Below are 54,802 nucleotides of genomic sequence, written 5' to 3'. Positions count from 1 at the left end.
CCGATGCACAAGACCTGCCCGAACGCACCCGGGCCCTGGACCATGCATTGACAGCGCTGGGCCTGCAGCCCGCCGACCGAGGCGGTCGCCCCTGGAACGAACGTATCGCCGGCGCGCTGAAGTTGTTACGCCGCCAGGCATTGCTGGTGGCGGCACAAGTGCTGCTGACCCTGGTTTTCATTGTGGCCGGCCCCTGGCTGACCTTTGCCGGATAAGGAGTTTTCATGCTCGCACCCGCGGTTGCCACCCTCATCATCTCGGGCGCCCGCCTGCTCACGGGAGCCCGCAGCCTGTGGCTCGGCTGTGCGCCGCAGGCGGTGCAGCGCATCTACTTCGCCAACCACAGCAGCCATGGCGACTTTGTGTTGCTGTGGGCTTCCTTGCCACCCGCTTTGCGCAGCATCACCCGACCGGTGGCCGGCGCCGATTACTGGCTCAAAAGCCCCCTGCGCCGCTACATCATCAACCGGGTGTTCAATGGCGTGCTGATCGACCGCGAACGCAAGGAGACCGGCGACAACCCTTTGCAACCGATGCTCGACGCCCTGGAAAACGGCGATTCGCTGATCATTTTCCCTGAAGGCACACGCAACCCCGAGGACAGCCTGCTGCCGTTCAAAAGCGGGCTGTACCACTTGGCAAAAGCCTATCCCCAGGCTCAATTGATCCCGGTGTGGATCGCCAACCTCAACCGCGTCATGCCCAAGGGCCGCGTCCTGCCGCTGCCGCTGTTATGTACCATCAGCTTTGGTGCCGCACTGACCCTTGGCGAAGAAGAAACCAAGGCGCAATTTCTCGAACGCAGCCGCGACGCGCTGTTGAGCCTCGCCGAGGAGCATGCCTGACATGGACAGACAAACCCTGATGTTGTTTGGTGGGATTGGCGCGTTTCTGCTGCTGGCCTCGGTGATCGGTTTCACTCTCAAGCGGCGCGCTGGCGGCACGGCGAACCCGGTGGTCGACAACCTCAACGCCCGGATCAACGCCTGGTGGGTCATGGTGCTGGTGATCGGCATCGCCTTCTGGCTCGGCACCACGGCGGTGATCCTGCTGTTCTACATGGTGTCTTTCTACGCCTTGCGCGAATTCATGACGCTCACGCCGACCCGTCGCAGCGACTACCCGGCACTGGTGGCGGCGTTCTACCTGGCACTGCCGCTGCAGTACCTGCTCATCTACTACGATTGGTACGGGCTGTTTTCGATCTTCATTCCGGTCTACGTGTTCCTGCTCCTGCCGATCCTCGCGTCCCTGGGGGGCGACAGCACGCACTTTCTCGAACGCGCCTCGAAAGTCCAGTGGGGCCTGATGATCGCGGTGTTCTGTGTGTCTCACGTGCCCGCCCTGCTGACCCTCGACATCGCCGGTTATGAGGGACGGAACCTGCTGTTGATCGCCTATCTGGTGATCGTGGTGCAGATGTCGGACGTGCTGCAGTACGTCTGCGGAAAACTGTTCGGCAAACGCAAGATCGCGCCCAACCTGTCGCCGTCCAAGACCGTGGAAGGCTTTGTCGGTGGCATCCTCCTGGCGTCGTTGATCGGCTGTGCCTTGTGGTGGATCACGCCGTTCAATCCCTGGCAGTCACTGCTCATCGCCCTGTTGATCAACCTGCTGGGGTTCGCTGGCGGCATCGTGATGTCGGCGATCAAGCGCGACCGCGGGGTGAAGGATTGGGGCCACATGATCGAAGGCCATGGCGGCATGCTCGACCGCCTGGACTCGGTGTGCTTTGCGGCGCCGATCTTCTTTCACCTGGTCCGGTATGGGTGGACCTGATTTCATAATCCAGCCCGTAAAAAAAAAGACCCCGACAAGTCGGGGTCTTTCTGTTTCAGCTGGCAGCGTCCTACTCAGGCAATACTGCCGAGGGTCCGACTCAATGCTGCAGAGCCGGTTTCTGCTCCCCGTTGATCGGGATGCGTTTGGCTTTTGCCTCTTCCGGAATCACCCGCAACAGGTCGATGCTCAACAGACCGTTGCTCAGGCCGGCGGCCTTGATTTCGATATGGTCCGCCAGGCGGAAGGACAGTTTGAAGGCCCGCTGGGCAATGCCCTGGTACAGATAAGTGACGTCTTCGTTCGCGTCACGTTTGCCGCCACTGATGGTCAGCACACCTTTTTCCACTTGCAGCTCCAGGTCTTCTTCCTGGAAGCCGGCGGCCGCTACGACAATGCGGTATTGGTCGTCGCCGTGTTTTTCCACGTTGTAAGGTGGGTAGGTGCTGCCTGGCTCATTGCGCAGGGCGGTTTCGAACAGGTCATTGAAGCGATCGAAGCCCACCGAGGAACGGAACAGGGGTGCCATGGAAAATGCAGTACTCATGATTCAAATCTCCTGAAAACAGATCAGCAAGTTTTTTTGTCTCCGCGACCCGAATTCGGCATCGCGTAAATCCAAAATAGGGACCGCTGACTGGTTTTCAAGAGGGTATTTTCAAATTTTTTTCAAGCCGCTTCGGCCACCTGCAGGCCCAGTAAACGCGAGACCTGGTCCAGTTCGGTTTCGCGCCGCAGGACGGTAAACAGCTCTACCGCTTCGGGATAATTGCGGGTCAGCATCGCCAGCCACTGCTTCAGTCGACCGGGCGATTGGCGCGGGGTCATCTGCGCCTTGGCTTGCAGCCAGAAGTCCTGGATCAGTGGCAGCAGTTCAGCCCAGGTCATCTCGACCACTTCCTCTCCGGCGCGCGCGGCAGCGATCTGCCGGGCCAGATCGGGGCGCGAGACCAGGCCGCGACCGAGCATGATGTCTTCCACTCCGCTGATTTCGCGGCAACGGCGCCAGTCCTCGACGCTCCAGATATCGCCATTGGCAAACACGGGCACCTTGACCACGTCCTGCACCCGCGGGATCCACTCCCAATGGGCCGGCGGCTTGTAGCCATCGGTCTTGGTCCGCGCATGCACCACAATGTGCGCCGCGCCGCCTTCGGCCAGGGCCGTGGCACAGACCAGGGCACCGTCGGGGCTGTCGAAACCGAGGCGCATCTTGGCGGTCACCGGGATGTGCGCCGGTACCGCGCGACGCACGTGCTCGACGATTTCGTTGAGCAGTTCGGGCTCCTTGAGCAACACCGCACCGCCACGGGACTTGTTGACGGTCTTGGCCGGGCAGCCGAAGTTCAGGTCGATGACCTCGGAACCGAGCTCGCAGGCCAACGCGGCATTTTCAGCCAGGCACACCGGGTCGGAACCGAGCAGCTGCACCCGCAACGGCACGCCGGACGCCGTGCGGGCGCCGGTCAGCAGTTCCGGACCGAACTTGTGGTAATAGGCAGGGGTGAGCAACTGATCGTTGATCCGGATGAACTCGGTCACGCACCAGTCGATACCGCCCACACGGGTCAGCACGTCCCGCAGGATGTTGTCGACCAACCCCTCCATGGGCGCCAAAGCAATTTGCATGAAAAACACACTCGACGAAAAACGTGCGGCAGTTTAATGGATTACGCACGAAATCTGCAGAACATCGCAAATCCCCTGTAGGAGCGAGCTTGCTCGCGATGGACGTCAACGATAACGCGACCAGCCTGACTCCCCGCAACGCTCTCAGGTTTTTCGCGAGCAAGCTCGCTCCTACAATGATCAGATGTTGGTTGTATCCAACATCTGCAACGCCGGGCCGTAGCCTTCGATGAACTCCACCGGCATGCGCTTGGGCTTGCCGCTGGACAGTTCGATGCAGACGAAGGTGGTCTGCGCCCGCAGCAGCGTGGTGTTGTCGCTGGGGCGCTTCAGCTGAAAGTGCCGGGTCATTTTCAGGCGCTGGTCCCAATCGACGATCCAGGTCGCCAACTGCAACTCATCCTCTTCATAGGCGGCCGCCAGGTAATCGATCTCGTGCCGCACCACCGCCATCGCCCGGTCCAGTCGCCGGTACTCGACCAGGTCCAGGCCGAGCCGCTGGGAGTGGCGCCAGGCGCAGCGTTCGAGCCAGGTCACGTACACCGCGTTGTTGGCGTGACCCAGCCCGTCGATGTCCTCGGCGCCCACTTGCAGATCGATGATAAATGGCGTTGCCCGATCCCAACCCATGCCTCACTCCTGGTCAAATAATGTCGACCGGGGCAGTGTAACGGATGCTCAGGCCGATTGGCGCGATTGCAGGCTCCGACCGGACAACAGTGCCAGCACGCCATCGATCACCCGGGGATCGGCCAATACCCGTTGATGACCGCCCTCTTCCAGGCGCAACAGGCGGCTGTCGAACCAGGCTTCGTGGATCAGCTGGGATTCCTTGACCGAGACATAATTGTCGTCTTCGGCATGCACGATCAAACCGGGCATGTCGAGCTGATAATGCGCGACATCCAGCGTCGCGGCGCGCATGCCCACGTCTTTCTCGACCTGACGGATGAACGCCGAACGGGCTTTGGGCGGCAGCCGCACATACCGCGCGAAACCGCGCAACACCCCGAGGATTCGGGCCGGAGCGGCGATGGTCACCAGGGTTTCGGTGCGCAGCCCGAACTGGACGGCGAGCATGGCACTGGCGCCGCCCATGGAGTGGCCGATGACCGCCTGCAGGGGTGGCAACTCGGCCGCCGCCTCGAGCATGGCCCGGGCGAACAGTACCAGATTCGCTTCGTTGCCTGGCGAGCGTCCGTGAGCGGGGCCGTCCAGGGCCACCACGGTATAACCGGCATCGACCAGCGCGGTGATCAGGCTGGCAAACTGCGTCGGCCGGCCTTCCCAACCGTGCATCAGCAACACCGCCGGGCCCTGCCCCCAACGCAGGGCCGAGAGGCCGAAGCGCAAGGTGATCCGTTCGGATTTGGCCAACAGCGGCAATTCCCAGTCACGGGGCGGCAGGTCCCGCGGCGTCATGAACGCCAGTCGCATTTTGCTCGCCACCAGTTTCGGTGCGAACCAGCCCAAGGTGCCATTAACGCCACGAACCCACTTCAACGTGCTCATCGCTCTCACTCCCCAGGCAGATGCCTTCAGGTCATAGCACCGCCGACTTGGCGGCGCGCAGCAATCGATCGGACAACTCGCCTGGTCCCAGGGCGCGTGCCAGGGCCAGGCCACCGACCATCAAGGCCATGTCGGCCAAGGCTTTGTCGGTCTCTTCGGGGCTGGCCGCCAACTGCGCGACCATCATTTCCATGTGCTCATTCAGTGCCACGCGAAATTCGTCCGGCAACCGGCCCAATTCGCCGACAGACGCCGGGATCGGGCAGGCTGATTCAGAGGAATCACGATGCTTGCGAGACAGGTAGAACGCGGCGACCAGGGCGCGACGCTCTTCGCCGGTCAACTCGGCATCCATGTCGGCGATCAAACCACGGCGATGACTGAGCAATTGCTTGAACGCTTCCAGCATCATCGCGTCCTTGCTGTCGAAGTGGGCGTAGAAACCGCCGACGGTCAGGCCCGCTGCACCCATCACTTCGCCCACGCTCGGTTCGGCCGGACCGCGCTGGATCAGCGCGGCGCTGGCGGCCTTGAGAATGCGTTCGCGGGTTTGAGCTTTTTTATCGTTCATCGTTGCCTCCGAATATTACGAATAGAATATTATTCTCATAATAATTTTCTGCAAGTCGTGGGTGTGACCGCTGGTCTGAAGCACAGCTTGAGAGAAAGAGGGGGATTTGGCCAAACGCCAGACAAACAAAAGGGCCATTCAATGATTGAATGACCCTATAAAATCCCGCAGAGCGGGTAATCGTGGCGTCCCCTAGGGGACTCGAACCCCTGTTACCGCCGTGAAAGGGCGGTGTCCTAGGCCACTAGACGAAGGGGACGCAAAACCTTCTATACAACTGATCAGTGCTGAGGGCTGATCGATTCAAGGCCGGTGTGGCCAGACCTTGAACTGTAAAATTGGTGGAGCTAAGCGGGATCGAACCGCTGACCTCCTGCATGCCATGCAGGCGCTCTCCCAGCTGAGCTATAGCCCCGGATTTTTCGCCTCGCGGCGGAGCGACATCTTGCAACATCGCTTCTGTAAAACTGGCGTCCCCTAGGGGACTCGAACCCCTGTTACCGCCGTGAAAGGGCGGTGTCCTAGGCCACTAGACGAAGGGGACGCAAACCCTTCTATACAACAGATCAACTCTGAGTGTTGATCGCTTCACGGCCGGTGTGGCCAGACCCTGAAGTGTAAATTGGTGGAGCTAGACGGGATCGAACCGTCGACCTCTTGCATGCCATGCAAGCGCTCTCCCAGCTGAGCTATAGCCCCTCATCGTTGATGTCATCGCTGAGGACGGGGCGAATCTTAAGGGCGTATCGAAAGCCTGTCAAATTTATTTTTGAAATATTTCAAAGTTTTTTGTCGGCATAACAATCACTTACCGCCCTCCCCCCGGAAAACCGGGAGGGTGAGTGCCGAAAATCATGATCAAGCGATCGCAGCTTGCGGCAGCCCTGCAGGTTGACCTTGGGAATGTGGGAGCGAGCTTGCTCGCGATGGACTAGAGAGCAACGCGTTTATTCAGGAAGAACGCGTTATCGTTTACGTCCATCGCGAGCAAGCTCGCTCCTACAGGGGCAAACGGCGTCAGGCGATATTGCCCAACAGCTTTTCCCACTCCTTGTTTTCTTTCTTCGACACGCCGCCCAGTAGGTCAATGGCCTGGCGCAGACGGAAACGGGTCAAGTCCGGACCGATAATCTCCATCGCATCCAGCACCGACACTGAACTGGCCTGGCCGGTAATCGCGGCGAACATCAGTGGCATGGCGTCACGCAGTTTCAGTTCCAGGGATTCGACCACCGCCTGGATCGTCGCGGTGATGCTGTCCTTCTCCCACTGGCGCAGGCTTTCGAGCTTCCACAGGATCAACTGCATCAACTGGCGAACCTGATCACTCGAGAGCTTTTTCGATTCGAACAGTTTGGCGTCCGGATTGACCCCACCGGCGAAGAAGAAGCCGGCCAGCGGTGCCACCTGGCTGAAGGTTTCGACCCGGCCTTGCACGTGCGGCGCGATCTTCATCATGTATTCAGGGTTCAGCGCCCAGGTCTGCAGGCGCGAAGCGAACTCTTCCACCGGCAGGTCACGCAGCCACTGGCCGTTGAGCCACGACAGCTTCTCGATGTCGAAAATCGGCCCGCCGAGGGAGACGCGGCTCAGGTCGAAGTGGTCGACCATTTCCTGCAGCGAGAACTTCTCGCGCTCGTCCGGCATCGACCAGCCCATGCGGCCGAGGTAGTTGAGCATGGCTTCGGGCATGAACCCCATGCGCTCGTAGAACGTGACCGAAGTCGGGTTCTTGCGCTTGGACAGCTTGCTCTTGTCCGGGTTACGCAGCAGCGGCATGTAGCACAGCTCCGGCTGTTCCCAGCCAAAGTATTCGTACAGCAGAATCAACTTGGGTGCCGAGGGTAGCCATTCTTCACCGCGCAGGACGTGGGTGATGCCCATCAGGTGATCGTCGACCACGTTGGCCAGGAAGTACGTCGGCAAGCCGTCGGTCTTCATCAACACCTGCATGTCCATGCGATCCCACGGGATCTCGACGTCGCCACGCAGCATGTCCGGCACCACACAGACGCCTTCGCTCGGGACCTTCATGCGGATCACGTGGGGCTCGCCGGCGGCCAGGCGGCGCGCCACTTCATCCGCAGACAGCAGCAGCGCACGGCCGTCGTAGCGCGGGGTTTCGCCACGGGCCATTTGCTCGGCGCGCATCTGGTCCAGCTCTTCGGCGGTGCAGAAGCACGGGAAAGCATGACCGAGCTCCACAAGCTGCTGGCAATACTTCTGATAGATGTCGCCGCGCTCGCTCTGCCGGTAAGGGCCGTGTGGGCCGCCGACGTCCGGACCTTCGCTCCAGTCGATCCCCAGCCAGCGCAGGGCGTCGAAAATCTGCTGCTCGGACTCGCGGGTCGAACGCAGTTGATCGGTGTCCTCGATCCGCAGGATGAACTCACCGCCGTGCTGCTTGGCAAAGCAGTAGTTGAACAAAGCGATGTAAGCGGTACCTACGTGGGGATCCCCGGTAGGCGATGGCGCGATGCGAGTGCGGACGGTGGTCATGGCATGTCTCGAAAAGAATGAAAAGCGAAGATAAAACAGGGGGCGAATGGTAACAGGCGCAGGCTGCCCGGCTCCAGTCGGCGGGGCATATAAGCCATAATTGCGTTGGGGGGGGTCAGCTTTATGGCGGTGTTGCCTGCCAGGCGCTAGCAGGCAGGACTGAAGGCTGGGGAAGCGCACCAATTGATATGTGGCGCTCCGACGGGCCTCATCGCGAGCAAGCTCGCTCCCACAGGAGTGAAGGTGTTCACACACCCTGTGCCCATCTCCAACAAGGGATTGAAGGTGTTCACACACTCTGTGCCCATCTCCAACAAGGATTGAAGGGTTCACAACTCTGTGCCCATCTCCAACAAGGATTGAAGGTGTTCACACACTCTGTGCCCATCTCCAACAAGGATTGAAGGTGTTCACACACCCTGTGTCCATCTCCAGCAAGGATTGAAGGTGTTCACAACTATGTGCCCACCCACAAACCCTGTGGGAGCGGGCTTGCCCGCGATGGGGCCCGTACATTCACCGCACATCTCAAACGGTGATCAACCGCTCCCGCAACTTGCTGATTTCATCACGCATCTGCGCCGCCGCTTCGAATTCCAGGTCGCGGGCGAGCTGGTACATCTTCTCTTCCAGGGCCTTGATGCGCTTGGCGATTTCCCCCGGCGAACGCAGTTCGGCTTCGTACCTGGCACTTTCCTCGGCGGCCTTGGCCATGCCTTTGCGCTTCTTGCTGCGCGAACCCGGCACGGTGGCGCCTTCCATGATGTCGGCCACGTCCTTGAACACACCCTTGGGCGTGATGCCATTGGCCAGGTTGAAGGCGATCTGCTTGTCGCGACGGCGTTCGGTCTCGCCAATCGCCCGCTCCATGGAGCCGGTGATCCGGTCCGCATACAGAATCGCCCGGCCATTGAGGTTACGTGCCGCGCGGCCGATGGTCTGGATCAGCGAGCGCTCGGAGCGCAGGAAGCCTTCCTTGTCCGCATCGAGAATCGCCACCAGCGAAACTTCCGGCATGTCCAGGCCTTCACGCAGCAGGTTGATCCCCACCAGCACATCGAAGGTCCCCAGGCGCAGATCGCGGATGATCTCGACCCGCTCCACGGTGTCGATGTCCGAGTGCAGGTAACGCACGCGCACGCCGTGGTCGGCCAGGTAATCGGTCAAGTCTTCGGACATGCGCTTGGTCAGCGTGGTCACCAGCACCCGCTCCTCCAGTGCCACGCGCTTGGAGATTTCCGAAAGCAGATCGTCGACCTGGGTCAACGCCGGGCGGATTTCGATTTGCGGGTCCACCAGGCCCGTCGGACGGACCAGCTGCTCGACCACGCGACCGGCGTGTTCCGCCTCGTAGTTGCCCGGCGTCGCCGAGACAAAAATCGTCTGCGGGCTGATGCCTTCGAATTCATCGAAACGCATCGGCCGGTTATCCAGCGCCGACGGCAGGCGGAAACCGTATTCCACCAGGGTTTCCTTGCGCGAGCGGTCACCTTTGTACATCGCGCCGACCTGCGGCACGCTGACGTGGGATTCGTCGATCACCAGCAAGGCATCGGCCGGCAGGTAGTCGAACAAGGTGGGCGGCGCCTGGCCGGATTCGCGGCCGGACAGGTAGCGCGAGTAGTTTTCGATACCGTTGCAATAACCCAGCTCGAGGATCATCTCCAGGTCGAAACGGGTGCGCTGCTCAAGGCGCTGGGCTTCCACCAGTTTGTTGTTGGATCGCAGGTAGTCCAGGCGCTCCTGCAGCTCGACCTTGATCCCTTCCACGGCGCCGAGCAGGGTCTCCCGCGGCGTCACGTAGTGGCTTTTCGGGTAGAAGGTGAAACGCGGCAGCTTGCGGATCACTTCCCCGGTCAGCGGATCGAAGGCGGACAGGCTTTCGACTTCGTCGTCGAACAGCTCGATGCGGATCGCTTCGAAATCGGACTCTGCCGGGTGGATATCAATCACATCGCCACGCACCCGGAAGGTTGCACGGGCGAACTCCATATCGTTGCGGGTGTATTGCAGGTCGGCGAGCCGGCGCAGCAGCGCACGCTGGTCGAGTTTGTCGCCACGATCCACGTGCAGCACCATCTTCAAATAGGTTTCCGGGCTACCCAGGCCGTAGATGCACGACACCGTGGTGACGATGATCGCGTCCTTGCGCTCCAGCAGCGCCTTGGTGGCGGACAACCGCATTTGCTCGATGTGGTCGTTGATCGACGCATCCTTCTCGATGAAGGTGTCCGAAGACGGTACGTAGGCTTCGGGCTGGTAGTAGTCGTAGTAGGAAACGAAGTATTCCACTGCGTTGTTCGGGAAGAATGCCTTGAACTCACCGTACAACTGCGCGGCCAGGGTCTTGTTCGGCGCCAGCACCAGGGTCGGTCGCTGCACCTGGGCGATCACGTTGGCGATGCTGAAGGTCTTGCCCGAGCCGGTCACACCGAGCAACGTCTGGTGCGCCAGCCCGGCTTCAATGCCCTCGACCATCAGGCGGATGGCTTCCGGCTGATCGCCGGCGGGCTCGAAGCGGGTGACTAGCTGGAATTCAGACATACAGAACCTCTGGATTCGCGCCTGGCCGGGCAAACCGGACAGCAACGAAAAAGACCGCAAACGACCAATGTCGCCCGAGGAAAAAACTGGGATTGAGCTCAATGTGGCGCCGATTGCCCGCGCTTTCAAGGCAAACGTCCTACAACCCTTGAAGTCTTTGACGCAATCAATCGACGATCGATCGAAAAATAATCCGAAAACCTCGGTTAAAAAGCGAAATGCCTGTCGCCTTGGGTCAGTGATGGCCTCTATACTAGCTCCCCGTTTGTGCACCGCTCTAGTGCATTCGGCTGGAGCGCGACACGTCCCTCCACTCCCCATTCAGAGCCGCCGCAAAAATGAGCCTGTTCTCCGCTGTCGAAATGGCACCACGCGATCCAATCCTGGGCCTCAACGAAGCATTCAACGCCGATACCCGCACCAACAAGGTCAACCTGGGGGTCGGAGTTTATTGCAACGAGGAGGGGCGAATTCCACTCCTGCGCGCCGTTGTCGAAGCCGAGACGATTCGCGTCGCTCAACACGCGTCCCGTGGCTACTTGCCGATCGACGGCATCGCGGCCTATGACCAGGCCGTACAGAAACTGCTGTTCGGTAATGACTCGCCACTGATCGCTGAAGGCCGCGTCATCACCACCCAGGCCGTCGGCGGTACTGGCGCTCTGAAAATCGGTGCCGACTTCCTCAAGCAACTGCTGCCGAACGCCGTCGTGGCGATCAGCGATCCGAGCTGGGAAAACCACCGCGCGCTGTTCGAAACCGCCGGTTTCCCGGTGCAGAACTACCGTTATTACGATGCCGCGACCCACGACGTCAACCGTGCCGGCCTGCTGGAAGACCTGAACGCCCTGCCGTCCGGTTCGATCGTGGTGCTGCACGCCTGCTGCCACAACCCGACCGGCGTCGACCTGAGCGCGGCGGACTGGAACAACGTACTGGACGTCGTCAAAGCCAAAGGTCACGTGCCGTTCCTCGACATGGCCTACCAGGGCTTTGGCGACGGCATCGATGAAGACGCGGCGGCGGTACGTCTGTTCGCCGAATCGGGCCTGACCTTCTTCGTCTCCAGCTCGTTCTCCAAATCCTTCTCGTTGTACGGCGAGCGCGTGGGCGCCCTGTCGATCGTCAGCGAATCGAAAGAAGAAAGCGCGCGCGTGCTGTCGCAAGTCAAACGCGTGATCCGCACCAACTATTCCAACCCGCCGACCCACGGCGCCAGCATCGTCGCCGCCGTGCTGAACAGCCCGCAACTGCGCGCACAATGGGAAGAAGAGCTGGCCGAGATGCGCCTGCGGATTCGCGGCATGCGCACCCAGATGGTCGACCTGCTGGCGAAAAACGCGCCGCAGCGTGATTTCAGCTTCGTCGGTCGTCAGCGCGGCATGTTCTCCTACTCCGGCCTGAGCGTCGAGCAAGTGACCCGTCTGCGCAACGAGTTCGGCATCTACGCGCTGGACACCGGCCGTATCTGCGTTGCCGCTTTGAATCAGAGCAACATCAAGGTCGTGACGGATGCGATCGTTGCGGTGATTTGAGTGATTCGGTGATACGAAAAACGGGAAGCCCTTGAGCTTCCCGTTTTTATTTGGCTCAGATAACTTTCAACCCGCCAACCAAGCGCTCTAGACTGCACACATCTGCCCCCCTGTAGGAGCTGGCTCGCCAGCGAAGGCGGCCTAGGACCTTGCACCGCCCATGAAGACGCCTTCGCCGGCAAGCCGGCTCCTACACAGTTTGTGTACACCCGAGAACTTTGATGAGAATGCACATGAAAAACGACAACCTACGCGCCGAGCGCGATGACCTGGATGACCTGGATGCCTTCGTCCCGCGCACCCCGGCCAAACGCGGGAACAACCTGGTGATGCAAGTCGCCACCGGCGTCTTCCTCGGCGGCCTGGCCTTGTGGCTGGTGCAACTGGCCGCGACGATGCTGTACGCCAAACTGATGCTCGGCACCCTCACCTTCGGCGGTTAAGCCAGTTCGGTTGCACGCTGGCTGGCGGCATCGTCATAGGCCACATAAAGGGATTCGGCGACCTGGCTCTTGATCGCCTTGGTGCTTTCCAGGCCGAGGACGAAACCTTCGGCCTTGCCACCGGCGCGGTTCAACTCCTCAGCGGTGCTGGCTTGGGTGATCGCGTCGAACAACTTCTCCGCATGAGGGCCGACGCCCTTGGGCAGACTGATCTGAGCGATGCTCATGCGATCACCTCGTGATGGCGAGGCGTGAGGACTGGGTGATTCATGGCGCGTACCTTTTCGGCGAATGGCCGGCAGCGCGTGTAACCACTTCCGGGCGGCCATGGTAGACCCCTGAGCCCTTTCTGGTAACCGTCAATGATCGATAAACCACCGTCCGTCTCATCGAAACCGTCCCATCACCAACAGATGCTTGACTTCTCTTTTTGAATCAGTAACATACACGGCATTCCGCGATAGCTCAGTTGGTAGAGCAAGTGACTGTTAATCACTGGGTCCCTGGTTCGAGTCCAGGTCGTGGAGCCATACAAGGTTCCAGAGAAGGCTTTCAAAATCTCTGACCCCCCCCGAAAACCCGCCTTCTGGCGGGTTTTTTCGTTTTGGCGTTCCTCGGATTCCAGTAGGTAGGTAGCCGCCGTATAACGGTAGAGTGTGGGATAAAGCTCAGCTGAATAAAAAAATGCCCATCCAATCACGTATTCAACGGTGATTGCGGCGTATCAGGATTGAGCTGCTGACGCCTGAATTGTCCGGGTGGCTGGCCGTGGATCTGGCGGAAGCGTCGCGAAAAATAGGCCTCGTCGGCGAAGCCGCACAACCTCGCCACCTCCCCCACTGGCCGCGTTCCATTGAGCAGATAATTGCGCGCCGCGTGCATCCGGCGTTCGAGTACCAGTTCAGTGAAGGTTTTGCCGATCTCCTTGCGCAGCCAGTGCGTCAGGTACGTCGGTGACAGGCAGGTCGCCGCGGCAACCTTGATCAGGTTGAGGTCGGGGTCGGCGATGTTCTTGCGTAAATAGTCGGACATCCGGCCCAGTGCGTTGCGTCGGCTCACTTCAGCCGCATTCTCTTCGGCCAGGCGTTTCAACGGCTCGGCATACAGGGCGCAGACGCTCCCCACCAATTGCAGCAGCAAGCCCTTGAGCATCTCGCGGGTGCCGAATTGGCGGTTTTCATCCAGCCTGCGCATCTGTTCGATCAAGCCACAGACTGCGCTGAAATCCCCATCGGCGAGGATGAAATCCAGGTGTTCCTGGAAGCGGAACGGCGACAATTCAGGTGCCAGCAGAATAGAGACTTCCTCCAGATCCATCGGGTCGCACTGCAAGTGCGGCAGCAGAAAGGTCTGGGAAAAATTGATGACGATGAAATTGCTGTCGGCCGGATGCGGAATCACATGCACGCGATGCGGCAGGATGAACGCCAGCGTATTGCGCGGAAACGGGCGTTCGACGTTGCCGATGTGCTGCACGGTATCGCCACCGAGGTTCACCTGGATCTGAAAATACTCGTGGCGATGGGGGCTGGTTTCGGCGCGCCGGCCCTTCTTGTCGCGGATGTAGAAATCCGTCAATTCGCTGCGTTGCTGCATGACGTAGGTCGGTACTCGATTCGGTGACAACATCTGCTGAAGGTCCTCGGCAGGTACAGGGACACGCTGTCGTCATACCGCGATGCCGGCGGCGACGGGTAATTGTGAAGGCCAAATCCGCAAAAATTCAATACGTCATAGGATGTCCACGAAAGTCAGAGGATTAATTGTATCTCTGTGTGATATCCAGCCTGTCCAAAAACCAAATACGCTCATCAATGAATTTAATCGTTATTAAACATAGACTTAAGTTAGAAACAATACAAAAAAAGGCAAATGAACTGCTCTGATTGTTCTTGGACAGCTACATGACTTGCCGTTTAGAAGAGAAAAAACGATCTAACGCCTCCGTTGATTTTGCATGGTTGTACGACCACTGTGACAGGCATGCAGCCCGACCCTTCCAAAAACAATCAAAGGTGCGCACGTCATGAACCTGCTGTTCCCCTTCTCCACCCCTCCTCCGACCGACCTTGGCCAAAGGCGTACCTGAGCGCCTGACAGCGGCTGACCGCGCCTCTCATTCGAGTAACGATTGCTCTGCCCTGACACCCGGGGTATCGGCTTCGGCTGCGCGCGAACAGCTCGATTCTTCCAAAAATAAAAAAGGTCTACTCATGTCGAACTCGCAAACTTCCCCGTCCACCGCGCCGCCGGTGAGTACCGGCGCCCGGGACGCCGTGATGCCGCAGCGACTGCCGACGCGTCGGCGCTGGTTCATGCTGTCGTTGCTGCTGATTGCCACCATCATCAACTACATCGACCGCGTGAACATTTCGATCGCGGCACCGTTCATGGCTAAGGATCTGGGCCTGGACAAGATCGAAATGGGTCTTATTTTTTCCGCGTTTGCCTGGACTTATGCCCTCGCCCTGGTGCCCGCCGGGTTCATTGCCGATCGCTTCGGTTCCCGGTTCACCTACGGGGTGTCGCTGATCAGTTGGTCGACGGTCACCGTGTGCCAGGGCTTCGCTACGGGCTTCGCATCAATGTTCGGTCTGCGCCTGGCCGTCGGCGCCATGGAGGCGCCGGCATTCCCGGCCAACAGCCGGGCGGTGACGGTGTGGTTTCCGGCCCGCGAACGCGGCTTGGCCAGCAGCATTTACGTGTGCGGCCAATATCTGGGCACGGCGCTGTTTACCGGCGCGCTGTTATGGCTGGCCACGACCTATGACTGGCGCCATGTGTTTTACAGCACCGGACTGCTCGGCATTGTTTTCGGGGTGATCTGGCTGTACCTGTACCGCGATCCGCTGAGCTGCAAAAAGGTCAGCAAGGAAGAACTGAAATACATCGAATCCGGTGGCGGACTGGTCAAGAGCAGTCAGGAGCGCACCAAATTCAACTGGCGGCAAATCGCCGAGCTGTTCAGCTATCGGCAGATCTGGGCGATCTGCATCGGCAAGTTCGCCAGCACCTCGGCGCTGTACTTCTTTCTCACCTGGTTCCCGACGTACCTGATCGAAGAGCGCAAGCTGACCATGATCAAGGCCGGGATCTTCGCGGTGCTGCCATTTGTGGGCGCGACCGTGGGCATCCTGCTGGCCGGGATCGTCTCCGACCTGCTGATACGACGCGGTTACTCAATGTCGTTTGCGCGCAAGTTGCCGTTGGTGGTCGGATCGATGCTGGGCATGTCGATTGTCCTGGTGAATTTCACCGATTCGAACGTGATCTGCATTGCCGTGCTGACCATTGCTTTCTTCGCCCAGGGAATCGCCTCCTCATCGTGGGCCGCTGTGTCGGAAGTCGCGCCCAAGGAATTGATCGGCCTGACCGGCGGGGTCACCAGCCTGGCCGCCAACATCGGCGGGATCGTCACCCCGATCGTGATTGGCGCCATCGTCCACGCAACGGGCTCCTTTGCCTACGCCTTCTGGTTCATTGGCGGCGTGGCGCTGATCGGCACCTTGTCCTATTCGTTGCTGCTGGGCCGCTTGTACCGCATCGAACTCAAGGCGCGCGCTGCCTGAAAAGACAAGCGCAAGACACCGTTTTTCTCCAACACGAGGCGGCTTTCGTCCAACTTCACAAATGAAAGCCGCCGTACGCTGACGTTTCCAACAGGACAACGACAAAAATGACGATGACCGAGTATGTGTTTACCCCGGACTTGCCCGTGACCTTGCCGGTTACCGGCAGCCAGCAGCGCTTCCCCGTCGGCCGGGTGTTTTGCGTCGGCCGTAACTACCCTTGGCCAGACACCTGTGGCCAGTCCCGCCAGCCACCGGTGTTCTTCATGAAACCGGCGAGCAACGTGGTGGATGCGCTGGGTGAAGTGGCCTTTCCGACCTTGACCGAAGAGTTCGTCCATGAAATCGAATTGGTCGTGGCCATCGGTGAAGGTGGCGCGAATATTCCCGAGAGTCAGGCGTTGGCGTATGTCTGGGGCTATGCCGTCGGGCTTGATCTGACGCGGCGAGATGTCCAGCGTGCAGCCAAGAGCAATGGCTTGCCGTGGGAAGGTGCCAAGGTGTTCGACGGCGCCGCGCCGATGACCAGCATCGTGCCGGTGAACCGCACGGGACATCCCGAGGGCGACTTGTGGCTGAACGTCAACGGCGAAGAGCGCCAGCGCGACAGCCTCGACAGCCAGATCTGGTCCGTCAGTGAAATCATCAGCCGCATCTCGCAATCGGTAGCGCTGCGGGCGGGCGACCTGATCATGACCGGCAGCCCGGCAGGCGTCGATGTATTGCAACCAGGCGACATCATCACCGCCGGGATCGACGGCATCGGCCAACTGGAAATGCGCGTCGGCCAGCGACCTTGAACCCGGCATACGCCCTCGTGAATTGAAAAAGGAGGCAACAACATGACTAACCCTCACCCTTTGAAAGTGGCTTTGGTCACCGGTGCCGGCAGCGGCATCGGCCGCGCCGTGGCCCTGGCATTGATGGCCGATGGGTTCACCCTGGTATTGGCCGGGCGTCGGCCGGAGCCGTTGCAGGCCTTGGTCGAATGGGCGGCCAGCGAGGGACATGAAGCGCTGGCGGTGCCCACTGATGTGCGCGATCCGGCCAGTGTCGATGCGCTGTTCGCCACCCTCGCCGAGGTGTACGGGCGCCTGGACGTGGTGTTCAACAACGCTGGGGTCAACGCCCCTGCCGTGCCGCTGGATGAACTGACGTTCGAACAGTGGCGAAACGTGATCGACACCAACCTGAACGGGGTTTTCCTCTGCGCCCGGGGCGCCTTCGGACTCATGCGCCGGCAACAGCCACAGGGTGGCCGCATCATCAACAACGGTTCGATTTCGGCCCATACCCCACGGCCGTTCAGCAGCGCCTACACCGCCAGCAAGCATGCTGTGCTGGGGCTGACCAAATCCCTGGCCCTGGACGGGCGGGAATTCAATATCGCCTGCAGCCAGATCGATATCGGCAATGCCCTGACCGACATGTCGGTGCGCATGACCAAAGGCGTTCGCCAGGCCAACGGCACCATCGCCGTGGAACCGATGGTGGACGTCAAGCATGTGGCCGATGCCGTGCGCTACATCGCCGGTCTGCCGCTGGAAGCGAATGTCCTGAACATGACCGTCATGGCCAGCGCCATGCCGTTCGCCGGTCGCGGTTGAACCGGCTTTTTTATTCCGTTACGAGGTCAACATGAAGCCAGAAGTCATGCAGCTCAGCCCGATCCTGATCCCTGAAATCAACGCGCGGCTCGACGAGCTGTTTACCGTCAGGCGCTACTTCCAGCAAGCCGACAAGCAGGCTTATTTGCAGGAGCATGGCGCGAACATTCGCGGGGTGATCACCGGCGGCCATACAGGTATCACCCAGGCGCTGATGGCGCAATTGCCCAAACTGGAAGTGGTGGCGGTCAACGGCGTCGGCACCGATGCGGTGGATCTGGCTTACGCCAGGGATCGCGCAATCCGCGTCACCGCGACCATCGGCGCATTGACCGAAGATGTCGCTGACCTGGCCATCGGCCTGTTGATCGCCGTGTGCCGCGGACTGTGTACCAGTGACCGTTACGTGCGTTCGGGGCAATGGCCGCAGAGCCCGACGCCGCTGGCCCCTTTGCCATTGGCACGCCAGGTGTCCGGCATGCGCATCGGCATCGTCGGCATGGGTCGGGTCGGTCGGGCGGTGGCGACGCGAGCCGCAGCCTTCGGTTGCCCGATCAGTTACACCGACCTGCAACCGATGAGCGATGTGAATCACAGGTTCGTCGCCGATCTGAAGCAACTGGCGGCAGACAGTGATGCGCTGATTCTAGCGGCCGCCGCCGACAACGCTGAGGCCATCATCAATGGACAGGTGCTGCAAGCGCTGGGCAAGGATGGGTACCTGATCAACGTGGCGCGGGGCAAGCTGGTCAACGAAGTGGACCTGGTGGCCGCGCTTGCCGCTGGTGAGATTGCCGGTGCAGCGCTGGATGTGTTTGTCGATGAACCGAACGTTCCCGAGGCGCTGTTCGGCAACGAGAACGTGGTGCTGCAACCGCATCGCGCCAGTGCGACGCTGCAGACTCGCACGCGAATGGGAGAAATGGTGGTGGCGAGCCTGGTGGACAGTTTCGCCGGGAGAGTACCGCAGGGTTCTGTGACTGACTGAGCGTTGGCCGCCGAGGAGACGTTGCGCCTCCTCGACGGCCACCTTGATCGACACTGTCCTCAAAAAAATCCCGAAAAACAAAAAGGCATATGTCTCACACGTGCTCACTGCTTTTCACATGCACCGCCCGCGGCTCGGCATGCCCGTGCTCCGCCTCGACCACCGGAATCTCCTTGCCATCACAGTCGTGCAACTTGCCTTCGCTGAAATAATCCCCTTCGCGCAATGCCGCCAGGTCCTGGTAACGCAGCACCCGCTCGGTACCCGCCGCAAACACCGATTGCTGGTCGGAGTTACCGGCGGTGAGGTGGTTGAAGGCCAGGTTCAGCACAATGGCCATGATCGCCGAGGAGCTGATGCCCGAGTGGAAGATCGTGGCGAACCAGCTGGGGAAGTGGTCGTAGAAGTTCGGTGCGGCGATGGGGATCATGCCGAAGCCGATGGACGTGGCCACAATGATCAGGTTGACGTTGTTGCGGTAGTCGACCTTGGACAGCGTCCGAATCCCGCTGGCGGCCACGGTGCCGAACAACACGATGCCGGCACCGCCAAGGACCGACGTCGGTACCGCGGCGATGACCCGGCCCATGAACGGCAGCAGGCCGAGGATCACCAGGAACAAGCCGCCGGTGGCGACCACGAAGCGGCTCTTGATCCCGGTCACGGCCACCAGCCCGACGTTCTGGGCAAAGGCGCTTTGGGTAAAGGAGCCGAAGATCGGCGCGATCATGCTCGACAGCATGTCGGCCCGCAGGCCATTGCCGAGGCGTTTGGAATCCACCTTGGTATCGATGATTTCACCGACCGCCAGAATGTCCGCCGACGTTTCCACCAGGGTCACCATGACCACGATGCACATCGACAGAATCGCCGCGAAGTGAAAGGTCGGCATGCCGAAGTGGAAGGGGGTCGGGAACCCGAACATCGGGCCCTGAGTCACCGACGAGAAGTCCGCCATGCCGAGGAACACCGCGAGCACCGTACCGATGACCATGGCCAGCAGAATCGACAACCGGGAGATGGTCGCGCTGCCGATCTTGCTCAACAACAGGACCAGCACCAGCGTCACCGCCGCCAGCCCGATGTTGGCCATGCTGCCGAAGTCGGGCGCGTGACTGTTGCCACCCATGGCCCAGCGCGCAGCCACCGGCATCAGCGTCAGGCCGATGGTGGTGATGACGATGCCTGTCACCAGCGGCGGAAAAAACTTGGTGATGCGCGAGAACACCGGCGTGATCAGCAAACCGATCAGGGACGCGGCAATCACCGCCCCGAGAATCGACTGGAAGCCACCCTCCCCGCCACTACTGACAATCGCCACCATGGTCGCAACGCCGGAGAACGACACGCCCTGGACCAGCGGCAACTGACAACCGAAAAACGGTAAACCCAGTGTTTGCAGTAATGTCGCCAAGCCCCCCGCAAACAATGAAGCAGCAATCAACAAACCGATGTCCGCCGGCGAGAGTCCGGCCGCCTGGCCGATGATCAAAGGCACTGCGACGATGCCGCCGTACATGGTCAGAACATGTTGCAGGCCGTAAGCCATATTCGCGCCGACCCCGAGATTCTCGTCCTCGGGCCGTTGGTGTGAAACAGAGGGCGTTTTCATGGTTTGGGGGGTTCCCTGGTTTTTGTTGTGCGCACACTGTATGCAAGACTCAGGACAAATGTCTATAGAGTTGTATACAACTAACCGGTCAGATTATGGACATGTGTCCATTTCAGCCTTCAGGCCCGCCGTCAGCGGTAATCAAAAAACCTTGAAATATTTTCCTGCCAAGCCCATCCCGGGCACCCGCCAGTCTTTTGAATTTCCGCGCGCATCGCCACGAGAAACGAGCGTCGCCATTACATGGAAGCTTGAGGATGAGGTCCACCCCTGACGTCACGACGATTGGCTTACCTCCTGTGCAGGCTCGATCAACCGCCCGAGCACCCGCTTCAACGCTGCATGTTCCGGCACCCGAATCCCGAACTCGCGCGCCAGCAACGCCACCAGTTCGTCGACGTCCGCCACCTGCCGCCGCTCGCTCTCGCGTCCGACCCGATGAATCGCAAAGCTGGCGTTGTTCAGCGTCCGCCGCCATCCATCCCCCGTTCGCGCCACCATCAGCTGTTTCCTGAATGACGATTCGGGATGGGTCGAGACGTACCAGTTGCCGACGGAGTAGTCGATGTCTTCCTGGCGTTGCAGGTCGAAGATGTACATCGCTTTCCACTCCCCGGCGACATTGGCACGCAGGGTGTAGCCGTCGTCATGCTGCTCGATGCGATAGGGTTCGTGGGGGGTGGGCTGTTCGGTCGTCGAATCGAGTATGAGCGGTGCGGTGGGCACCATGCCGCCGAAGCCGACGTCGGTGATGTAGCGCACACCGTCCAGGGTCACCAGGCTCAGGCGGTGCGTACGCGCGGTCCACGCGCCTTCGGGCTGGCCCATGACCACCCGGCCGGAAATGCCGCGCGCCTCGAAGCCCAGCTCCTGGAGCAAGGCCAGGAACAGGTTGTTGAGCTCATAGCAGTACCCGCCGCGATTTTCGAGCAGGACTTTTTGCTCTACGGAAGGTAAATCGATCAGCACCGGCTCGCCCGACAGGGTGGTGAGGTTTTCGAACGCAAAGGCGCTGGTGTGACGCCGTTGCAACAGGCGCAGGGTTTCCAGTGTCGGTGCCGGAGGGGCGTCGTAGCCCAGGCGTTGCAGGTACAACGCCAGATGGGTCAGGCGTGGCTCGCTCATTGCTCGATCCTTATGCAGGGGCCGCAGATCTCTGCGCTATTGGCCGCCATGTATAAGGGAAAACCTGGTCTGACCGACAATTGATTTAGCCAATCGCCCCCAGGGTAAAAATCAGCGTCGCTTGCGCGAACCCAGTCGAATCCAGGTCGGCGCATGATCGCTGGCATGGGGTTCGTTGCGCACCCAGGCATCGACCCCCGCCTCTTGCAGATAAGGACTCAATGCCGGGTTGAGCAACAGGTGATCGATGCGCAGCCCGGAGTTTTTCTGCCAGTGCTGCCGGAAGTAATCCCAGAAGGTGTACAGGCGATCCTCCGGATACAGATGACGCAAAGAATCGGTCCAGCCCTGATCCAGCAACCGCTGATAACACTCGCGGCTTTGCGGTTGCAGCAGGGCATCCTTGAGCCAGGACCGCGGGTTGTAGATGTCGAGGTCGGTCGGCACCACGTTGTAATCGCCCGCCAGCACCACCGGGTGTTCGCTGCTCTGCAGAGCCTTGGCATACGCGATCAGCCGCTCGAACCACGCCAGCTTGTAATCGAACTTCGGCCCTGGCTGCGGATTGCCGTTGGGCAGGTACAGACAACCCACCAGGATGCCGTGCACGGCGGCTTCCAGATAGCGACTGTGGGTATCGGTGTCATCGCCCGGCAAACCGCGCCGACTTTCCAGGGGTTGCGCGTCCCGCGCCAGGATCGCCACCCCGTTCCAAGACGACTGGCCTTGCCAGATCGAGCCGTAGCCGGCGGCCTCAAGCTCCGCGGCGGGGAACGCGGTGTCCACTGACTTGAGCTCCTGCAAGCAGGCAATGTCTGGTTTTTCTCGCTCCAGCCAAGCCAGCAGGTTCGGCAGCCGGGCGCGCATGCCGTTGATGTTGAACGTCGCGATTCGCAAATTCTTCATGGGCCAACGCTCCTGAGGGCGGGGTGCCTAGCGTGTGACACCTGCGGGTTTGGGGGGTTGCGTCGGCGACTTCTCATTGATGATGAATGGCGCCCCGCCACTCGTCATCCAACCGGCACCAATGCCCCGCCCCCTCACACCAACATCAAGTAACGACTCTTCTTTTGGAGACGCACCATGATGAACAGCAAAATCACTTCGTTGTTATTGGCCGGATTGTTATCGGTGTCGTCAGCGGCCACATTCGCAGGATCGGGCGATGGTGCCGATGCGACCGGGACCCAATCCGGCGCCACCAGCAGTCCGACCACGCCACCGGACAACACCCCTGGCGAGCCTTCAAGCGGTAATCGGACGGACTCGGGAGGTTCGGACACCGGCACCAGCGGCGGGGCCAGTGGTTCGGGCTCCGGCGCGGGCGGCGGCACGGGGGCCGCTGGAGGCGGCACCGGGGGTGCGGGTGGCGGCACGGGCAGCTGAACGAATAAACGCAGCCGATGAGCGTCGGCTGCTTTTCGTCCGGGCTACGCCGCAGGTACGGGTGCGCCATGCACCCCACTCCTGCACCAGCATGACCATCAAGGCGTGAGTTTCAGGTGCGCGTTGACACTCCCGCTCTTCGGATCGACAAACCGATATTCGTTATTGGCCACCTTCACCTGACTGCATTGCGCGTTATATCTGCACGGCATTCTGTCACCGCATCGGCGGAAGCCGAATGTCCCCAGCCCGGCATTGTGTCCTGACGCCCTTGCCACATGCGCCAAACTGCAGATCCTTGTCCATGCACACCCTGACTTCCGACAACACCGGCCCTTTGCAAATCAGCGCAATGCCATCTGCCGGCATTCCAGGATTGCTTTGGCGGAACATCTGCTCGATTTCCCAGGACTTGAAATAAAAGGCGGCGCCGAAGGGCTGCAGCTGTTGCGGGATCCTCACCGCCCCGACGGCCTTGTCGGACGCCTCCAGGTAACCCATGGCACCAAGGCCGCTGCAGGTGCCATGTTTGGCCCATTCGTGTTCGAGCAACTTGCGCGACGCGAACAACGTCAAGCCCTTTGCGCGCTCGTCCACCGACAGGCGTTCCCGCGGCAAGCACGACGTCGGCCAGCCACCCTTGGCATATTGCGGCCACAGACCGTGCAGCACAAAACCATAGCCTTGGCCGGAGCATTGCGCGTCGTCCGTGTGGCTCAGGCAGTACGTCGGCGACCAGGACAGCGTCAACAGGTAATAATCGAACACCCCCGCCACGGATTCGACCCGGGCTTCGGCGGCTGTTGACTCCCGCGCCGTACTCACGCCGATGCTGCCGAACGACAACACGATAAGCACAGCAATCAGGCAAAGGTTCTTCATCGTCCCGACACCTTGGGGTTGAATTACACAGGCTGCGCGGTACTTTGGCACGGCCGGGATGACACTCAAATCGCAGGAGTGATTCGAAATGATTAAAGCAATAAGACTTGCGACTACTGCAACGAAAGCGGGTCCTTTCAAATCATCCTGTCGATCTGATCCAGCGTCACCCGTGGCACGAGTTCACCGGGAATCCGCGATGAACCGGAGAGGTTGTAGACTTGAAAATCATCATCCATGACGTATTTCGACATTATCTCGAACGACGGCAGGATTCTCGTATGAAAGTGCTCGTCGAGGGTGCACGGCGAAACAACGCTGCCCGCCTTCTCATAAAAACGACCTGCCGACTGATCCAGGTCGACGCCCACCAGGAACACCTTGGTAAACCCCGCGTGATAGGCAATTTGCAACGCCAGGTAGGCCACTGTGCGGGCATCGAAAAAGCCTCGCTTGAGGTTCTTGCTGAAACCCAGGCTTCGATTGCGGCCAGTCCCTAATTTTCGTCTTCGGACAAGTTCTTTATCCCGCCGGAAAAGCAACTCGCCCCAGGAAAGTTTCGGTGCCTGCGTCAATAAATAAAGCTCGCCTTCGGGTGCCAGCGCTTCATACCTGAGGAGATCTTTCCACAAGGCTACCCGCTGACTGAGGCGCATGGCTTCAGCAAAAAGATAAGATTGTTGCCGGCAAAAGGCATCGTCCGTGCAGGCGTAAAAGAAGGGTTTGATGTCAGGCTCGATGAACATCGAAATCGCCCCGTTCATGGTGATCATCGGAATGTCGGCATACTTCTCCAGCGGAAAATCTTTCGCCGATGCTCCCGAGGCAATGATAAACACCGGACCTTTTTGAATGTTGCGACACTCATCGAAGTCATGCACATCAAGCTGACATGAAGTAAATGACGGTTTTTTTTGCGCAACATCCATTCAGACTCCCTCCTGTAACGATACTGAATCCAGCGCCCTTCCTGGCTACTGTTGGTTCTGCCCCGCCACGACCGCGGGACTACCGGCGCGCTGCCAATCCAGTACGGGTAGTTTCAACGGCTTGTTCAACCCACGAAGTACGGCCGTGTCATACCCGTAAATATCGGGTTTGAAAATCACCCGGCCATCGTTGCTCAAATCTACCGTCCAATAGGCCAACAACACCGGTACTTTCACAGGAAGCTTGATGTTTTCGGTTTTGCCGTTGGCCAATTGAGCCTGGATCCCGGTGGCATTCCACCGAACCGGATCGTTAAACAAAAGCTCCACCAATTGCAACGGGTTTTCAACGCGAATGCAGCCGGAACTGGTAGCACGGAAGGTTTTGGCAAACAGTTCGCGGTGGGGGGTGTCGTGAAGATAAATCGCATAGTCGTTGGGAAACCGGATCACCACCTGGCCCAGCGAGTTTTCCGCACCGGCATCCTGACGCAGGGTCAGGCCGCGCGGATGGTCCCAATCAACGCCCGCCGGATCGAGCACATTGCCTTCGCGATCCAGGACCTTGATGCGGTTCGCGGCCAGGTAGCCAGGATTGCTGCGTATCTTGGGCAGCATATCCTCGACCAGGATCGTCGGCGGAACGGTCCAGGTCGGGTTGAAGGTGACGTAGGTAATCTCCGATTGAAACACCGGCGTGCTGCGAAACGGCTTGCCAACCTGAACCCGTGAACGCCATATGGCCTTGCCGTCGCGGTAGAGCGCCACCTTGTAGCCGGCGATATCAACGATGACGAACGTACCCTGCAGCTTGTACAGCAACCAGCGTGCGCGCTCCATGTTCACCCGAACCTGGTCGATCCGCGCCTCGACGGGCACGTTCAACGCCGCCAGCGTCGCCGCTCCCGCCACCCCGTCCGCCCCCAGGTATTGCTCGGATTGATACTTCTTCACCGCAGCGATAACGGCGTCGTCGTATATCGTGCGCGGCGAGCGCTGCGCAGCCAGATAGCCTCCCGCCACCAAACGGGTTCGCAACTGGCCGACCGCAGCGTTATCCATGCCGGGCTTGAGCGACTGGCCTTCGGCAACCTTCGGCCAGCCACCCATGTCCCGCACGGTGCGCAATTGCGCCAGGCCCATCCGCAAGCTCCCATAAATCGCCTCTTGCGGCGGCGCTTGAGCAAACGCCCGCGCCACATCGTGGTCGTCCAGCGCGGCGAAGAAGGTATTCACGTCTGCACGAGGATCGACGCCGACAGGGTCGAAGTTCCAATGCATGTCCAGCCGCGAGGGGTCGACCTTGCCGCGCCGTAACTGCAGCAATGCCGTGATGAAGGTATGGGTGGCCGCCATATCGAACGCAGCGCGTTGCGCCGGGGTGGGCACCATGGATTGCATGAGTGTTTGCGCACCGGCCAGCTCGGCAATGCGAAAATCCGCGGGGTCGAGCCCTTCGACCTGGGTTTCGCCCAGGCTTTTCAACAACTGGGCAACGTCGCTGTCGTGGGACCAGGCGGCGCGATAACCGCGATGGCTATAAAAATCCAGCACCACCCGGTTCACATCCACCCGCTGATGGCGCGGCGAAGTGAGCAATGGTGGGAACGCCGTTGCCAACGGCGCCAACTCTGCCTGAATCGCCTGGGCGACGATGTCGTCAGGTGCCGCCTCGATCATGTCGCCAGCGGGAGATGACAGCATAATCGGCGACGTTTGCCCTTGCGCTGCACCGCTGATCAGAAAGACCATAAAAAAGACGCGGCTTATGACGAATAACCTTGTTAATTGCCCCATGGATAATCCTTAATCTCCTGCATTCAACAGCTAGCATCCTACACACTGCTAGACTCGACACTATCTGATGAGATCCGACTATGGCGCCAGACCGCTTTGGCATTGCAATCACGGCCCTGCTGCTGACCAGCTTCTCAGTACCGGCAGCGTACGCCGATTCGCTTGAAGCCGCGCTGATCAAAGCAGCTCCCCACGCCAACGCCAAAGTTATTGGACTGGCGGTACGCGCCTCTCAATGTAGCATCGCCCAAGGCAAAGCCCCGGCGCAAAGACTGGCGGTGATCGATTATTCACTGCCCTCCACCGAACAGCGGTTGTGGGTTTTCGATCTGAAGAAACGCAAGTTACTGTTCCATGAGCTGGTGGCACATGGCCGCAACAGCGGCGAGAACATGGCGGTCAAGTTCTCCAATCGGAACGAAAGTTTTGCCACCAGCCTCGGCCTGTACCGCACCCAGGCAAGTTATGTCGGGCAGAACGGTTACTCGTTGCGCATGGAAGGACTGGAGCCGGGCTTCAACGACAATGCGTTTGACCGGGCGATCGTTATCCACGGTGCACCCTATGTCAGCCCGGTACTTGCACGGGCGAATGGGCGAATCGGTCGAAGCCTGGGGTGCCCGGCGGTACGCCCGGCCATTGCGCACAAGCTGATCGACTCGATGAAGGATGGGCAGTTGTTGTTTTCCTACTATCCAGACCAGCGCTGGCTGAAGTCTTCTTCGTACATCAATTGCGGTGGCGCCACGGTCGCATCGTCGGCAAAGCCGACAACCCGCCAATAAAACCGGTAGAGCGGCAGCCCATCCTCCTGTAGGAGCTGGCTTGCCAGCGAAAAACCCGAGAACGCCACGATTAACCAATAAATACGCATAAATCGTTAACGTCAAAAAATCACAGACTTGCGCTGAGCAAGTCTCACGCCCGGACGTGATCTACACCGTTTTCGTCGGCAAACTTTCCAGCGTATCGCCCTGCGCACCCGTCGCACCGGTGCGCAGCGCGAACTCATGGACTTCAACCCTCGCACCTACCTGATAATCCCCTTCGCCGGACTTGAAGAATGTGTTGAATCGCACACCTTGATTAATTAGCTGCGTCACGAACTCCACCGGAGCCCAACACCACTGGCTTTCATTTTTTCCACAGACAAACAAGGCGACAACACTCCCGCTTTCACCATCGGTTTTTGTCCTGGATACGAAAAACTGAATACGTCTTGATTCGTTCATTTCAGCAGTCCTTGCTGTGCGTCTAAAAAGATCCAAGTGTTAGCTGCTTAAGGCAATCAACCTCAGGTCAGGCCAGTGCCTGATCTTCAGTGCATTTGAACTGGAATGCACGGACATACAAGTCCCACACCCGCTTGAAACTGTATTAAAAGATTTATCGGAACATCCGAAATCCTTGCTGAACCTTAGCCTCTACGCTGCCAGGGACGGTTATCCGACCCGGGCAACGGCCTTCGCGCCCCCTCATGCATGACAGTCTATAAATCCTTTCACTACACTCACTTCCTTTACACCTACTCCATCAAAAAAAGCCTGATAAAAATGAAAAGCATAAAAAGCACGTTGATGCTCGGTGGCGTCCTCGCTCTATCCTTCGGCGCTCAGGCCCAGCAAAGCCCCTCGCACCTGGACTCCGTCATTCAACAAGGCCAGCTGCGCGTCTGTACCACCGGCGACTACAAACCCTATACCTCCAAAGCCGAAGACGGCGAGTATTCGGGGATCGACATCGCCATGGCCCGTTCGCTGGCCGACAGCCTCGGCGTCAAGGTCGAGTGGGTGCAAACCACCTGGAAAACCCTGATGCCCGACATGCTGGCAGGCAAATGCGACATTGGAGTCGGCGGGATCTCGGTAACGCTGGAGCGCCAGAAAAAAGCCTTCTTCAGCACCACCCTGGATGTCGACGGCAAGATCCCGCTGGTGCGCTGCGAAGAGCAGGCGTCGTACCAGACCATCGAGCAAATCAACCAGCCTTCGGTGCGCCTGGTCGAACCGGCTGGCGGCACCAACGAAGCCTTTGTCCACGCCTTCCTGCCCAAGGCCCAATTGCGGCTGCATGACAACGTGACCATCTTCCAGGAGCTGCTCGACAAAAAGGCCGACGTGATGATCACCGACGCTTCGGAAGCGCTGTACCAGCAGAAACTCAAACCCGGCCTGTGCGCGGTCAATCCGACCCGGTTCATGCAGTATGGGGAGAAGGCCTATCTGCTGCCGCGGGATGACATCAGCTGGAAGTTGTATGTCGATCAGTGGCTGCATCTGGCGAAGGTGACGGGGAATTATCAGAAGATTTTGGAACAGTGGCTGGCGGTGCCTGAGGTTAAATAACGGATAAATTTTCCACTGGATTGAACAGCAAAAAGGGCGCCTCCTAAGGAAGCGTCCTGAATGCGTTTGAGCCGATCTTTCAAGAAAGCAACGTCCTACAGGATTCCAGGAACTGTCCGTACAGCTGCACATTGCTGCGCCTTGGTCACCAGATCTATAGTCGAGTAATCGCCTGGAGGCTCCGATGACCACCACCAAACAAGCCACCAAAGCCAACAAAAAGCTCATTCCGCATGAGATGACGTTCCTTGAAGTTCGGCAGGCCGCACGTGATGGGCAGAAAGTGTTCGATACCTTTGTGATAACTGGCAAGCTGCCCATTAAAAAGCAGGCCTGAGTACTCTGGATTCATCGTTCACTACCCGGCATCAACCAGCCCGACCAACAACCTCGATCCGCGTCAGCCCTACCCGCTCTGCCTGCTCTAAAATCTCCTCCGGCGTCGAATCCGCAGTGGGCATGACCAGGCTGTTTTCGGCATCCCCCCAATGCAGCTGTAGCAGGTGCATCGCCGCCTCATGCATGGGCAGCTCAGGCTGGTTGAGTTCGAAAGTGTGAGTGCGGGGCTCGCCGTTGAACAGGTATTCCACGGTGTAGTTGTGCATGGGGGATCCTCGTAATGGAAGAAGAGCAGCTAACCTTCCTGACTAACCGGTCAGTTTTTAGTTCAACTGTTCCCCCTACCCCGTTCATGCAGAGACCAACCCTTGGTCATCGTGATGTGCTACGGGCGCCTCGGTACATCACTGCAATCAGTATGCAAAATCATGCCCCAATTCCTTCTGCATCCATTCCAGGAAGCGCCGCACCCTTGGAAAATTGGAATGGGCCCGGGGAAATACCAAGTGGTGCGCCATGATAGGCGCGCTCAGCTCCGGTGCCACTTCGACCAGTACCCCCCGAGCCAGGTAGTCCTGGGCCAACAGCGTGCTTTCCAGTGCAAAACCAAGTCCATGACTGGCAGCTTCCAGTGTCATATACGAACGGTCAAAGCTCAGGGTATAGGGTTTTTCCGGGCGTGAGACGCCATGCTGTGCGAACAACTGCGGCCACTTGATCAGCGTCGCTTCCGACAGGATCAGGTTACTGTCCAGCAGATCGGCAACAGTGCGCACGGGGCGCTTTTCCAGCAGTTTCGGTGAGGCCATCACCGCAATTTTTTCGTCTCGCACCGTCCGCACTTCGAAGCTTGGCCAGTTGGGCAAACCATGGCGAATATCGACATCGATCTTGTCCCGACTGAAGTGCAGCGACTCGTAGGAGCACGACAGGTTGAGCTGGATATCCGGATGACTTTCGCGGAACTGCTCCAGGCGCGGCATCAGCCACAACAGACCGAAACTGGGCGATGAGTGCAACCGCAGGCAGTCCAGGCTGACGTCGCTGGCAGCGCGTTCGGTCGCTATCGCGAGACTGTGGAGGATGCCGGACACTTCCTTGAGGTATTGCTCGCCGACCGGTGTGAGTGTCACGCCCCGCGCCGTTCGCAAGAACAACTGCCGGCCGATCATCGCCTCCAGTTTGGCCAATTGGTGGCTGACCGCCGAAGGTGTCAGGTCGAGCAGTTCCGCTGCGCGAGCCACGTTGCCGAATCGGGCCGTTTGTTCGAAGGCCTGAATGGCTTTCAGGGGTGGCAGTATCGGAGGCGCATCGCCGGGTGAACGCATGATTATGTTATTCCGCTGCAAGTGACATGAGCCGGGGTTCTTCCTATTCAAGCACCCGACAACCCGACTGGCGAGTGCTGAATTTTTTTCAGCATCGAGTGACATTCACGTTATTGCTCAAGGCAAGCCCGGGGACCAAGCTGAGCCCTCGATTCATTGCGGGTCGACCAAATAAAAACAATCAGAGGTACTCTTCCATGCTTCTTCAAGGCAAAGTCGCGATCATCACCGGTGCCGCCTCCGCACGTGGCATTGGCCGCGCTACAGCGACCACCTTCGCGCAACAAGGCGCTCGCGTCGTGATCCTCGATCTGGATGAATCCGCCGCACGCGATGCTGCTGCATATCTGGGTGAAGGTCATCTCGGTCTCGCGGCGAACGTCGCTGACGAATCGCAAGTTCAACAGGCCGTAGTCAAAATAATCGAGCGTTTCGGCCGTATCGACATTCTGGTCAACAACGCTGGTATCACCCAACCTCTCAAGACCCTCGACATCCGCCCTTCCGACTACGACAAGGTATTGGACGTCAGTCTGCGTGGCACCTTGCTGATGTCGCAGGCGGTGATTCCGACCATGCGTCAACAATCTTCCGGCAGCATCGTGTGCATGTCTTCGGTTTCGGCTCAGCGCGGTGGCGGCATTTTCGGTGGCCCGCATTACAGTGCCGCCAAAGCGGGCGTGTTGGGTCTGGGTAAAGCCATGGCACGGGAACTGGGCCCGGACAAGATTCGCGTCAACTCCATTGCCCCCGGTTTGATTCACACCGACATCACCGGCGGCCTGATGCAGGACGAACGCCGCCACGCGATCATCGACGGCATTCCGTTAGGCCGCCTCGGTGAAGCGCAGGACGTCGCCAACGCGGCCCTGTTCCTGGCCAGCGACCTTTCCTCTTATCTGACTGGCATCACGCTGGATGTGAACGGCGGCATGCTGATTCACTGATGACACCTGGGCGGGCCTGCGCGGCCCGTGCGGTTCTGGATCGACGACGCAGCCAGGCTTCATGGCCTGGCGGTCAATAAAAACAAGAGATCGGACCATCATGACAACCCTGTCGCTCGAAGCGGTTTCGACCGTGCGCTCCAACGCCTACCGGAAAACCGCGTGGCGCCTGATGCCGTTCCTGATGCTGTGCTACCTGTGCGCCTATCTGGATCGGGTCAATGTCGGCTTTGCCAAGCTGCAAATGATGAACGATCTGGCGCTCAGCGAAACGGTCTACGGGCTGGGCGCTGGCATGTTCTTCATCGGCTACTTTCTCTGCGAAGTCCCTAGCAACATCATCCTGCACAAGGTCGGTGCGCGGGTCTGGATCGCGCGCATCATGATCACCTGGGGCATCGTCTCCGCCCTGTTCGCCTTCGTCGAAACCGCCTGGCAATTCTATGCCCTTCGCTTTCTGCTGGGCATTGCCGAAGCCGGCCTGGCGCCGGGTCTGTTGTTGTACCTGACCTACTGGTTTCCGTCCTACCGTCGCGCTCGCATGACCGTGTTGTGGTTTGTCGCCATTCCGTTGTCGGGCATGGTGGGAGGCCCCCTCTCCGGCTGGATCATGACCCACTTCGCAGGGATGCATGGCTGGGCGGGATGGCAGTGGATGTTCGTGCTGGAAGCGGTGCCCACCGTCGTGGTCGGACTTCTGGTGCTGAGCTATCTCAAGGATGGCGTGCATCAAGCCAGCTGGCTCAACGACGACGAAAAAGCACTGATCGCCCGCGAGCTGGCCGAGGATGACCAGAAAAAAGTCATACACGCCTCTGTAGGTGAATTCATCCGCGACCGTCGTCTCTGGTTACTCGCCGCCATCTACTTCTGTGTCGTGATGGGCCAGTACGCAATCACCTTCTGGCTGCCGACCCTGGTGCGTAACGCAGGGGTGTCCGACCCGATGAAAATCGGCGTGCTGACCAGCCTGCCCTACCTCTGCGCAATTGTGGCCATGCTGTATGCCGGACGCAGCGGCGACAAACATCGCGAGCGCCGCTGGCACCTCATCATACCGATGATCGCGGGTGCCATCGGACTGACCCTGGCGGCAATGATGGGCGGAAATGTGACGCTCTCCATTCTGAGTCTTTGCCTGGCCGCTTCCGGAATTCTGTCCGCGACCTCGATGTTCTGGATGCTGCCCACCACGTTGCTCGGTGGCGTGTCTGCCGCCGCAGGTATTGCGGCGGTCAACAGCTTCGCCAACCTCGCCGGCTTCTGCTCGCCTTACCTGATTGGCTGGATCACCACCCTGACCGGCTCCAGTGCCATCGGCATGTACCTGATCACCGGCGTACTGGTAGGCGGAGCCCTGTTGGTACTGCGCATTCCCGCCGCCCTGGTCAATCGTTGATTCAACGGAGTTTTAGCATGACTACTCATTCTTCATACGCTACATCCAAAACCCTGGTGCAGCGCGCCCACAACATTCGTCGGCACGCGCTGCAAATGGGTCAAGTCCAGGGTCAGGGCTATGTCGGCCAGGCCCTCGGTGCCGCCGACCTGCTGGCAGTGTCCTACTTTCACGCCCTGAACTACCGGCCGGAAAACCCCGAGTGGGAGGAGCGAGATCGTTTCTACCTCTCCATCGGCCACTACGCGATCGCGCTGTACGCCGCGTTGATCGAAGCCGAAATCATCCCGCTCGATGAGCTGGAAACCTACGGATCGGATGACAGCCGGCTGCCGATGTCGGGCATGGCGACCTACACCCCGGGCATGGAAATCACCGGCGGTTCGCTGGGTCAGGGCCTGGGCATCGCGGTCGGTGCCTGCCTGGGCCTCAAACGCAAAGGTTCAACGGCCTTCGTCTACAACCTGCTCTCGGACGGCGAACTGAACGAAGGGTCGACCTGGGAAGCGGTGATGTCGGCCTCGCACTGGAAGCTCGACAACCTGATCGCCATCGTCGACGTCAACAACCAGCAAGCCGACGGCTACTCCAGCGAAATCCTCTCGTTCGAACCGATCGTCGATCGCTGGCAGGCGTTTGGCTGGTTCACCCAACGGATCGATGGCAATGATCTGGAAGCACTGGTCGCCGCGTTCGATGCCGCGCGCCACCATTCTGGCACGCAACCGCGAGTCATCATCTGCGACACCAAAATGGGTAAAGGTGTGCCCTTCCTGGAAAACCGCGAGAAGACCCATTTCATCCGTGTGGAAGAGCACGAATGGGAGCTGGCACTGAGCAATCTTGAAGAAGGAAAAAACCAATGAGCAACGCAACCCACACTCCGACTTCAATGATCGAGCCGCCTAAAAAGCGCCTGACCACCTCGGCGATGATCGCGTCTATTGCCTCTGAAGGCCAGGCCACCCGCTCAGCACCTTTTGGCCACGCATTAGCCGCGCTGGCGGATCAGCGTTCAGACATCGTGGGCATGTCCGCCGACTTGTCCAAGTACACCGACCTGCACATTTTCGCCAAGGCTCACCCGGATCGTTTCTATCAGATGGGCATGGCCGAGCAGTTGTTGATGAGCGCGGCAGCGGGGATGGCCCGTGAGGGCTTCGTACCCTTCGCCACAACCTATGCCGTATTCGCCTCCCGCCGCGCCTATGACTTCATCTGCATGGCGATTGCCGAGGAAAACCTCAACGTCAAAATCGTCTGCGGCTTGCCCGGCCTCACCACCGGCTACGGCCCAAGCCACCAGGCTACGGACGACCTGGCGATCTTCCGCGCCATGCCCAACCTGATGATCGTCGACCCGTGCGACGCGCTCGAGATCGAACAGGCAGTGCCCGCCATCGCCGCTCACCAAGGGCCGGTTTACATGCGCTTGTTGCGCGGGAATGTCCCCCTGGTGCTGGACGAGTACGGCTACCAATTCGAGATCGGCAAGGCAAAAACCCTGCGCACCGGCAACGACGTCTTGATCATCTCTACGGGCTTGATGACGATGCGCGCCTTGGAAGCGGCCAAGGCTCTGCAAGCAGATGGCGTTGACGTTGCGGTGCTGCACGTACCGACGATCAAACCACTGGACGAGCAAACCATTCTTGCTGAAGCCAGAAAACCCGGTCGACTGGTCGTCACCGCGGAAAACAGCTCCATCATCGGTGGACTGGGTGAGGCGGTTGCCACTGTCCTGCTGCGCAACGGCGTGACGCCAACCTTCAGGCAAATAGCGTTACCGGACGCCTTCCTTGATGCCGGGGCTCTGCCAACACTCCATGATCGCTACGGCATTTCAACCCAAGCGGTTTGCACGCAAATCAAAGCCTGGCTGTAACTGCAGGTTTCAAGGCACCTGGAAACAGGTGCCATCTGGCTGTTTACCTCAGGATATCGGCCATTGGCACTGACTACCTGATGTTGCCGGAGACTGTTTTGGTGTCGCCCTTATGGACCTTGCAACTCACATCGCCTGACATGGTAGTGACATCGCCATTGATATCACCACTTTCGACATGGCCGCTCATGGTGCGGACGCTGCCAACATTGCCGGTGACCTGCACCCTGCCAGCGGCCGTTTCAACCGAGGTGGGGTTACCGTTCACGACGACGCTCACCGGACCTGTCACTGGCACAGTCTGCTCGACGCCATCGACCACCACCCGGTTGCCGTCGACGCTGATGTTTTTCCCTGTGTAGGTAATGCCATTGATGGTCACGGTCGCCCCGCCCGTGGCCACCTCAAGCTCGCGGGCCTGGGCAAAGCTCGAGAAGTACAGCGCAGCAATCATCAGGGCCAGCTTCTTGGTAGTCGACATGTCAGCGCTCCGTCGTTCAGGTGGTTACAGGGTAATAGCAGGGCGCCGTTAACAATTCACGTTTATTTGTGCTGTTTGTGACGGTCGGCGATCCAGTGTTGGCAGGCAGTCGATGGCAAAGCAGCACCATCCCCAATGGATGGCAGGTTTTGCGCTCTGATTGTGCGGAAACGGCGACAGATTTAATTTTTATGTGTCCCCCCTCTGACCCTATGCCTTCTCGCGGCTGACCATAATGGCTTGTGAAATCAACTACGCTGCCGGAGACTCAAGTCGCCACACGGGTCACTGACCTGCAGCCTGCAAAAAAGCTGGTCGGTGTCTCGACCGAGCAGCACCCCAAAAAAGGACAGAACATGCGCAGCACGGACGAATTGCAAAACCACGATGCCAGCCCGAAATGGAAAGAGCGTTTCGCTTTTTTCAATCAGCACGGCAGCCCCAAAACCCCCGACTTCAGCTCGGCGCTCAAGCAGCTAACGACTCGCAAGTGCATGCTGATCAATATGAACTTCATCGCGATTTTCTTCGGACCGATTTATCTTTTCGTGCTTGGCCTGTGGAAAAAGAACCTGGCGCTGCTGGCGATCATCATCGTCGTCAGCTTCAGCCTGTCGCTGATTTTTACAATCCTGGGTCGTGAATTGCCCTATGCCTTGGGCAGCGGCCTGAACGTCGTCTTTGCACTGATGTATGGGTTGAGCGCCAACTATGCGTATTACCTGAAACAGGAAAAAGGCTCGCAGGGCTGGAACCCGTTTGAAGGGTTGAAGATAGTCTGATGGACGGGTGGGACGAAATGCATGCTGCTGGGTAAAAGGAAGGCGCGCCCCCTAGAGCGCGCTTTTTTCCAAATTGGAGCCTCGTCGACTGCGGTTGCCCCTCTATTCATGAGCTCCTTGGCTAGCCTAGCCTAATGACCAGCATTCCCCCTCTGCTGAAGCATCGGCAGGATTATTGCTTCCATTTCATTTCAAAGCCGCCCCAACGTCGACAACTAGCCTATTGTTGCAAGACGAAATTCTGTTAGGCAGAGCGGGTCTCAATCCGTTACTGCTTGCAACCAATCGCTAATGTCCGTTTCAACCCAAAGGAGAAATTATGCGATCGATAGGTCTTGATTCAGCAATAGCCATGAGCGAGCACAGCAAACGAACCTGGTGGCGCAGAGTGTCCGCCAAAGTCGTAGGCCGTACCGGCAGTGATCGGGGAAGAACGATGGTTGCGCTGGATGACGTCCTTCCCTTCATTTCAGTCCAACTCACCGATGAGGACATTGATCTGATCATTTCGGCCGATGCGGGAAACGCCGATGCGCAAAACGATTTGGCCCAGATGTTCGATGAACTTGGAAAGCATGAAGTCGCGTTGTATTGGTGGCGCGCTTCAGCCGATCAAGGGCACCCTGATGCCATGCACTATCTCGGCAACTGCTTCATCTGCGGCAATGGCGTCTCTAAAGATGAGGTCACTGGAATCATGTGGATCGCAAAGGCGGCGTCCTTCGGACATGTGGTGGCCGGAGGGCAAATAAACTCTCTTCTACGGTTTGCCAACACTGGATCACATTGAATGTCCTGACATTCAGTGGCACGAGCCAAGTCGTGCCACTGCCCAAAAAAGGCACAATCAAACCTATGCCAGGTTGTTTTCAATTGAACGCAAAGTTGGATTCTGCAGGGGTATTGCTGCTCGCCGAGACTGGCATAGCCCTTGCTTGAAAAAAACCAGCAACGCTGTTTCTGCCGTTAAACTGACTAAAAGGATGTCCTGAATGAAATCTGCACAACAGGGTTTTACGCTCATCGAACTCCTAATCGTCGTTGCGATCATTGGGATTCTGGCTACATTCGCTATTCCGGCTTATTCGGATTATGTGGCCAAAGCCAAAGTTGGCGCGGCAATAGCGGAGATTTCCCCGGGGAAAACCGGGTACGAAGTGATGGTGAATGAAGGGAATGCGGCCAACATTACGGTGGCTGCAATCGGACTGCAAGCCAGCACTCCTAACTGCACTATAACAACCACCCAGGCAGCCACCGGTGTTGGTACCATCGCCTGCGCCATCAAGGACAACGTTGCCGCAGTTGGTAACGTTATCTTGTCGCGAGATGCCGCCGGTGCGTGGACCTGTACATACAGTGGTAATGCGAAGTATGCCAGCAAAGGCTGCCCTAAAGTATAACGCGCCAAGTAGTAGCGACTATGCACGTTGAACAGCAATAACGGGTCAAGCAGGTCCGCAACAGACCAGTGACGCTCCTCTCGAAACCATCCTGATGTCGAGAGGAGCGTTCGCTGCAGCAGGGGGCCAGCCGATTGCGATAACTAATAAACTAGTCGTTGATTTTTCCAATCCTGGGTCGTGAATTGCCCTACGCCTTGGGCAGCGGCCTGAACGTCGTCTTTGCACTGATGTATGGGTTGAGCGCCAACTATGCATGTTACCTGAAACAGGAAAAAGGCTCGCAGGGGTGGAACCCGTTTGAAGGGTTGAAGATAGTCTGATGGACTTGCGGGATCGAAATGTATCTCGCCGGGTAAAAGGAAGGCGCGCCCTCTAGAGCGCGCCTTTTTTCTGGATCAGCAAAAAACGCCGATCAGACTACACCGTGCATAAAAAACTCGACCGGAACCTTAAAGCAATCGGAAAAGCCCTTTATCTGAGATACAGTCATTTTTCTTTTATTATTGAGCATTTCTGAAATAGCACTTTGAGAAGCTATTCCACATAATTCCTTTTGTTTAACTCCCCTATCAGCGATAAGAAACGCCAACGCTTCAGATTGCGGAAACAGGGACCAACGGAAACGAACGGAAACGGGGACCGGAAACGGGGACGACCGGAAACGGGGACAGATTTATTTCTCTTCCCCCCGTCTTTTTTCAAGGGCACTCCCTCAGGCGCGCACTAGAGTACCCACTAGATACTTAGAACCAAAGTGGCGGATGCTAGATGGAAATCGACCTCTGAACGAATCACATGTTTTTCAGGTCGCGATAGAAATTCTCATGACTGCCAAGTTTCAATAGGTACAGGGTCACGGTTTCACCGTCGTACTCATATCCCAACAGTGTAAGTTGCTTGTTCAGCTTGAATTTGTAGACGCGGATACCCGCCAAATCAGCCACCTTGGCGTCAACCAGCAAGGGGTTGGCCATGATGGATTTGACGGCATTATCCAGTTCAACCTTCAGCTGTTTTGGCAGCTTCTTTACAGCACGGGCAAATTCGTTGGCTTGTATGACCTTCATCCGAAGGTGTACTCACTCGCGTCGCCCGCCTCCACTTGGGCCCTGGCCTGCAAAAGCCCAACGATAAAGTCATATGACAGCTCCGGGTTTTGCTCTGCAATCCGGCCCAAGGTGGCCCAATGTTCGATCTGTTTGGGCGTTGAACGATGCGCAGCTGCAGCATAGATGCGAGCAGCTTCAACCAGGTCACTGTCGAGCTTGATGGCGGTACTCATGAGATCTCCTGATCTGGTGCCAAGAGTTTCACAATGAAACCTTTTACAACCTCTGTCAATGCTTATGGAGCGCCGAGACGGGGGATTCGTGGTGCTTGATCCATGCCGGGTGATCTCGTTACGGTCGAAGGCCTGACTTTTCCTGATAAACTGTCTTCCCGTTCCTATTGATTGGTACCTGCGCCCTGTAGGCCATCGAATTGTCCTTGCGCTTACATGATGTGATCGTGCCCATTTCCAGTTGCTACACTGCCGAATTCGCTTGTTTCATCAAACAACCGACTTCGAAAAGATGGGCAAAAACCGCTGTATAAAAAGATCAGTATCAATGAATTTCGAAATTTCTGAAGCGCACGTAAACACCAGCCCTGCCCGTTCCGAGCCGTCCCGCCGCTTCTCCGTCGCCCCGATGATGGACTGGACCGACCGCCACTGCCGCTTCTTCCTGCGCCTGCTCTCCAAACACGCCCTCCTCTACACCGAAATGGTCACCACTGGCGCTCTGCTCAACGGCGATCACGAGCGCTTCCTGCGCCACAACGAAGCCGAACACCCACTTGCCCTGCAACTCGGTGGCAGCGTGCCACTGGACCTGGCCATGTGCGCGCGCATGGCTCAGGACCATGGCTACGACGAGGTGAATCTGAATGTCGGCTGCCCGAGTGACCGGGTGCAGAACAACATGATCGGCGCGTGCCTGATGGGGCATCCGCAGTTGGTGGCCGATTGTGTGAAGGCGATGCGCGATGCGGTGTCGATTCCGGTGACGGTGAAGCATCGGATCGGGATCAATGGCCGGGACAGCTACGAAGAGCTGTGTGATTTCGTCGGAACGGTTCGGGATGCCGGGTGCACGAGTTTTACGGTGCATGCGCGCATTGCGATTCTGGAGGGGTTGTCGCCGAAGGAGAACCGCGATATTCCACCCCTGCGCTACGACGTGGCTGCGCGGTTGAAGGCGGATTTTCCGGAGCTGGAGATCATTCTCAACGGCGGGATCAAGACGCTGGAGGCTTGTCACGAGTACTTGCAGACGTTCGACGGGGTGATGCTGGGGCGTGAGGCTTATCACAACCCTTATGTGATGGCCGAGGTGGATCAGCAGCTGTTCGGCAGCACGGCGCCGGTAATCAGCCGGGCCGAGGCGCTGGCGCAGCTGCGGCCTTACATCGCGGCGCATATCGATGCCGGCGGCTCGATGCACCACATCACCCGGCATGTGTTGGGGCTGGGCACCGGGTTTCCGGGGGCGCGCAAGTTTCGGCAGTTGTTGTCGGTGGATATTCACAAGGCTAAAGAGCCTTTGGTGTTGCTGGATCAGGCGGCGGAGTTGTTGGAGGGGCGTTAAGTGAGAGTGGTCGGCAACAAGGCCTCCAGCGCCTTCACCGTCCTGCCATCAACAACCAGTGGCTCCTGTTCGAGCCATTGCTTGCTCTCTATAAGTACCGCCAACAATGCTGGCGCGCCATCAAACGAAAGGTCATCAGGCCAAGGCTCATCAAGGGATCTCGGAGTGGCGCATTCCCCCCAAAAAGGTGGAACAAACCAAAGCAAATCGGGCAGTTTCTTCCGCAAATGTAGATAGATGCGAACCCCATTAGGGTCCAGGTCACCAAAGTGAATCACAGGTACGCTTCGGTCAATGCCGTTCAGCAGCAGGAGCGCCGTTGCAGTATCCCAACCGGGTATGTGGACCAGCAACCAGCCGTGCATTTCCGGGAAGTCCCGCCAGGCTCCCAGGTTCTCCACCAGCAAAACAGCACGAATTTCGCCTTGAAGCACTAGCCCATCCAACAGAGCCCGTTCAGGGATAGGTACTTCACCCAGTATGTCTGCAAGAGCCCCAAGATCCAGGTTACCCCTGAGACTTTGTGCCACCAGCCCTTGAGAAGGTCGTATTCTGACCAATCCATCGTGAGTCGCTTCCGTAGCCCCAAGAGCTGAGTGCCTGCTCGCGGTTAGTATCGCTTTGGAATGTGAAGCAACCAAGGACGCCGCGGTGCGTCGGTTAAGGCGCAACGGGAGCAGAGGCAAGTTGTTGGCGCGATGAATATCTTGCAGTTTTGCCCAGCCGACGGGTGTAGGTGGCAGATCAAAAGCTGTCAATTGCGCCAGCACTTCATGCCACTGCGGCCAGACCCGCCCGATCAACTCGACGAGCTCCGCTCGTCGTTCTGCCACGAGGCCGATTTCATCTCGACGGCCAGTCGCGCGGGTCCAGGGAAGCTCTGCCAGCATATCAAAAACGGTGTTTTGCAAACTACGTCGCTTCAGGGTCGAGCGCACCAATAACTCAAGCAATGCCAGGCATTGTTCCGGTGTCTGCCACATCACGAATCCCCCCGTGTACGACGCCCGGTAACTCGCACCTCTTCTCGTCCGTCTGGAGTGACATCTCGGACCAGGCGATAGGTCGTATTACCTTCGACGCGAGCAACCTCGGGGGCAGCGATCAGCAGTTGCAGATCCAGCGTCTGGCACAGATCAAACAGCACACCAAGGTTATCTGGATCCAGACGATTGGCTTCATCCAGAAACAAAAACCGCAATGATCCATGGGATCTCCTGCCTCGCAACAAGTTGGCATCACGCTCCCATTCGCTGAGGATAACAATCATCAATGCCGCCCCCACGCCAATGGCCTCACCGGTCGATAGCCGAGTCGGATTTGCAACTTCCCAGTCAGCCCCCGCCATACGACGAATCTCAACTTGTAGATGCACGTACTCTCGGTAATCGAGCAAGCGCTGTCCGCCGCTTTTGCTTCCACCATAGCGTTGAAAAATTTCGACCAACGCTTCTTCGATCGGCATGTTTTCTTGAAACAATAATTGCTGAGCAGCACCATCGCGCAACGCACGCAATACATTTTCCATCCGCTCGACCGTACTCTGGCGCACCCGGATACTTTTAATGCTGCCGAAGCTGACCCCCACCAAACGTTCATTGAGACGGCTGACCTGACCACGAGCCTTGCGTACTTGTACATCAATGCCACGGGCAACATCCTCGCTAGCCCCTCGAAGATCACCTTCCTGTCGCATCAATCGCTCTTCTAATCCCGATAGTTGCTCTCGAAGACGATGCAGGGACTCTCGGGGATCATCAACTTCCGCGATTTGTGCAGGCAAGCGGTGACGCAACCAATCCCGAACCGTCAACCAAAGCTCCAGATACACATCATCAGCGGTGGCATCGACGTTTGCCTGTTGCTTGAACTGCCTCACCAACGCATCACCACCCTGCGCACGACCGAGGCGCTCGAGTAGCAATGTGCGCGATGTCTGAGCAAGCTGACGAAGGTTGGGAGATCCGCGAGCGTCACCCAACTGCTCTCGTGAAGATTGGATCCCGGCCATCAAGCCGTTGGCAACGACCATATCTTGCAGGTGCTTCCATCGCGCGATCGCGGGATCAGCTTCGCGTCGCTCACTAGTCAGCTTTTCGCTGGTTGAAGTCATCTCCCGCTGAGTGGTCTCGACTATATTTCTCTGCTTTCCAATCTCCTCTACCAATAGGTCACGCCGTTCATTCTGTGCATTCAGTGCACTACGGAGGCATTCAACTTCTTGCTCGGCGTCCCGCAATGCCGCTTCACTGGGGGAAGGAATTGCCAACGCCTCAAATCGGCGGACAGAAGCCGCGTGTTCACGGAGGGCAGTCTGTTGAACAGCATTAGCTGATTGCCAAGTCGTGACTGCAGACTGCTGTATCTCTTGCGCCTCGACTTCAGCCGTCTCAGCCATCCCCTGAGACAACTTTGCCTCGTTTAATTGGGCCTGGAGTGCCGGTAACAGTGCCTGTTGATCCTCCAAACGCTGCGGTGCCTCAGACCAGCCAAGAGCCTGACGATTAGCCACCAGGTACTCAAGTGACTCGAGGGCTGACACCAAGCAATCTCGTCGAGACTGGAGATCGGCAACACGCAGACGCAAACATTCGACTTCATCAGCCTCCAGCGGCAGCTGACGCAATACGGTCATATCCCTCTCGATGATGTCCACGAAGTTTTTTGTGCGCGTTGTCTCTTGAAGAGCAATCAAGGCCGCACTCTGCTCACTTTCCAACTCAGCCAGACGTTCAGCATGATCTGGCGCTTCAAGCATAAAGGCATCCGCTAACAGCGTACGCAAACCATCGATGAGAGGATAAAGTGCCTGAGCCGCTTGGTCATTACTCAAGATTTCCTCGCATAATGACTCGCTCAAATACTGCGTTGCATTAATCCTTTCCTGCAATGCGCAACGGGCCATGGCGGGATCCTCTGAAAGCCAAAGCCCATGATCGGCCAACAAATCATTACCCTCAGCAGACAACCCCTCAAGCAAATGTCGTCTGCTGCGCAAAACCTCCATTTCCAGCGCCAGGACTTGGGCCTCGACACGTAACTCTTCGGCGCGAACCTCCCGGGCACGCCTGCCAAGCCTTGGGTGCGGCGGAATACGGGAAACTCGTAACGTCATGCCCTCCGACACGATCACATCATTGCCATCGCCCACGCCCAATTCAGGTGATAGCAACCATGACTCCAGATCGGCATCTTGTGAAATCAACAATACATCTGGCAATGATTCAGCACGTTGATGCAGACGCCTGGCGACCTCCTCGGGGTTATCCACGATCAGAGCCTGACTCAACGGACCAAGTCGCGCCTCTAATACTGCCGCTTCATGAAGCCCCACATCATCGAAACTGGCCGCCAGCAAATCAGCGCCCACCTGATCGCGTAAACGCAGAAGCTCCTCAGGAAATGGTCCTCCAGACGTGAGCAGCGCTCGGGACTCGCCAAGCAAACGCTCGTGAGATGTCTTGGTAAACACTTCACTCCCACGTAACTCGGACAGTTGCTTTTCCAGCGCGCCGCGCGCCAAATCCAAATCGGCCCGACTGAGAAGCTGCACACCCAAATGGTCGCTTATCCGTAGCGCTCTCGCCGCATGTTCGCGCCAAGACGGCGCTAATCCATCGAGTTCGTTACAACGAGCGTCCATGTCTTGCAAATCGGATAGAACAGACGCACGTCTGTGCCCTGTGTCACGACTTTTCTGCTCATAAGCACTGCGCTCAGCTTCCGCACTACCCAGAAGCGTTTTAATCGTTTCGACTGCCGATTCAATTGGCCAGGTAATAGTTAATCGATCAGCCAGGGCGCGAATTTTCACCTGACGCTCAACGAGTGGGCGCTGCGAATCGACAGCCTGCTTGATGAATGGCAGACGATTTGCGATGGCCCTATCATCTCGGTACTGGCGCAAGACATTAGCTGCGACCTGGTACGCTTCCGCCGCCGGGATCGTTACATCTCCAACCATGGCGAATAGAGCTCCGATTGTTGCCCCATGACGTTTGCGATGCTCCTCGGAATCGGCCAATTGAGTCATCAGCGTTCGGCGCTCGTGATCAACCGCTTCGAGCTCATCACGGGAATGAACTAGCCAACCGTCGAACTCGGCAACGACAAGCGCCGGAACTACCAAGAACTTTTGCGCCGCTTCCAGATGCCTCTTCGCCTGTCGAAAAGCACCCGCACGACGATAAAGTTGCTCAATGCCGACCTCGAGATCAAGTTGACCCTGAACGGCATTTTCATAATCAGTCTGTGCCCGATGGCGCTCCTCACGTCGACGTTCAAACGCTGCCTCGGTGAGTTGACGCTGCTCAAGCGTCCGCTCAGCCTCAAGCTGCGCAGCTGTCAAAACCTCCCGGCAATGATCCAATGTTTGTAACGCGACTACTGCATCGCCCATGCGCTCCTGCCAATTCTCCGCCTGCGTGAGCGAACGATTGGTGTCGCCAAGCTGTACCTTGAGTGCTCCCAGCTCCTTTTCTGTATTGCCCAGAGACTCATCGGCATCGGTGTGGGCTTGCACTGCTTCGATGTAGCATTTCTGAGCCTCTTCCACGCGACGCTCGAGCTCTGCAGCACGCTCGCCAACGGAAAGAAAAGCGGCTGTGAACATTGCCTGGCCTGAATGGAATACGTCGCCAATTTCCTGCTCAAGGCGCCGGGACTCTTGGACTTCTGTTCGAGTACGTCGGCACGCATCCAGGTTGGCTTTCATGCGTTGGAGGGTGTCAGCGAGGCCGGTTTCTTCTTTGAGCAGAAAACCGCGCAGTTCTGATGTCAATGCGCGTGAAATTCCACCTGTCATACTGGTACGCAGCATTTCATTGAATTTATTGCGCTCTTCGTCGACGCCCATCCGCATTGGCAATACGCCGTGATCGAACAATGTTGCGAAATACTCTCTAGCTGAAGGGAAAACCTGAAGTCGCCCGCCCAATCGAGCGCTAGTTTCACGCAGCTCTTGCAGTTCAGGTACTGCCTCGTTGTCTCCTTGGACCAGTAACAACAAGTCCTGTAAGCGACTGCTATCCTCAAGGCCGGAAATAATGAACGGAGTGGGGTCGATAGAAGGCTCGCTCTTGCGCTCGAGATGTACACCGGCAATTAGCCGACGCTGCCCTTCCAGCGCGAACTCAAGAACGACGTATGAGGGCCGCCCAGACTCGCCCAATCGACCCCATATTCCTTTGTCGCCACCTGTCGCACCGGTTTCACCGAGATTGGTGAAACGTAGACGTGACATATCGGGCAACAACACCACATAAGCAGCAATCATCACCGTAGTCTTGCCAGAACCATTGGCACCTTCCAACGCCGTGACATGCCGATCGAGTAAATATCGTTCGTAGAAAACGCCTTTCCAGTTCACGAGAACCAGAGCAACAGCGCGCGTTCGGCTCATAAGTCACTTCCCTCGTCATTTTTTGCGTTTTCCCCGTCCTCACTGCCGTAGTTGTCGACCACCAACTCACCACGATCGATCAGTTGCTCAAGCGCTGACTGTGAATCTTGAAGACCACGCACCGGGTCGGCAAAACGCATCAAGGCCGGACGCAATCGAATGCGGCTTTCCTCGAACAGATCGATAAAGCCCAGCTCAGTCAGGCGACGCAGCACCTCCGCCAATTGCGAGCGGATGGTTTCTCCCGCCGTGTGCTCGATATATCTTTGCTTGCGCGGATTTAGCGCAAAGAACAGTCGCTCGGCGCCAAGGAGCCCGGATAACCGCTGTAAAACGTCTTCGCGACTCACTACGCCCGCGAGCTGAAGGGTCGTGGGATCCAGATAAAGCAAGGCAAGCGTTTGCCCAACCAACATCTCACCTGCCGAAAGCTGCCTCCGACCTAATCGGTCCCCTGTGGGCAGCAGGTAAAAAAAGCCGTCGCTACGTTGAACGAGCTCACAACCATACCGACGGTAAAAAATCTCAAGCAGCGACTGGGCATCTACTAAAAACTCGTAAAGGGAGCCATCATCGCGGCCTATATGACGGCCACGTCGCAACGTGAGGTCCACTTCAGGAAAGCTCTCATCACCGATAACCTCTTCGAGTGTTTGAAATCCAGACTCCATCAAAACTTATCCTTGTTTGTGCCTATGTCCCACTCCTCGACCTCCAGTTCGCCAAGTACTTCCCATAAGCGTTCTTTCGCACTGGAGACCTGGGTAATTTTGACCAGGACGTTCGCGATTCTCCCTACAGCCAGGTAATGCTCGGACACAGGGAGCCCGGCAAGTACCTGTCCAAGCACCGCAGAAAGCGTTCGAGCACCGCCTTCAACAGCTGCTCTGGTCAGAGCTTCCAAGTCTGCAATCTTATCCTCGGGCTCGACCCATTGCGGATTCGCTTCCCGATCAACGCGAACACGAGCCACCAGCGGGCGCTCGACTTTAAGCTCTAGCTGACGCAAAAGGCGAATTGACGGCACCTGCGTTACCAGCATGTAAAAAGGCCTTGATGGCCAAGCCGTCAACTGATCAAGCAGACGCTGGCTCAGTGCTCGATCAGGATCCAGTCGAACCACATCACGCAGATAACGGTGTACCCGCCGGTAATATTCAGACCAGGCATGTTGCCGGGCACCTCCCCAGTCCGCTATTCGGTCAATATGCTCAATCACACGCTGAGCAACTTCCTCAGCTTCGAAATATTGGGCAGTATTGGCAAGTGCCTGAATGTGCTGTAGCGATTCGACCAAGTGATGAGTGTCGCGGAGCAAGACTTCATTCAATTCACGCAACGTGACTGTCGTGGTGTCTAGCAGCTCCTGACAGCGATTCACCGCGTGAAACCAATCCGCTACCAACAGCTGAGCTATTTCGGATTGCACCTCCTCCTGCTGGGCATCGAGGCCCCGTTGTCGACGCTCGATTCCCGCGACAAGATCGCCCACCGTCACGCGAAGCGGCCCGATGACTCCCTCGCGCCATGCGCGCTCATCCGTTGCCTTTTTTGCGACATCCAATATTGCAACCAATTGCGCACGAAGAGTGCCCGTCAGCAACGTCAGGCTCTCTCGCGTCAGCGCCTCATCCGCTAAAAAGTACTCAACCACCGCAGCGGCCAGTCGAGTCAGGGCGTACTCACCGGCATGAATAACCCCCGCCCCATCTACGCGAGCAAGCATGCGCTGCTCACGCAGGCGTTGAATGGCATGGGTGGCGCGTTTACGTGGATTTTCCGCAGTGGGTTCGACGATATCGCAGACCTGTCCGAATAGGTCTACGAGTACTTCCTCCTCGAACGATGCCAGAGCCGCCTTGTCCGCCCGCAGATAGAGCCCCGCCAGAAAACAAAGATCAATGGTTTTCAGTTCGAGGCTGACCCCATCGCGGGACAGCGATGCTATGACCCGGCTAGGATCCACCTGAGCGGATGTGGCATTACTTCCGTCAGGAGGATCGGTGAGCGCCTTCATCGACTCAGCCCTCGGCATTTGGAACAAGTGGCAGCATCGCGGAGATCAGAGCGGTACATAGAGTCAGCGCTTCCAATACCTGACAATCGTCGAAAAAATGATTCGCGCGGCCTTGACAGGATGTTAGTCACCTTTCGCTGCCGTGTAAGTCAGATCGCACAGACAGGCGCTGTGGGACTCAGCCTACGCTGCCTGTTTTTTTTCAACAGCATCGATCACTGGTTGTCCGGCCTGGTCACCACCCATCGTTTCTCGTCTTCCTGAACATTGATTTTTGATTATCCTTACCATAATGTAAGGAAAATACCACCTGACGGAGCATCCAACATGGCCACCGCTACACTGACGTCGAAAGGACAAATCACCATTCCAGCACAGGTTCGGGCTTCGCTTGGTCTCGATACCGGAGACCGCATTGAATTTGTAGCCATTGGCGATGGCAAATTCGCTATCATGGCTGCGACCCATTCGGTTCGCGATCTCAAAGGACTCATTCGCAAGCCAGTGAAAGCTGTAAGCATAGAGGAAATGAATCAAGCCATCGCCTTACAGGGATCCAGCGCAATATGATAGGTCTGGATACCAATGTACTGGTCAGGTATGTCGTCCAGGATGATCCAAAGCAGTCAGCCAAAGCTTCCGTACTCATTGAGTCGCTGACAGTCGCTTCACCCGGGTTCATCGCGCTGGTATCAATAGTAGAATTGGTTTGGGTGCTCCAATCCTGCTATGAGAGCGATAAAAGCGAGATCATTACAGTTCTCGAAACTCTATTGCGGACTCGTGAACTGACGGTGGAAAATCCTGAAACTGTCTGGCAGGCATTGCGCAACTACTCACAAGCCAATGCCGACTTCGCAGATTGCTTGATCGAGCGCAGCGCGAACGCAGCCGGCTGCAAGTACATTCTCACCTTTGACAGCAAAGCTGCCAAAACTGCGGGGATGCGCCCCCTGACTTAATTTTAGCCCCAAGATCAGTTGCCTTGAATTGTTAATAGTATACCCTCAGGAGAGAAGTGGAATGGATTACCACCGAGCGCGTCTTCAGTACTAATTTAACAAGCTTCAACCGATCCGCGATGGTGTCTTTCCGGCCTATGGAGGAAACTTCGAGTTTGAGCTGTTTAGCTTTTTCGAAGTCTGTTATCACCTCAAAGACTGGGTTAAACATTCATCTGGGTATGCTTTATTCAGTAACGTAGAAGATTACATTAGTCAAACCCCTGCGCTAAGAATTTGCGGCGATGTCTGTAATAAGCTCAAACATAAGAAGCTTGATCGGAAGCTGCGCAGTGGTTCCGAGCCTGGAGTCTTTATGATCACGTCTACGACGACCGTTGGCCCAATTGGGAGTACGGCAATCGTGAGTATCGATAAGGCGAGAATCGAAACTGAACGTGGTGATGAATGCTGTTTTGAGCTTGCCAAGGAATGCATGGAGGCCTGGCAGACTTATTTCACCATAAACAAAGCCGCCTATATCAATTGCTCAACATCCATTTAAGCCGCGTAGATCGTCGGACCGGTTGAACCTGTGAGCTCATCTGGCCTCTCAGTAACTGGATACCGCGCCCCGCCTTTCAAACACCCGTTTTCAGGATGTTGCCGCTGGGGCTATCGATACACGCATGCGCCCTTGAGTGGCTGTCAGCGCTCGGGTAATGTCAACAGACCCATAGGACAGAGCACGCCCATGACTTCCAAGCTGGATCAACTCAAACAAATGACCACCGTGGTTGCCGACACCGGCGACTTCGAAGCTATCGCTCGCGTTAAACCCGTGGACGCTACCACCAACCCTTCGCTGCTGCTCAAAGCAGCGGCCATTTCCGGTTATGCCGAGCTGCTCAATGCCTGCGTTCACGACTGCAAGGGCGATGTCGGCTTGGCCAGCGACCGTTTTGGCGTTGCGGTAGGGCAAGAGATTCTGAAGGTTGTGCCGGGGCGCATTTCCACTGAAGTGGATGCGCGCCTGTCGTTCGACACTGACGCCGTATTGAAGCGCGCGCACCGTCTGATCGAGCTGTATGACAAGGCCGGCGTCGGCCGTGACCGGGTGCTGATCAAGATCGCGTCCACCTGGGAAGGCATCCGCGCTGCCGAGCAGCTGGAAAAAGAAGGCATCCAGACCAACCTGACCCTGCTGTTCTCCTTCGCTCAGGCCGCCGCTTGTGCCGATGCCGGGGTGTTCCTGATTTCGCCGTTCGTGGGCCGTATCTACGATTGGTACAAGAAGGCCAACGGCAATGACTACACCGGCGCGGATGATCCGGGTGTGCAGTCGGTGACGCGCATCTACAACTACTACAAGGCCAATGACTACAAGACTGTGGTAATGGGCGCGAGCTTCCGTAACCTGAACCAGATCGAGCAACTGGCCGGTTGCGACCGCCTGACCATCAGCCCGGAACTGCTGGAGAAGCTGGCGGCGGATAACGGCAAGCTGGAGCGCAAATTGGCACCAGGTAATGCGGGTGAGGCGCGTTTGACCTTGAATGAAGCGCAGTTCCGTTGGTTGTCCAACGAGGATGCGATGGCGACAGAGAAGCTGGCTGAGGGTATTCGTCAGTTTGCTCGGGATCAGGAGAAGCTTGAGGCGTTGTTGCAGGCGAAGCTGTGATTTAGTTAGGGGTAATGCAAAAAGGGGCGAACGTTGGGTTCGCCCCTTTTTTTGCGTTGAATTTGGGTATTGGTTGGGCTTCGTGCTGGGGGATGTGGTGTTTGGTCTGGCGTCATCGCGAGCAAGCTCGCTCCCACAGGGGTTGGGGGTCGGTCGCGAAGGATGCGAACGACGCAAGTCCTGTGGGAGCGAGCTTGCTCGCGATGGTCGTTAACGATAGGCGTGTTTACAGGTTAAACGCGACGCTCTTGAGTCCATCGTCGGAACGCCGCCCGGAGAAAGCCTCGCGGCTGCAAGGATCAGTGGCGCTCGAGCGCATTCACCAGATCATGGAAGGCTTCTCGGTTGGAGTCGTTCAGGCCCATGAGGATCTTGTGCGCTTCGAGCACTTTGATCCGCACCACTTCCTCGGACTGATCCTGGTCTGGCAGGTCGGTCAGGCACTCCGGGCACGGGATCGGGCGGTCAACGATGTTGAACACCTGCTCGAAGCCCATGGACTGCAGCAGCCGGGTGATGTCTTCGTGGGTGGTGACGACGGTCGGCAGCAGGCCGACCTTTTGCCGCGACAGGATCGACAATTTGGCCAGCAGGCCAAGGGTGGTGCTGTCGATGCTGCGGGTTTCGGTCAGGTCGATCACGATCGCGTTGAAGTTCAACGAAGTGAAGATCCGCTCAATAGTCGCATCCAACGCCGAACAGAGGGTCAGGCGAACTTCACCGACGAACTTGAGGACGAAGGTGCCGTCCTGCTCGGCGAACTGGATTCTACCGGTACTCATCAAAGATTCCTGCTCAACACCAACAGGGCGATATCATCCGGCATCTCCCCCAGCGTGGCCAATCCAAAAACCTGCCGCAGACCATCCAGGCTGCCGCCCGCTGCCTTGACCCGTTGGGGCAAAGCCGCTTCTTTTTCTTTGAGTGTCGGTTCTGGCAAAAGGTCCAGGATGCCGTCGGACATCAGCGTCAGGCTGAATGTCGGCGGCAGTTCCAGCACGTGGTCTTCGTAGGTGGCTTCATTGAAGAGGCCAACCGGCAGACCGCGCCCTTCCAGATAACTGACACTGTCTGGCGTGTACAACACAGGCAACGGCAAATGACCGCCGATGCTATAGGTCAACAAACCTGTCTCCTCGTCGATGACTCCACCGACCATTGTGACGTGTTTACCCAGCTTACAACTGATCAGGCCCCGGTTGATATGACCAAGGACCTCTGAAGGCTTGAATTCCGGCAATGTACCGCTGCGCTTGGATTCGAACAGCAGGCGCGTGGTCATGAATTTCAACAGCACGGTCACGAAGGCTGAAGAAGCGCCATGTCCGGAAACGTCCGCCAGGTAGAACGCTACCCGGCGCTCGTCGACCCGAAAGTAGTCGACGAAATCACCCGACAGGTACAGCGACGGAATGATCTGGTGCGCAAACTGGAACTCGTCGATGGTCCACGGGCTGACCGGCAACATGTTCATCTGCACCTGGCGACCGGCATTCTGGTCTTCCTGGAGCAGGTTCAGGCTGGCTTCGAGCTCACGGTTGGCCTTTTCCAGCTTCTCACGGTAGCGCTGGTTTTCCAGCAGCAGGCGCGCACGATCCAGGGCCCGGCGCACGGAGTGCTCGAGCACGGCCAGATCTTCGAGAGGCTTGATCAGGTAATCCGCCGCGCCCAGGCGCAGGGCCTCGACCGCATCGTTCATCACGCCGGCGCCCGACACCACGATGACCGGGGTCTGTGGCGACCGCTCGGTGACCTGGCGGATGAGTTCGAGCCCGCCCATCTGCGGCATGCGCAGATCGCAGATGACCAAGTCGGGCTTGTCTTGCTCGAATACCTGAAGACCCTGCTGGCCATTGCTGGCCTGCAAGACGCTGAAACCACTGTCTTCCAAGTAGGCGGCGAGGCTCGCTCGCACTACTTCGTCATCATCGATTATCAGCAGCGTGGCACTGGTTTTTGGCATGTGGGCAAACGGCGCCAGAATTAGGTTGGCGTAGCAGGCAGGGGTTTTGGCCCGGCTCACACTACTGGATTCGCTTTCTAGCCTCTCCGCCGCACCGTTTTCGGGCATTTGCCGTACACACGGGTACACCAGAGGTGCCCTTCTAAGGCGCAGACGGTACTCCCATCCGCGGGGCGTTTCAAGCTCACGCCGATGGTCGCTTGACGACTTTGGCTGCCAAATGACCGGGAGTTATAAAAACCTGTTGAAGCTTAACTGGATGGAAGGTCGTAACCTGCCGATTTAATGGGTATTTCGTATTTCTGCGAATTTAACAGCCGCAGGAGCGAGCTTGCTCGCGATGGTCTCGGGGGCGACGCGTTTATTCAGATAATACGCGTAATCGTTGACGTCCATCGCGAGCAAGCTTGCTCCTACAGGGGGGTTGCGTTTGTTCAGGGACTACGCGTTATCGTTGACGTCTATCGCAAGCAAGCTTGCTCCTACAGGGGGGTTGCGTTTGTTCAGGGACTACGCGTTATCGTTAACGTCCATCGCGAGCAAGCTTGCTCCTACAGGGGGTTGCGTTTGTTCAGGGACTACGCGTTACCGTTGACGTCCATCGCGAGCAAGCTTGCTCCTACAGGGGGTTGCGTTTGTTCAGGGACTACGCGTTATCGTTAACGTCCATCGCGAGCAGGCTCGCTCCTGCAGGGGATCAGAAATCGTCTTCGACCTGGCCGTCCTTGACCTTGAATTCGCGATTCTGCAGGTACGCGTTACGGATGAAGGTGTATTTGTCGCCATGGATCAACTTCTCGGCCGACAGCAGGTTGGCGCGGGTGTCGATGATGTTCAGGCCCATGACCGAGTTACGCACCGAAACGTCATCCATGTAGCGGTAGGGACCGGTGTAGCCGTCGACATACTTGGACGGCGCGTCACGCAGGGTGCTTGGGCCCAGCAACGGCAGCATTACGTAAGGCCCGCTGCCCATGCCCCAGTAACCGAGGGTCTGGCCGAAGTCTTCGTCATTGCGCTGCAGGCCCATCTTGGTGCCCACATCGAAGAAGCCCAGCACGCCGAAGGTGGTGTTGAAGATCAGGCGCGCGGTGTCGACGCCCGCGTTGGCCGGCTTGGCCTGCAGGATGTCGTTCGCCAGGTTGGTGACGTCACCGACGTTGCGGAACATGTTGTGGATGCCGTCTTCGAGGAACTGCGGCGTCACGTACTGGTAGCCTTGGGCCAAAGGCTTCAGGGCATAGGTGTCGAGCACGTCGTTGAATGTGTAGATCGGGCGGTTGATGCTTTCCCAAGGATCTTCTTCCGTGGCGGCCTGGGCAACGAACGGGACCACCAGCACACTGGCGCACACACAAAGCCGAGCTAGATGATTGCTCCAGCGCATAGACAACTCCTTGGATTGTTACTGGCGCGGGCACAGGGGCCCAAGCGATAAGCTGGCTAGTATAAGACGGAATAGCCACTTTAGGCAGCATCACGCGTGCCAGGCCGCAGATTTGCGAGGGTGTTCGGCGATTCAACGCCATGTCATGCAACTGTCACCGTCGGCCACTAGCCTCGAAACTATTTCAGGGACGTTACTATGCCGTATGCCGAACCCAAGCCCCTCGCCGCCCCCAGCCTGACCGCCGTGTTGTTCGGCCTCAGCGGTTGCCTGGTGGATTTCGGCGCCCGCACCCACCGCCACGACAGCCATGCTGACGCACAGGCCGAGGTCACGCCCGGTGCCCTGGAGAGCCTGCACGATTTGCAACGCCAACAGATTCCTTGCGCCTGGCTCGATGAACTGCCCCCTGCCCTCTGCCATTCGCTGGCCGCCGAACTGCCGGAATGGATCCTGCCGTCGCAACACCTTGCAACAATCAATCCGTGGCCGGCCCCCGATGCCTGCTGGCAAGCCTTGATGCGCTTGAGGGTGGAGCGCCTGGAAGGTTGCGTGCTGGTCAGCGGCGAACCGCGCCTGCTGCAATCGGGGTTGAATGCCGGCTTGTGGACGATTGGCCTGGCGTCCTGCGGCTCGCTCTGCGGACTGGCGCCCCACGAGTGGCAGGCATTGACCCAGCAGGAACGAGACATGAAACGCGGCAAGGCCACGGTGCAACTGTTCGGCCTGGGTGTGCATTCGGTGATCGATCACCTCGGCGAACTGGACACCTGCCTGGCCGACATCAGTCTGCGCCGGCTCAAGGGTGAGAAGCCCTGACCGCCGCCTCACCCATGAACCCATGCAGGTTGCGCGGGAGTGGATTAATCTAAAGGACAGCCATAGACCTTTGGCGCTCTGCCGCGGTCTATGCCAGAGCCTATAGATAAAAGGAAGAACGCCATGCCTGCCCGCGAACTGCAAGAACAGCTCAATAAACTGCGCGAGCAATTGGAACAGAATCCACCGCTGACCGAAGTCGAGCGCGATGACCTGCACACGCTGATGCAGCAGATCGAACTTGAGCTTGAACTTGAAACCAAAACCCAGGATTCCAGCCTTTCCGATAATGTGAACCTGGCTGTCGAACGCTTTGAGATAGACCACCCAACCCTGGCCGGCACCTTGCGCAACATTGTGCAGGCCTTGGGCAATATGGGGATCTGATACCGCCGGATACAAAAAAGCCCTGCCAGCGATGGCGGGGCTTTTTCATATCGGCGACCTGAAATGCGCCCCTGTAGGAGCTGGCTTGCCAGCGAAGGGGCCCGAACATTCACCATCTATATCTATGGTGACAGGATCGACGCCTTCGCTGGCAAGCCAGCGCCTACAGGGCTCGGGTGTGTCCGTGAAATCATGGTGACTGTCAGGCCGCCTTCGCTGGCAAGCCAGCTCCTACAGGGCTCGGGTGTGTCCGTGAA

At 58.1% G+C, this 54,802-nt stretch carries 54 protein-coding genes, 5 tRNA genes and 2 pseudogenes (1 of these 61 cut by a window edge); 28 read left to right on the top strand and 33 right to left on the bottom strand.

From position 1 onward, the window contains the following. The 3 genes in view from J2W17_RS28260 to J2W17_RS28250 are tightly spaced (at most 9 nt apart) and all read left to right on the top strand, a layout consistent with a single transcriptional unit that may run on beyond the window. Window positions 1-215, top strand: the final stretch of a protein-coding gene (locus tag J2W17_RS28260) for a hypothetical protein (protein WP_307342676.1). Its footprint begins 241 nt before the window's first position; 215 of the gene's 456 nt are visible here — the last part of the coding sequence; the start codon falls outside the window, past its left edge; its stop codon occupies window positions 213-215. Between the two features lie 9 nt (window positions 216-224). Continuing rightward, complete coding sequence (locus J2W17_RS28255; protein WP_307342673.1) at window positions 225-845, top strand: lysophospholipid acyltransferase family protein; 621 nt, start codon at window positions 225-227, stop codon at window positions 843-845. A 1-nt stretch (window position 846) separates the two neighbouring features. After that, window positions 847-1,779 carry a phosphatidate cytidylyltransferase gene (locus J2W17_RS28250; RefSeq protein ID WP_307342670.1) on the top strand — a complete coding sequence of 311 codons (933 nt, stop codon included), beginning with the start codon at window positions 847-849 and terminating at the stop codon, window positions 1,777-1,779. Between the two features lie 100 nt (window positions 1,780-1,879). Here J2W17_RS28250 and J2W17_RS28245 read toward each other — a convergent pair whose 3' ends face one another. The 11 genes from J2W17_RS28245 to uvrB all read right to left on the bottom strand — a co-directional run bounded on the left by J2W17_RS28245 (window position 1,880) and on the right by uvrB (window position 10,534). Then, on the bottom strand, window positions 1,880-2,326 hold the full coding sequence (locus J2W17_RS28245) for an Hsp20 family protein (protein WP_307342667.1): 447 nt from the start codon (window positions 2,324-2,326) through the stop codon (window positions 1,880-1,882). Window positions 2,327-2,448: 122 nt separating this feature from the next. Continuing rightward, window positions 2,449-3,408, bottom strand: a complete 960-nt coding sequence (locus J2W17_RS28240; protein ID WP_150765169.1) for a tRNA dihydrouridine synthase — start codon at window positions 3,406-3,408, stop codon at window positions 2,449-2,451. A gap of 180 nt (window positions 3,409-3,588) precedes the next feature. After that, complete coding sequence (locus tag J2W17_RS28235) at window positions 3,589-4,038, bottom strand: acyl-CoA thioesterase (protein ID WP_307342663.1); 450 nt, start codon at window positions 4,036-4,038, stop codon at window positions 3,589-3,591. 48 nt (window positions 4,039-4,086) lie between these two features. Further along, complete coding sequence (locus J2W17_RS28230) at window positions 4,087-4,920, bottom strand: alpha/beta fold hydrolase (RefSeq protein ID WP_307342660.1); 834 nt, start codon at window positions 4,918-4,920, stop codon at window positions 4,087-4,089. 31 nt (window positions 4,921-4,951) lie between these two features. Then, window positions 4,952-5,491 carry a TetR/AcrR family transcriptional regulator gene (locus J2W17_RS28225; RefSeq protein WP_307342656.1) on the bottom strand — a complete coding sequence of 180 codons (540 nt, stop codon included), beginning with the start codon at window positions 5,489-5,491 and terminating at the stop codon, window positions 4,952-4,954. 183 nt (window positions 5,492-5,674) lie between these two features. Further along, window positions 5,675-5,750, bottom strand: a tRNA-Glu gene (locus J2W17_RS28220). Window positions 5,751-5,830: 80 nt separating this feature from the next. Continuing rightward, window positions 5,831-5,906 (bottom strand) — tRNA-Ala (locus J2W17_RS28215). Window positions 5,907-5,959: 53 nt separating this feature from the next. Next, window positions 5,960-6,035: transfer RNA gene (locus tag J2W17_RS28210), tRNA-Glu, on the bottom strand. 79 nt (window positions 6,036-6,114) lie between these two features. Further along, window positions 6,115-6,190, bottom strand: a tRNA-Ala gene (locus J2W17_RS28205). Window positions 6,191-6,508: 318 nt separating this feature from the next. Next, window positions 6,509-7,990 carry a glutamate--tRNA ligase gene (gene gltX, locus J2W17_RS28200; RefSeq protein ID WP_307342655.1) on the bottom strand — a complete coding sequence of 494 codons (1,482 nt, stop codon included), beginning with the start codon at window positions 7,988-7,990 and terminating at the stop codon, window positions 6,509-6,511. Between the two features lie 528 nt (window positions 7,991-8,518). Next, a complete protein-coding gene (gene uvrB / locus J2W17_RS28195; RefSeq protein WP_307342652.1) occupies window positions 8,519-10,534 on the bottom strand; it encodes an excinuclease ABC subunit UvrB in 2,016 nt (671 codons plus the stop codon). Window positions 10,535-10,872: 338 nt separating this feature from the next. On the opposite strand from uvrB, the gene J2W17_RS28190 reads away from it, so the two are divergent. Next, the gene (locus tag J2W17_RS28190; protein ID WP_307342650.1) at window positions 10,873-12,069 is read left to right on the top strand and encodes an amino acid aminotransferase; all 1,197 of its coding nucleotides are present in this window, start codon (window positions 10,873-10,875) and stop codon (window positions 12,067-12,069) included. Between the two features lie 233 nt (window positions 12,070-12,302). Next, window positions 12,303-12,512, top strand: coding sequence for a hypothetical protein (locus J2W17_RS28185; RefSeq protein WP_307342647.1), 210 nt, complete (start codon window positions 12,303-12,305; stop codon window positions 12,510-12,512). Here the strand turns inward: J2W17_RS28185 and J2W17_RS28180 are convergent. Then, window positions 12,509-12,739, bottom strand: a complete 231-nt coding sequence (locus J2W17_RS28180) for a hypothetical protein (RefSeq protein WP_307342644.1) — start codon at window positions 12,737-12,739, stop codon at window positions 12,509-12,511. The genes J2W17_RS28185 and J2W17_RS28180 overlap by 4 nt on opposite strands. 227 nt (window positions 12,740-12,966) lie before the next feature. Here J2W17_RS28180 and J2W17_RS28175 point away from each other — a divergent pair. Further along, window positions 12,967-13,042, top strand: a tRNA-Asn gene (locus J2W17_RS28175). 166 nt (window positions 13,043-13,208) lie between these two features. On the opposite strand, the gene J2W17_RS28170 is transcribed toward J2W17_RS28175, so the two are convergent. Further along, entirely contained in the window at window positions 13,209-14,141 is a 933-nt protein-coding gene (locus J2W17_RS28170) for a helix-turn-helix transcriptional regulator (RefSeq protein ID WP_307342641.1), read from the bottom strand. Window positions 14,142-14,725: 584 nt separating this feature from the next. Between J2W17_RS28170 and J2W17_RS28165 the strand changes: the two genes are divergently transcribed. The 4 genes from J2W17_RS28165 to J2W17_RS28150 all read left to right on the top strand — a co-directional run bounded on the left by J2W17_RS28165 (window position 14,726) and on the right by J2W17_RS28150 (window position 18,676). After that, on the top strand, window positions 14,726-16,081 hold the full coding sequence (locus J2W17_RS28165; protein ID WP_307342638.1) for an MFS transporter: 1,356 nt from the start codon (window positions 14,726-14,728) through the stop codon (window positions 16,079-16,081). 107 nt (window positions 16,082-16,188) lie between these two features. Continuing rightward, window positions 16,189-16,881 (top strand): fumarylacetoacetate hydrolase family protein, encoded by a 693-nt coding sequence (locus J2W17_RS28160; RefSeq protein WP_307342635.1) that lies wholly within the window; start codon window positions 16,189-16,191, stop codon window positions 16,879-16,881. A gap of 42 nt (window positions 16,882-16,923) precedes the next feature. Then, window positions 16,924-17,688, top strand: a complete 765-nt coding sequence (locus J2W17_RS28155) for an SDR family oxidoreductase (protein ID WP_307342631.1) — start codon at window positions 16,924-16,926, stop codon at window positions 17,686-17,688. A 31-nt stretch (window positions 17,689-17,719) separates the two neighbouring features. Then, on the top strand, window positions 17,720-18,676 hold the full coding sequence (locus tag J2W17_RS28150; protein ID WP_307342627.1) for a 2-hydroxyacid dehydrogenase: 957 nt from the start codon (window positions 17,720-17,722) through the stop codon (window positions 18,674-18,676). Window positions 18,677-18,770: 94 nt separating this feature from the next. Here J2W17_RS28150 and J2W17_RS28145 read toward each other — a convergent pair whose 3' ends face one another. The 3 genes from J2W17_RS28145 to J2W17_RS28135 form a co-directional block, all read right to left on the bottom strand. Further along, a complete protein-coding gene (locus tag J2W17_RS28145; protein ID WP_307342624.1) occupies window positions 18,771-20,288 on the bottom strand; it encodes a nucleobase:cation symporter-2 family protein in 1,518 nt (505 codons plus the stop codon). 276 nt (window positions 20,289-20,564) lie between these two features. After that, a complete protein-coding gene (locus tag J2W17_RS28140) occupies window positions 20,565-21,413 on the bottom strand; it encodes an arylamine N-acetyltransferase family protein (RefSeq protein WP_307342621.1) in 849 nt (282 codons plus the stop codon). Window positions 21,414-21,524: 111 nt separating this feature from the next. Beyond that, window positions 21,525-22,319 (bottom strand): exodeoxyribonuclease III, encoded by a 795-nt coding sequence (locus J2W17_RS28135; protein WP_307342618.1) that lies wholly within the window; start codon window positions 22,317-22,319, stop codon window positions 21,525-21,527. A gap of 177 nt (window positions 22,320-22,496) precedes the next feature. Between J2W17_RS28135 and J2W17_RS28130 the strand changes: the two genes are divergently transcribed. After that, window positions 22,497-22,799 carry a hypothetical protein gene (locus J2W17_RS28130; protein ID WP_307342616.1) on the top strand — a complete coding sequence of 101 codons (303 nt, stop codon included), beginning with the start codon at window positions 22,497-22,499 and terminating at the stop codon, window positions 22,797-22,799. A gap of 216 nt (window positions 22,800-23,015) precedes the next feature. On the opposite strand, the gene J2W17_RS28125 is transcribed toward J2W17_RS28130, so the two are convergent. The 3 genes from J2W17_RS28125 to J2W17_RS28115 all read right to left on the bottom strand — a co-directional run bounded on the left by J2W17_RS28125 (window position 23,016) and on the right by J2W17_RS28115 (window position 26,407). Further along, entirely contained in the window at window positions 23,016-23,681 is a 666-nt protein-coding gene (locus J2W17_RS28125; RefSeq protein ID WP_307342613.1) for a ribonuclease T2, read from the bottom strand. Window positions 23,682-23,818: 137 nt separating this feature from the next. Beyond that, the gene (locus J2W17_RS28120) at window positions 23,819-24,610 is read right to left on the bottom strand and encodes a lipopolysaccharide biosynthesis protein (RefSeq protein WP_307342610.1); all 792 of its coding nucleotides are present in this window, start codon (window positions 24,608-24,610) and stop codon (window positions 23,819-23,821) included. A gap of 45 nt (window positions 24,611-24,655) precedes the next feature. Further along, window positions 24,656-26,407 carry a L,D-transpeptidase family protein gene (locus J2W17_RS28115; RefSeq protein WP_307342607.1) on the bottom strand — a complete coding sequence of 584 codons (1,752 nt, stop codon included), beginning with the start codon at window positions 26,405-26,407 and terminating at the stop codon, window positions 24,656-24,658. Between the two features lie 80 nt (window positions 26,408-26,487). Between J2W17_RS28115 and J2W17_RS28110 the strand changes: the two genes are divergently transcribed. Then, on the top strand, window positions 26,488-27,192 hold the full coding sequence (locus tag J2W17_RS28110) for a murein L,D-transpeptidase catalytic domain family protein (RefSeq protein WP_307342604.1): 705 nt from the start codon (window positions 26,488-26,490) through the stop codon (window positions 27,190-27,192). Between the two features lie 150 nt (window positions 27,193-27,342). Here the strand turns inward: J2W17_RS28110 and J2W17_RS28105 are convergent, their stop codons facing one another. Further along, window positions 27,343-27,639: a hypothetical protein gene (locus J2W17_RS28105; RefSeq protein WP_307342601.1), complete on the bottom strand. Its 297-nt coding sequence runs from the start codon at window positions 27,637-27,639 to the stop codon at window positions 27,343-27,345. A gap of 321 nt (window positions 27,640-27,960) precedes the next feature. On the opposite strand from J2W17_RS28105, the gene J2W17_RS28100 reads away from it, so the two are divergent. Next, a complete protein-coding gene (locus J2W17_RS28100) occupies window positions 27,961-28,752 on the top strand; it encodes a transporter substrate-binding domain-containing protein (RefSeq protein ID WP_307342598.1) in 792 nt (263 codons plus the stop codon). Window positions 28,753-28,936: 184 nt separating this feature from the next. Continuing rightward, complete coding sequence (locus J2W17_RS28095) at window positions 28,937-29,089, top strand: hypothetical protein (protein ID WP_307342596.1); 153 nt, start codon at window positions 28,937-28,939, stop codon at window positions 29,087-29,089. Window positions 29,090-29,120: 31 nt separating this feature from the next. On the opposite strand, the gene J2W17_RS28090 is transcribed toward J2W17_RS28095, so the two are convergent. Both J2W17_RS28090 and J2W17_RS28085 read right to left on the bottom strand, forming a co-directional pair. Beyond that, window positions 29,121-29,357 (bottom strand): hypothetical protein, encoded by a 237-nt coding sequence (locus tag J2W17_RS28090; RefSeq protein ID WP_307342593.1) that lies wholly within the window; start codon window positions 29,355-29,357, stop codon window positions 29,121-29,123. Between the two features lie 147 nt (window positions 29,358-29,504). Next, window positions 29,505-30,419 carry a LysR substrate-binding domain-containing protein gene (locus tag J2W17_RS28085; protein ID WP_307342590.1) on the bottom strand — a complete coding sequence of 305 codons (915 nt, stop codon included), beginning with the start codon at window positions 30,417-30,419 and terminating at the stop codon, window positions 29,505-29,507. Window positions 30,420-30,616: 197 nt separating this feature from the next. Between J2W17_RS28085 and J2W17_RS28080 the strand changes: the two genes are divergently transcribed. The 4 genes from J2W17_RS28080 (at window position 30,617) to J2W17_RS28065 (ending at window position 34,650) form a co-directional block, all read left to right on the top strand. Continuing rightward, a complete protein-coding gene (locus tag J2W17_RS28080; RefSeq protein ID WP_307342588.1) occupies window positions 30,617-31,366 on the top strand; it encodes an SDR family NAD(P)-dependent oxidoreductase in 750 nt (249 codons plus the stop codon). A 100-nt stretch (window positions 31,367-31,466) separates the two neighbouring features. Continuing rightward, window positions 31,467-32,765 carry an MFS transporter gene (locus J2W17_RS28075; RefSeq protein ID WP_307342584.1) on the top strand — a complete coding sequence of 433 codons (1,299 nt, stop codon included), beginning with the start codon at window positions 31,467-31,469 and terminating at the stop codon, window positions 32,763-32,765. A gap of 17 nt (window positions 32,766-32,782) precedes the next feature. Then, on the top strand, window positions 32,783-33,631 hold the full coding sequence (locus J2W17_RS28070; protein ID WP_307342581.1) for a transketolase: 849 nt from the start codon (window positions 32,783-32,785) through the stop codon (window positions 33,629-33,631). Next, on the top strand, window positions 33,628-34,650 hold the full coding sequence (locus J2W17_RS28065; protein ID WP_307342578.1) for a transketolase family protein: 1,023 nt from the start codon (window positions 33,628-33,630) through the stop codon (window positions 34,648-34,650). The genes J2W17_RS28070 and J2W17_RS28065 overlap by 4 nt, the downstream gene beginning before the upstream one ends. Before the next feature lie 73 nt (window positions 34,651-34,723). On the opposite strand, the gene J2W17_RS28060 is transcribed toward J2W17_RS28065, so the two are convergent. Continuing rightward, on the bottom strand, window positions 34,724-35,131 hold the full coding sequence (locus J2W17_RS28060; protein ID WP_307342575.1) for a hypothetical protein: 408 nt from the start codon (window positions 35,129-35,131) through the stop codon (window positions 34,724-34,726). 356 nt (window positions 35,132-35,487) lie between these two features. Here J2W17_RS28060 and J2W17_RS28055 point away from each other — a divergent pair, with 356 nt between their 5' ends. The 4 genes and pseudogenes from J2W17_RS28055 to J2W17_RS28040 form a co-directional block, all read left to right on the top strand. Next, a complete protein-coding gene (locus tag J2W17_RS28055) occupies window positions 35,488-35,913 on the top strand; it encodes a DUF2628 domain-containing protein (protein ID WP_307342572.1) in 426 nt (141 codons plus the stop codon). A gap of 352 nt (window positions 35,914-36,265) precedes the next feature. Then, window positions 36,266-36,703: a tetratricopeptide repeat protein gene (locus J2W17_RS28050; RefSeq protein ID WP_307342569.1), complete on the top strand. Its 438-nt coding sequence runs from the start codon at window positions 36,266-36,268 to the stop codon at window positions 36,701-36,703. Between the two features lie 202 nt (window positions 36,704-36,905). Next, the gene (locus tag J2W17_RS28045; protein ID WP_307342566.1) at window positions 36,906-37,316 is read left to right on the top strand and encodes a pilin; all 411 of its coding nucleotides are present in this window, start codon (window positions 36,906-36,908) and stop codon (window positions 37,314-37,316) included. Between the two features lie 164 nt (window positions 37,317-37,480). Continuing rightward, window positions 37,481-37,639, top strand: a pseudogene (locus J2W17_RS28040) (DUF2628 domain-containing protein); the annotation flags it as partial. Window positions 37,640-37,731: 92 nt separating this feature from the next. Here J2W17_RS28040 and J2W17_RS28035 read toward each other — a convergent pair. The 3 genes and pseudogenes from J2W17_RS28035 to J2W17_RS28025 form a co-directional block, all read right to left on the bottom strand. After that, window positions 37,732-37,920: pseudogene (locus tag J2W17_RS28035) on the bottom strand (helix-turn-helix domain-containing protein); the annotation flags it as partial. Window positions 37,921-38,110: 190 nt separating this feature from the next. Beyond that, window positions 38,111-38,386 carry a type II toxin-antitoxin system RelE/ParE family toxin gene (locus J2W17_RS28030; RefSeq protein WP_307342560.1) on the bottom strand — a complete coding sequence of 92 codons (276 nt, stop codon included), beginning with the start codon at window positions 38,384-38,386 and terminating at the stop codon, window positions 38,111-38,113. Further along, the gene (locus J2W17_RS28025) at window positions 38,383-38,601 is read right to left on the bottom strand and encodes a TA system antitoxin ParD family protein (protein ID WP_307342557.1); all 219 of its coding nucleotides are present in this window, start codon (window positions 38,599-38,601) and stop codon (window positions 38,383-38,385) included. The genes J2W17_RS28030 and J2W17_RS28025 overlap by 4 nt, the downstream gene beginning before the upstream one ends. A 328-nt stretch (window positions 38,602-38,929) precedes the next feature. Here J2W17_RS28025 and dusA point away from each other — a divergent pair, with 328 nt between their 5' ends. Beyond that, complete coding sequence (gene dusA / locus J2W17_RS28020; protein WP_307342554.1) at window positions 38,930-39,949, top strand: tRNA dihydrouridine(20/20a) synthase DusA; 1,020 nt, start codon at window positions 38,930-38,932, stop codon at window positions 39,947-39,949. On the opposite strand, the gene J2W17_RS28015 is transcribed toward dusA, so the two are convergent. From J2W17_RS28015 to J2W17_RS28000, 4 genes are read right to left on the bottom strand one after another with little or no spacing between them, the layout of a single operon-like run. Then, window positions 39,946-40,932 carry a Wadjet anti-phage system protein JetD domain-containing protein gene (locus tag J2W17_RS28015; protein WP_307342551.1) on the bottom strand — a complete coding sequence of 329 codons (987 nt, stop codon included), beginning with the start codon at window positions 40,930-40,932 and terminating at the stop codon, window positions 39,946-39,948. The two genes, dusA and J2W17_RS28015, sit on opposite strands and share 4 nt — an antisense overlap. Continuing rightward, window positions 40,932-45,350: a chromosome partition protein MukB gene (mukB, locus tag J2W17_RS28010; RefSeq protein ID WP_307342548.1), complete on the bottom strand. Its 4,419-nt coding sequence runs from the start codon at window positions 45,348-45,350 to the stop codon at window positions 40,932-40,934. The genes J2W17_RS28015 and mukB overlap by 1 nt, the downstream gene beginning before the upstream one ends. Further along, entirely contained in the window at window positions 45,347-46,021 is a 675-nt protein-coding gene (locus tag J2W17_RS28005) for a chromosome partition protein MukE (protein ID WP_307342545.1), read from the bottom strand. Before J2W17_RS28005 ends, mukB begins: the two co-directional genes overlap by 4 nt. Next, window positions 46,021-47,367 carry a condensin subunit MukF gene (locus J2W17_RS28000; protein ID WP_307342542.1) on the bottom strand — a complete coding sequence of 449 codons (1,347 nt, stop codon included), beginning with the start codon at window positions 47,365-47,367 and terminating at the stop codon, window positions 46,021-46,023. The genes J2W17_RS28005 and J2W17_RS28000 overlap by 1 nt, the downstream gene beginning before the upstream one ends. Window positions 47,368-47,694: 327 nt before the next feature. Here J2W17_RS28000 and J2W17_RS27995 point away from each other — a divergent pair, with 327 nt between their 5' ends. The 3 genes from J2W17_RS27995 (at window position 47,695) to tal (ending at window position 49,989) form a co-directional block, all read left to right on the top strand. Beyond that, window positions 47,695-47,937, top strand: coding sequence for an AbrB/MazE/SpoVT family DNA-binding domain-containing protein (locus J2W17_RS27995; protein WP_307342539.1), 243 nt, complete (start codon window positions 47,695-47,697; stop codon window positions 47,935-47,937). Beyond that, on the top strand, window positions 47,934-48,329 hold the full coding sequence (locus tag J2W17_RS27990; RefSeq protein WP_307342535.1) for a PIN domain-containing protein: 396 nt from the start codon (window positions 47,934-47,936) through the stop codon (window positions 48,327-48,329). Before J2W17_RS27995 ends, J2W17_RS27990 begins: the two co-directional genes overlap by 4 nt. A 733-nt stretch (window positions 48,330-49,062) precedes the next feature. Then, window positions 49,063-49,989 carry a transaldolase gene (gene tal, locus J2W17_RS27985; RefSeq protein WP_307342532.1) on the top strand — a complete coding sequence of 309 codons (927 nt, stop codon included), beginning with the start codon at window positions 49,063-49,065 and terminating at the stop codon, window positions 49,987-49,989. A gap of 299 nt (window positions 49,990-50,288) precedes the next feature. Here the strand turns inward: tal and rssC are convergent, their stop codons facing one another. The 3 genes from rssC to J2W17_RS27970 all read right to left on the bottom strand — a co-directional run bounded on the left by rssC (window position 50,289) and on the right by J2W17_RS27970 (window position 53,339). After that, window positions 50,289-50,771, bottom strand: a complete 483-nt coding sequence (rssC, locus tag J2W17_RS27980; RefSeq protein ID WP_064676786.1) for an anti-sigma factor antagonist RssC — start codon at window positions 50,769-50,771, stop codon at window positions 50,289-50,291. After that, complete coding sequence (rssB, locus tag J2W17_RS27975; protein WP_064676785.1) at window positions 50,771-51,952, bottom strand: two-component system response regulator RssB; 1,182 nt, start codon at window positions 51,950-51,952, stop codon at window positions 50,771-50,773. The genes rssC and rssB overlap by 1 nt, the downstream gene beginning before the upstream one ends. Window positions 51,953-52,649: 697 nt before the next feature. Next, entirely contained in the window at window positions 52,650-53,339 is a 690-nt protein-coding gene (locus J2W17_RS27970) for an MlaA family lipoprotein (RefSeq protein ID WP_307342525.1), read from the bottom strand. 198 nt (window positions 53,340-53,537) lie between these two features. Here J2W17_RS27970 and J2W17_RS27965 point away from each other — a divergent pair, with 198 nt between their 5' ends. Both J2W17_RS27965 and J2W17_RS27960 read left to right on the top strand, forming a co-directional pair. Further along, window positions 53,538-54,158: an HAD family phosphatase gene (locus J2W17_RS27965; RefSeq protein WP_307342522.1), complete on the top strand. Its 621-nt coding sequence runs from the start codon at window positions 53,538-53,540 to the stop codon at window positions 54,156-54,158. Window positions 54,159-54,281: 123 nt separating this feature from the next. Further along, window positions 54,282-54,545, top strand: a complete 264-nt coding sequence (locus tag J2W17_RS27960; RefSeq protein WP_307342519.1) for a DUF4404 family protein — start codon at window positions 54,282-54,284, stop codon at window positions 54,543-54,545. Window positions 54,546-54,802 lie beyond the last annotated feature (257 nt).

This window comes from Pseudomonas lini (genome assembly GCF_030812475.1).
Classification (GTDB): domain Bacteria; phylum Pseudomonadota; class Gammaproteobacteria; order Pseudomonadales; family Pseudomonadaceae; genus Aquipseudomonas; species Aquipseudomonas lini_A.
This window is presented reverse-complemented; position numbering and strand designations above follow the sequence as displayed.

Excerpts from the sequence above, each read along its gene's own strand:
- uvrB (WP_307342652.1), bottom strand. The coding sequence starts at position 10,534 with ATGTCTGAATTCCAGCTAGTCACCCGCTTCGAGCCCGCCGGCGATCAG.
- J2W17_RS28150 (WP_307342627.1), top strand. The coding sequence starts at position 17,720 with ATGAAGCCAGAAGTCATGCAGCTCAGCCCGATCCTGATCCCTGAAATC.
- J2W17_RS28065 (WP_307342578.1), top strand. The coding sequence starts at position 33,628 with ATGAGCAACGCAACCCACACTCCGACTTCAATGATCGAGCCGCCTAAA.
- J2W17_RS28015 (WP_307342551.1), bottom strand. The coding sequence starts at position 40,932 with ATGTGGCAGACACCGGAACAATGCCTGGCATTGCTTGAGTTATTGGTG.
- J2W17_RS28080 (WP_307342588.1), top strand. The coding sequence starts at position 30,617 with ATGCTTCTTCAAGGCAAAGTCGCGATCATCACCGGTGCCGCCTCCGCA.
- J2W17_RS28095 (WP_307342596.1), top strand. The coding sequence starts at position 28,937 with ATGACCACCACCAAACAAGCCACCAAAGCCAACAAAAAGCTCATTCCG.
- J2W17_RS28105 (WP_307342601.1), bottom strand. The coding sequence starts at position 27,639 with ATGAACGAATCAAGACGTATTCAGTTTTTCGTATCCAGGACAAAAACC.
- J2W17_RS28070 (WP_307342581.1), top strand. The coding sequence starts at position 32,783 with ATGACTACTCATTCTTCATACGCTACATCCAAAACCCTGGTGCAGCGC.
- J2W17_RS28030 (WP_307342560.1), bottom strand. The coding sequence starts at position 38,386 with ATGAAGGTCATACAAGCCAACGAATTTGCCCGTGCTGTAAAGAAGCTG.
- J2W17_RS28075 (WP_307342584.1), top strand. The coding sequence starts at position 31,467 with ATGACAACCCTGTCGCTCGAAGCGGTTTCGACCGTGCGCTCCAACGCC.
- J2W17_RS28115 (WP_307342607.1), bottom strand. The coding sequence starts at position 26,407 with ATGGGGCAATTAACAAGGTTATTCGTCATAAGCCGCGTCTTTTTTATG.
- J2W17_RS27960 (WP_307342519.1), top strand. The coding sequence starts at position 54,282 with ATGCCTGCCCGCGAACTGCAAGAACAGCTCAATAAACTGCGCGAGCAA.
- gltX (WP_307342655.1), bottom strand. The coding sequence starts at position 7,990 with ATGACCACCGTCCGCACTCGCATCGCGCCATCGCCTACCGGGGATCCC.
- mukB (WP_307342548.1), bottom strand. The coding sequence starts at position 45,350 with ATGAGCCGAACGCGCGCTGTTGCTCTGGTTCTCGTGAACTGGAAAGGC.
- J2W17_RS28170 (WP_307342641.1), bottom strand. The coding sequence starts at position 14,141 with ATGTTGTCACCGAATCGAGTACCGACCTACGTCATGCAGCAACGCAGC.
- J2W17_RS28000 (WP_307342542.1), bottom strand. The coding sequence starts at position 47,367 with ATGAAGGCGCTCACCGATCCTCCTGACGGAAGTAATGCCACATCCGCT.
- J2W17_RS28165 (WP_307342638.1), top strand. The coding sequence starts at position 14,726 with ATGTCGAACTCGCAAACTTCCCCGTCCACCGCGCCGCCGGTGAGTACC.
- J2W17_RS28160 (WP_307342635.1), top strand. The coding sequence starts at position 16,189 with ATGACGATGACCGAGTATGTGTTTACCCCGGACTTGCCCGTGACCTTG.
- J2W17_RS27965 (WP_307342522.1), top strand. The coding sequence starts at position 53,538 with ATGCCGTATGCCGAACCCAAGCCCCTCGCCGCCCCCAGCCTGACCGCC.
- J2W17_RS28055 (WP_307342572.1), top strand. The coding sequence starts at position 35,488 with ATGCGCAGCACGGACGAATTGCAAAACCACGATGCCAGCCCGAAATGG.
- J2W17_RS28050 (WP_307342569.1), top strand. The coding sequence starts at position 36,266 with ATGAGCGAGCACAGCAAACGAACCTGGTGGCGCAGAGTGTCCGCCAAA.
- J2W17_RS28090 (WP_307342593.1), bottom strand. The coding sequence starts at position 29,357 with ATGCACAACTACACCGTGGAATACCTGTTCAACGGCGAGCCCCGCACT.
- J2W17_RS28060 (WP_307342575.1), bottom strand. The coding sequence starts at position 35,131 with ATGTCGACTACCAAGAAGCTGGCCCTGATGATTGCTGCGCTGTACTTC.
- J2W17_RS28120 (WP_307342610.1), bottom strand. The coding sequence starts at position 24,610 with ATGGATGTTGCGCAAAAAAAACCGTCATTTACTTCATGTCAGCTTGAT.
- J2W17_RS28235 (WP_307342663.1), bottom strand. The coding sequence starts at position 4,038 with ATGGGTTGGGATCGGGCAACGCCATTTATCATCGATCTGCAAGTGGGC.
- J2W17_RS28085 (WP_307342590.1), bottom strand. The coding sequence starts at position 30,419 with ATGCGTTCACCCGGCGATGCGCCTCCGATACTGCCACCCCTGAAAGCC.
- J2W17_RS28140 (WP_307342621.1), bottom strand. The coding sequence starts at position 21,413 with ATGAGCGAGCCACGCCTGACCCATCTGGCGTTGTACCTGCAACGCCTG.
- J2W17_RS28025 (WP_307342557.1), bottom strand. The coding sequence starts at position 38,601 with ATGAGTACCGCCATCAAGCTCGACAGTGACCTGGTTGAAGCTGCTCGC.
- J2W17_RS27995 (WP_307342539.1), top strand. The coding sequence starts at position 47,695 with ATGGCCACCGCTACACTGACGTCGAAAGGACAAATCACCATTCCAGCA.
- J2W17_RS28110 (WP_307342604.1), top strand. The coding sequence starts at position 26,488 with ATGGCGCCAGACCGCTTTGGCATTGCAATCACGGCCCTGCTGCTGACC.
- J2W17_RS28130 (WP_307342616.1), top strand. The coding sequence starts at position 22,497 with ATGATGAACAGCAAAATCACTTCGTTGTTATTGGCCGGATTGTTATCG.
- J2W17_RS28230 (WP_307342660.1), bottom strand. The coding sequence starts at position 4,920 with ATGAGCACGTTGAAGTGGGTTCGTGGCGTTAATGGCACCTTGGGCTGG.
- J2W17_RS28240 (WP_150765169.1), bottom strand. The coding sequence starts at position 3,408 with ATGCAAATTGCTTTGGCGCCCATGGAGGGGTTGGTCGACAACATCCTG.
- J2W17_RS27990 (WP_307342535.1), top strand. The coding sequence starts at position 47,934 with ATGATAGGTCTGGATACCAATGTACTGGTCAGGTATGTCGTCCAGGAT.
- J2W17_RS28225 (WP_307342656.1), bottom strand. The coding sequence starts at position 5,491 with ATGAACGATAAAAAAGCTCAAACCCGCGAACGCATTCTCAAGGCCGCC.
- J2W17_RS28180 (WP_307342644.1), bottom strand. The coding sequence starts at position 12,739 with ATGAGCATCGCTCAGATCAGTCTGCCCAAGGGCGTCGGCCCTCATGCG.
- J2W17_RS28100 (WP_307342598.1), top strand. The coding sequence starts at position 27,961 with ATGAAAAGCATAAAAAGCACGTTGATGCTCGGTGGCGTCCTCGCTCTA.
- J2W17_RS28045 (WP_307342566.1), top strand. The coding sequence starts at position 36,906 with ATGAAATCTGCACAACAGGGTTTTACGCTCATCGAACTCCTAATCGTC.
- J2W17_RS28155 (WP_307342631.1), top strand. The coding sequence starts at position 16,924 with ATGACTAACCCTCACCCTTTGAAAGTGGCTTTGGTCACCGGTGCCGGC.
- J2W17_RS28125 (WP_307342613.1), bottom strand. The coding sequence starts at position 23,681 with ATGAAGAACCTTTGCCTGATTGCTGTGCTTATCGTGTTGTCGTTCGGC.
- J2W17_RS28135 (WP_307342618.1), bottom strand. The coding sequence starts at position 22,319 with ATGAAGAATTTGCGAATCGCGACGTTCAACATCAACGGCATGCGCGCC.
- J2W17_RS28250 (WP_307342670.1), top strand. The coding sequence starts at position 847 with ATGGACAGACAAACCCTGATGTTGTTTGGTGGGATTGGCGCGTTTCTG.
- J2W17_RS28190 (WP_307342650.1), top strand. The coding sequence starts at position 10,873 with ATGAGCCTGTTCTCCGCTGTCGAAATGGCACCACGCGATCCAATCCTG.
- J2W17_RS28145 (WP_307342624.1), bottom strand. The coding sequence starts at position 20,288 with ATGAAAACGCCCTCTGTTTCACACCAACGGCCCGAGGACGAGAATCTC.
- J2W17_RS27970 (WP_307342525.1), bottom strand. The coding sequence starts at position 53,339 with ATGCGCTGGAGCAATCATCTAGCTCGGCTTTGTGTGTGCGCCAGTGTG.
- dusA (WP_307342554.1), top strand. The coding sequence starts at position 38,930 with ATGAATTTCGAAATTTCTGAAGCGCACGTAAACACCAGCCCTGCCCGT.
- tal (WP_307342532.1), top strand. The coding sequence starts at position 49,063 with ATGACTTCCAAGCTGGATCAACTCAAACAAATGACCACCGTGGTTGCC.
- rssC (WP_064676786.1), bottom strand. The coding sequence starts at position 50,771 with ATGAGTACCGGTAGAATCCAGTTCGCCGAGCAGGACGGCACCTTCGTC.
- J2W17_RS28185 (WP_307342647.1), top strand. The coding sequence starts at position 12,303 with ATGAAAAACGACAACCTACGCGCCGAGCGCGATGACCTGGATGACCTG.
- rssB (WP_064676785.1), bottom strand. The coding sequence starts at position 51,952 with ATGCCAAAAACCAGTGCCACGCTGCTGATAATCGATGATGACGAAGTA.
- J2W17_RS28255 (WP_307342673.1), top strand. The coding sequence starts at position 225 with ATGCTCGCACCCGCGGTTGCCACCCTCATCATCTCGGGCGCCCGCCTG.
- J2W17_RS28005 (WP_307342545.1), bottom strand. The coding sequence starts at position 46,021 with ATGGAGTCTGGATTTCAAACACTCGAAGAGGTTATCGGTGATGAGAGC.
- J2W17_RS28245 (WP_307342667.1), bottom strand. The coding sequence starts at position 2,326 with ATGAGTACTGCATTTTCCATGGCACCCCTGTTCCGTTCCTCGGTGGGC.